We start from the raw sequence: 55,426 nt of genomic DNA on the forward strand, positions 1-55,426 counted from the left end.
AAATTGCGGCGCTGAAGGCCGCGATCGCGCTGGACGCGCGCGATTTCATTGCCTGGCTGCGCACCGCCCAATTGCGGACACGACGCGGTGAGGAATCGCAAGCCCTCTCCGCGTGGCACGCCGTCATTCAAATGAGTCAGGCGATCGGAGAACTGCCGCCCCTGCTCGCAGAGGAAGTGGCGCAAGGCCAGCGGGTGATCGCCGGCATTCAGGCGACGCTGACACAGGGCATGGAAACCCGCGTCTCCAGCAGGCTGGAAATGCTTCAGGGCCGCGACGCGCGCCGTGCCCGCGCCTTTCTCGACGCAGCGACCGGCAAGCGCCAGATCTTCAACGATCGCTGTTCGGGGCTGCATTACCCATTTCTGCCAGCGGACGAGTTCTTCGATGACGATCTGTTCCCATGGTTCGACCAGCTCGCCGCCCAGGCTGACAAGATTCGCGCAGAAGCGGTTCATGTGCTTGCGAACTGCCGGCATCTCTTCAGGCCGTATGTCCAGATGCCCAAGGGCGGCCATGCTGGCCCATGGGCCGTGCTCGACGGGAAGCTTGACTGGAGCGCCTGCTTCCTCTGGGAATACGGCACCCGCAACGAGGCACTTGCAGAGCATTGCCCTGCCACCTTCGCGGCGCTTGACGCGGTTCCGATGGCCCGCATTCCCAATCGCGCGCCAACCGCGTTCTTCTCCGTCCTGAAACCCGGCAAAGTCATCCCGCCACACACAGGCGTAACCAACACCCGGGCGATCATCCACCTGCCGCTCGTAGTACCCCCAAAATGCGGCTTTCGCGTGGGCGGCGAAGAACGGGAATGGATCGAGGGAAAGCCTTTCGCTTTCTCCGACACGATCGACCACGAAGCATGGAACCACGGAGAAGAGGATAGAATCCTGTTGATCTTCGATGCCTGGAACCCTCACCTTTCGCAGGTTGAACAGGACGCGATCATCGAGTTCTGCGATGTAGCGGACTCACTGGGACTTTCTCCCCAGGAACACGATATCGGCCGCTAAGTCCGCTTGGAACGCCGCGACAGTTCATTTGCGCCGCAACGCTGCTCGCGGTACTTTGCCTTTAGATGAAAATCAGGATCTCCACATGTTCCGAATCGTTCTAGCTACTGCCGCACTTCCCTTGCTCGGCTGCCTCGGTGTCAGCGCGGCTGCGCAGGCCGCCGAACCAGCCGCCGCAACAACAACACCGGTGGCAGCCGCACCGAATGCGCTGACCGACCCCGATGACGTCATCAAGTGCCGCATGATCAAGGTTACCGGCAGCCGCCTCGCCGGAGAACGTGTCTGCAAGCCCGTCGGTGAATGGCGCCGCCTGCGCGAACGCGGCAGCGAAGCGGCAAGGGACATCGTCGATTACAGCCGCAGTCGCCCCGGCGGCCAGTAAGGCCAGCGCTGAAACACCTGCTCTCCCGACCCAGGCAAGCGCATCCGGCCGAGCCGCGCTTGCAAACCGGCGGTCGCCCGCTAGGGTCGGGTGAAGAATTCCGAGGGGACTGTTTCCAGCATGGCACACCGATTTCTGCCCAGCGCGGCCATTGGCGCGGTGGGACTTCTCGCGACTTTCGCCGCATGTCCAGCGCAGGCCAAGGATTCCGACAGAGCGCTTCCTCCGGATGTGGCCAAGCTTGCGGCGTGTCGAGCAATCGCCGATTCCGGCGAACGCCTCGCCTGCTTCGATCGCGAAAGCCGAATATTGCTGGGAGCGATCGAAACCGGCAGTGTGAAGGTCGTGGACAAGGAAGGCATTCGTGAAGTCCGCCGCTCGCTCTTCGGCTTCACCCTTCCTCGCGTCGATCTTTTCGGGGGCGGGGAAAGAAGCGGCGAGGAAGAGGTCAAGCTCATCAAGACCACGCTTTCCTCGGTCCGGGGAGCGGCCAGCGGAAAGCTGCTCTTCACGTTGGCAGACGGAGCACAGTGGCAGACCAACGAAGCACTGGGCACGGTTCGCATGCCCAAGGTGGGCGACGACGTTGAACTGGAAGCCGCCGCTCTCGGGTCCTACTGGGTCCGCTTCAAGGGCGGCCGAGCGCTGAAAGCACATCGGGTCAACTGACCTGCCGCAACGATTGTAAGGAAAAGGGTGCGAGATCAATCTCGCACCCTCTTTTCGTTTTACTCCACGCTGATCGCCAGCGCGCCGTCGCCGTCGTCGATGTGGACGTGCGAACCGTCCGGCACTTCGCCTGCCAGCAGCTTCTCTGCCAGCGGGTCCTGGACGTAGCGCTGGACCGCCCGCTTCAAGGGCCTGGCGCCGTAGACCGGATCGTAGCCCACCCGGCCGAGCCAGCGCTTGGCCGCGTCGGTCAGGTCGAGCACGATCTTGCGGTCCTTGAGCAGCTTCTGGACACGCGCCACCTGGATATCGACGATCGGACCCATGTGCTCCTGGCCGAGGCGGTGGAACAGCACGATCTCGTCGAGACGGTTGAGGAATTCGGGGCGGAAATGCCCGCGCACCACTTCCATCACTTGCGGCTCCACGGTGTCCACGTCCTGCCCTTCGTCAAGCTGGGTCAGGTACTGGCTGCCGAGGTTGCTGGTCAGGATGATCAGGGTGTTGGTGAAATCCACCACCCTGCCCTGCCCATCGGTCAGGCGTCCGTCGTCGAGCACTTGCAGCAGCACGTTGAACACGTCCGGGTGCGCCTTCTCGACCTCGTCGAACAGCACGACCTGATAAGGCCGGCGCCGCACCGCCTCTGTCAGAACGCCGCCCTCGTCGTAGCCGACATAGCCCGGAGGCGCGCCGATCAGGCGGGACACCGCGTGCTTCTCCATGAACTCGCTCATGTCGATGCGGACCATCGCGCTGTCGTCGTCGAACAGGAAGCCCGCGAGCGCCTTGGTCAGCTCGGTCTTGCCGACACCCGTCGGGCCGAGGAACAGGAACGAGCCCAGCGGTCGGTTCGGATCCTGAAGCCCGGCGCGGGCGCGCCGCACCGCCTTGGAAACGGCCGAGACCGCATCCTTCTGGCCGATCACGCGCGCGCCGATCACGTCCTCCATCTTGAGGAGCTTCTCGCGCTCGCCTTCCAGCATCTTGTCCACCGGAACCCCGGTCCAGCGGCTAACAACGCCGGCGATGTCGTCCTCGGTCACCTCTTCACGCAGGAGCGCGTTTCCGGCCTGGGCCTGCGCCTCGGACAGCTTGCGCTCCAGCGAGGGGATCGTGCCATAGGCAAGCTCGCCCGCCTTGGCGAGGTCGCCTGTCCGCTGGGCCTGATCGAGCTCGACGCGCGCGGCATCGAGCTGCTCCTTGATCCTGCCTTCCGCGGCGATCTTGTCGCGCTCGTTCTGCCAGCGCGTGGTCAGTTCGCTCGACTGCTGTTCGAGATTGGCCAGTTCCTCGCGCAGAGAGGCAAGGCGGTCCTTCGATGCCTCGTCGGTCTCCTTGCCGAGGGCCATTTCCTCGATCTTGAGCTGGATGATACGGCGGTCGAGCTTCTCGATCTCCTCGGGCTTGCTCTCCACTTCCATGCGGATGCGGCTGGCGGCCTCGTCCATGAGGTCGATCGCCTTGTCCGGCAGGAAGCGGTTGGTGATGTAGCGGTTGGAGAGCGTCGCCGCCGCCACAATGGCGCCGTCGGTGATCCGCACGCCGTGATGCAGCTCGTACTTCTCCTTGAGCCCGCGCAGGATCGAGATCGTGTCCTCCACCGTCGGCTCGCCCACGAAGACCGGCTGGAACCGGCGCTGCAAGGCCGCGTCCTTCTCGACGTACTTCTGGTATTCATCGAGGGTGGTCGCGCCGATGCAGTGCAGTTCGCCGCGTGCGAGGGCGGGCTTCAGCAGGTTGCCCGCATCCATCGAACCTTCGGAAGCGCCCGCGCCGATCAGCGTGTGCATCTCGTCGATGAACAGGATGATCTGGCCGTCCGCGCCCTTCACTTCGTCGAGCACTGCCTTGAGGCGTTCCTCGAACTCGCCGCGATACTTGGCGCCCGCGATCAGCGAGCCCATGTCGAGCGCCATGAGGCTGCGGTCCTTGAGGCTGTCGGGCACGTCGCCATTGGCGATGCGCAGCGCCAGGCCCTCGGCGATGGCGGTCTTGCCAACGCCGGGGTCGCCGATGAGCACGGGGTTGTTCTTGGTGCGGCGGGCGAGGATCTGGACGGTGCGGCGGATTTCCTCGTCACGGCCGATCACCGGGTCGAGCTTGCCGTCGCGCGCGGCCTGCGTGAGGTCGCGGGCATACTTCTTCATCGCGTCATAGGCGTTTTCGGCCGAAGCGCTGTCGGCATTGCGGCCGCCGCGCAGTTCGGAAATCGCCGCCTCCAGCGCCTGGGGCGTGAGGTTGGCGGCCTTGAGCGCCTGCCCCGCCGAAGTCGTGGTGGCCAGCGCCAGCGCGAGCAGCATGCGCTCCACGGTGACGAAGCTGTCGCCCGACTTGGCGGCGAGTTGCTCGGCCTGGTCGAGCACGCGCACGGCATCGTTGTCCAGCCCCGGAGCGCCCTGGGCACCGCTGCCCGAAACCGTGGGAATCCTGCCGAGCGCCTTGTCGATTTCCTGCACCGCGAAGGCCGGATTGCCGCCCGCGCGCTGGATGAGGCCGGAAGCCATGCCCTCGCTATCCTCAAGAAGGGCCTTGAGGATGTGGTCGGAGCTGATGCGCTGATGATTCATGCGGATCGCAACAGTCTGCGCCGCCTGAAGGAAACCCTTGGCCCGGTCAGTGAACTTTTCGAGATTCATGGTATGAATTGCCTCCTGATCTCGACCATATAGTGTTGCACATTTGCAACACAAGGTGTGCCATGACATTTTTCGCGCGGCACATTCTGATGGCGCGCAGATGGGAAGAAAGCGTTGATTCTCAAGAGCCGGAACCGGCTTGTCACAAGATGGGAAGCGCCGCGCGGAATGCCACCCCCTCGAAAACGTCGCCGTGGCGTTGAACGTGCCTGCCGTTGCGCATTCGCTTGGCGCGAAGGTTGCCCTTGCCTAGCCTCTCCCGACAAGACCCGAAAACCAATGGGAAGAGGCATCAGACGTGGCGAAATTCACTCCCCAGCAGGCAGCGGACGTGCTTGCCATCAAGCAGGTCGTCTATGAATGGGGCGACGAACTGGACATTCACAACGGCCTCGAAATGCGCAGCGCCGACGTTCTGGCCGAGGATGTGGCCTACAACGTCGGCGGCGAATGGCGCGAGGGACTGCCCGCGGTCGAGACCTTCTACAAAGGCCGCGCCGAAGCGCTGCGGGCAGGCGCGGGCCTGATGACCATGCGCCATATCATCACTTCGCTGCGGGTTTCCTTCGACGATGCCGACCATGCGAAAGTCGGCTATCTCCTGGTGTTCTTCGCCGCCGTGGGCGAGGCTCCGTTCGAGAAATACTGCGATCCGCTGGCAGTCGCCGACGTGAAGATGGAATGCCGCCGCGACAGCGACGGGGAGTGGCGCATCACCCGCTTCGATTCCGGCCAGATCTTCAAGCGGGGGTAATCAACGGCGGGGGGAATTGTCCGTCGTCCCGGACCCGATCCGGGACGACCTCTCTCTTCCCGCCGCCCCTCTTGCATCCCATCGCCTTTGTCGCTGGTCCTTGCCGAACAACGTGCTAGACCTTTGGCCATGCGACTTGCTCCCCGTTCCAGCGCCATTGCGCTCGCCGCCGCCCTCGCTCTCTCCGCCTGCGCCAGCGCCCCCACGGCCAGTGTCGCCTCGCCACCGCCGGCACCGTCGGAGAATGCCGCCCCGGCACCGGCCTCCCCGGCCGAACTCGTCGCCAGGGTGGACATCCCTTACGAGAAGTTCGTGCTCGCCAATGGGCTCACCACGATCATCCACACCGATCGCAAGGCCCCTATCGTCGGGGTGACGGCGTACTACAAGGTCGGCTCCAAGAACGAGCCGCGCGGAAAGACCGGCTTCGCGCATCTTTACGAGCACCTGTTCTTCGGCGGATCGGCCAACGTGCCGGACTTCGACGTGCCGCTGGAAGGCGCGGGCTCCACGCCCACCAACGGCTCCACCTGGTACGACCGCACCAATTACGTGGAAACCGTGCCCACGGGCGCGCTGGACCTTGCGCTGTTCATGGAAAGCGACCGCATGGGCCACCTGCTGCCCGCAGTCACCCAGGACAAACTCGACAAGCAACGGGGCGTCGTCCAGAACGAGAAGCGCCAGGGTGACAACCAGCCCTACGGCCTCTTCGAATATGCCCAGGCCGAAGGCCTGCTGCCGGTGGGCCACCCCTACCGCCACTCCACCATCGGCTCGATGGCCGACCTCGACGCCGCCACCCTCACGGACGTTCGCAAGTGGTTTACCGACCACTACGGCCCGAACAACGTCGTGCTCGTGCTCTCGGGCGACATCGACGCCGCCACCGCCCGCCCCAAGGTGGAGAAATGGTTCGGCGACATTCCGCGCGGCCCCGAGATCAAGCCCGTCACTGCCGAACCCGTGACGCTTTCGGCGCCGGTGAAGCGCGAAATCGTAGACCAGGTGCCGGTCCTGCGCCTTACCCGCAACTGGACCGCTCCCGGCCTGAACGATGCCGATACCCCCGCGCTCCAGATCGGCATGCGGGTGCTCGGCGGCCTTGCCAGTTCGCGGCTCGACAATGAACTGGTACGCGGACAGCAGCTTGCGGTGGCCGTGACCGCCTATTCGCAGGTGTTCCAGCAGCTCAGCATGCTCACCATGGCCATGGACGTGAAGCCCGGCGTGAACCGCGCCAAGGCCAACGCCGCCTTCGACAAGGTCCTCGCCGACTGCTTGCGCGACGGGCCGACCGAGGATGAAGTGCGCCGTGCCGTCGTCAGCACCCTTTCCGGCGAGATCGGCGGCCTTGAACGCGTCGGCGGCTTCAGCGGCAAGGGAGCCACCCTGGCCGAGGGTCAGGTCTATTCGGACGATCCCGCCAAGTACAAGCAGGACCTTGCCCGCATGGCCGCGCTCACCCCGGCGGAAGTCAAGGCGGCAATGAACAAATGGCTCTCGCGCCCGGTCTATGCCCTCGACGTCGTTCCCGGCGCCCGCACCGAAAGCGGCGATGCCATGGGCGGCTGGGGCGACGAGGCGAAACAGCCCGCACCCCGCCCGGACCCCAAGGCCAAGGCGCCTGCCCTCGCCGCCGGACCCAAGCGCGAATTCCCGCAACTCGGCCAGATCGGCGCACTGACTTTCCCGGCGATCGAGCGCACGACGCTTTCCAACGGCATCCCGGTGGCGCTTGCGCGCCGTACCGCGGTTCCCAAGCTGGTGCTCTCGCTCGATTTCGACGCCGGCTATGCCGCCGATGCGCTCGATACGCCGGGCACGCAGGGGCTGATGCTGGCCATGCTCGACCAGGGCACCTCGAAGCTCGACGCAACCCGCATCGCCGAAGCGCAGGAACGCCTCGGCGCCAGCATTTCGATCGACGGCTCGCTGGACACCAGCAGCGTGACGCTCTCGGCGCTCTCGGCCAATCTCTCGCCATCGCTGGACCTCATGGCCCAGATCGTGCGCGATCCCGCCTTCAGCCCGTCCGAAGTGGAGCGCGTGAAGTCCCAGTCGGAAGCCGAACTGGCGCAGGCGCTGTCAACGCCGGACGATCTCGCCGCCCGCTCGCTCGGCAGCGAACTCTTCGGGAACCACCCTTACGCCCAGCCCTCGGACGGCCTCGGCAATGCCGCCTCGCTCGCCGCGCTCACCCCTGCCCAGCTCAAGGCCGCGCATGACAAGTGGCTGCGCCCCGATCTCGCCCGGATCACCGTGGTGGGGGATGTGACGATGGCCGAACTGAAGCCGATGTTGGAACGCGCCTTCGGCCAGTGGCAGGCCCCGGCCGTGCCAAAACCCGTAAAGCCGCTCGACACCGCCGTGCCCGCCGCCACCGGCAGCCGGATCGTCCTGATCGACCGGCCGAATTCGCCGCAATCCGTGATCGTGGCGGGCCGCGTCCTGCCGATGACCGGGAAGACCCCGGACGCGGAACCCCTGCAACTGGCTAACGACGTGCTCGGCGGCGGCTTCCTCTCGCGCCTCAACAAGGACCTGCGCGAGGACAAGGGCTGGAGCTACGGCGTCCATAGCGGCGTGGCTCAGCCCGTCGGCCCACGCTCGGTCCAGGTCGCGGCCCCGGTCCAGTCCGACAAGACCGGCGAGGCGATCAAGGCCATCATCGCCGACATGGGCGCGCTTCCGGCAGGCAGGCCGGTAACCGCGGAGGAACTCCAGCGCGTTACCGAAGGCGCGATCCGGCAGCTTCCCAACCTGTTCGAAACCGACGCCGCCGTGCAGGCAGCAATCCGCAAGAACGACCGTCTCGGCCGCCCGGAAGATTATTACGTCGGCCTTGCCGCCAGGTATCGCACGATAGACGCCAAGGCGATCGGCGCTGCCGCCACGCAATATCTCCAGCCCAACGGCCTGACGTTCGTGATCGTGGGCGATCGCAAGGTGGTTGAACCGCAACTCAAGGGCCTCGGCCTGCCCGTCGAAGTGCGCGCGGCACCGGCAGCGCCCGAAGGCCAAGAATAAGGAGACCAGGAATGTCGCTGCTCGGCGGAACTTACGAATGTTCGACCAAGACCCCGATGGGGCATCAGAAGGGCACGCTTACCATCATTCCGGCAGGTGACACCTTCACCGGCCAGATCACCGGCGACCTCGGCACGATGGAATTGCGGGACGGCAAGATCAGCGGCAACACGCTGAGCTGGAAGATGAAGATGACCTCACCGATGCCGATCGATCTCGACTGCAAGGCCACGGTCGACGGCACCGACCTCACCGGCACGATCAAAGCCGGCTTTTTCGGTACGATGAAGCTGGAAGGCAACAAAATCGCCTGAACCGGCGAACCCGCAGACAAGAAAAAGGGCGGCCAGCGATGGCTGCCCTTTTTTCATGGCCGCTGCCATTCCCACATGATCGCCCCGCGCGGCAGAGCTGAATTCTATTCTTTAACATCAAGTCTCTTGCCAGTTTGCACCAGGCCCAATATTGGCTGATCGCGCAGGAAAGACCGACGTTGGGGAACATCGGCCGCTACCTTGCCGGGGGTTTAAACTTGATGAGTTCCACTATTCGGCACGCGATTTTCGCGGCCGCCTGTTGCGTGCAGCCTTTCGTGGCGACGGCGAGCGCGCAGGCCCAGATACCTGAAACGCTGGCCGCGCCTGCTGCCGCTTCTGCTGCTTGCGAACTGCATGTCTGGCCGGGCCACGATTTCCATTCGGTCTATTACGGCTGGGCACACGGCGGCACCGTGGACGGAGCAGCCAAGGGACGCGACGGATACGAGAATGTACCGCATGAACCGCTTTCGGCGGGCGAACAGGTCAAGATACTCGGCTTGGCAGATCTTGCCGCCACGCTCAGCCTCGCCGGATATCGCACGGTCATCCACGAAACGCCGCTGTCCAGCCGCGAAATCCGCACCGGCCTTGCCCGCCACGCACTGGATACGCCGCGCTGCTACGCCGAATTGATGATCGACGACCTCGTCCTGCAGAAGAATTTCACCGGCACGCAAGCGCTCAACATCCTTTACCGCTTCCGCCAATTCGATGGTGACGTGTCCGGCCGCAGCTTCGGCACCTATATCCAGGTGCCGGTTCGCATTGCCGACAAGGCTATCGACAGGTCATCCGATGCGATCGTGTCCGAACTGGCGTCCGCCTATTCCATCAGCATCCACGATTTCGGCAAGGCGCTGGCGGCGCCGCCGAAAAAGAAACGCTGACCCATTCAACTACGGAGTGCGACTGTAATGAAAATGATCTCGCGTGCATGTCTGCTCGCGGCACTGGTCTTTGCGCCTGCCGCTCACGCGCAGGACGCAGCAGCCCCTGCGGCAGCAACAGCCCCTGTACCCGGACTGCAGCCTGCGGCAGCTGCGGACGGTTGCGAACTGCATCTATGGCCGGCCGAACGCATGCGGTCCCAGACCACAGGCCTGCTTGGCGGCGGCCTGCTCGATGCAGCGCTGCATGCCGACCGGGATTCGAGCAATCAGTCGCTGATGGCAAGCGCACTCGACAGTCCCTCGCAGCTCGACGCACTCGTGGCGATGGATCTGCGCACCCTGTTGCCGCTGACGCCGGGCACCACCATCATTCGTCACGAGCAGCCGCTCGAACGCAAGACGATGAACAAGATCAAGACACGCCGCTCGGATTCGGCCGCCGCATGCTACTCCGAACTCATCGTCGCCGATGTGTTCTACATGAAGGCGGCAATCTATGGCCGCTCGCTGCGCACGCTGTTCATGTATCGCCGGTTCGATGCCGCCCAGAAGATCACCTGGGAATACAAGGCATGGGGCGGTAATGGCCTGTCGCTGTTCCCGCCGAAAGAAGGCGAGGACGCCGTTGCGGCACTTGGCGAGCTGGGTACCGTCTACCAGAAGAACTTCGTCGAATATGCACACAACGCCATTACCGCCGCTCCCAAGAAGGTAGCCGCGAAGTAAGCCGCTTCAAACGAAGAAGGGCCGGAAAGCACAGCGCTTTCCGGCCCTTCTTTATGTCTATGATACCCTGCGTCAGCCGAGCTTGGCCTTCAGGATCTCGTTCACCACCTGCGGGTTGCCCTTGCCGGCCATTGCCTTCATCGTCTGGCCGACGAAGAAGCCGAACAGCGCAACCTTGCCTTCGCGGTACTGGGCGACCTTGTCGGCATTGGCGGCGAGAATCTCGTCCACCTTGGCCTCGATGGCGCCGGTGTCCGATTCCTGCTTCAGGCCTTCGCGCTCGACGATGACGCCGGCATTGTCGCCAGTCTCGAACATCGTTTCGAGAACCTGCTTGGCGATCGAGCCCGAGATCGTGCCCTTGCCCACCAGCGCCAGAAGCTCCGCCGCCTGTTCGTGACTGATCGGCGATTCTTCCAGCGACTTGCCCTGCTTGTTGAGCGCGCCGAAGAATTCGGAAATCAGCCAGTTGGCAGCCTGCTTGGCAACGTCAGCGGGAGCCTTGCCCTGTGCCGAAGCCGTCTCCGCCAGCAGCGCCTCGAACCATGCGAAAGTATCGACATCGGCGGTCAGCACGGCAGCGTTGTAGGCCGAAAGGCCCAGTTCGCCTTCGTAGCGGGCGCGCTTGGCGTCCGGCAGTTCGGGCAGGCTCGCGCGGCAGGCCTCAAGGAAGGCATCGTCAAGTTCGAGCGGCAGCAGGTCCGGATCGGGGAAGTAGCGATAATCGTGCGCATCTTCCTTCGAACGCATCGAACGCGTCGAGCCGGTGGTGGGATCGAACAGGCGCGTTTCCTGCACGATCTTGCCGCCGCCTTCCAGCACGTCCACCTGACGGTTTGCCTCGTGCTCGATCGCCTGCATGACGAAGCGCACGGAGTTGACGTTCTTGGTCTCGGTACGGGTGCCGAGTTCGTCACCGGGCTTGCGCACCGAGACGTTGACGTCCGCGCGCATCGAGCCCTGGTCCATGTTACCGTCGCACGAGCCGACATAGCGCAGGATCGTCCGCAGCTTCGACAGGTAAGCCCCTGCTTCCGCAGGCGAAGCCATGTCCGGGCGGCTGACGATTTCCATCAGCGCCACGCCGGAGCGGTTAAGGTCGACATAGGACATCGTCGGATGCTGGTCGTGCATCAGCTTGCCCGCGTCCTGCTCGACGTGGATGCGCTCGATGCCGATCACCTTGTCGGCCGGGATGCCCGCCTTCTCGTCCGCCTCGATGGTCAGCGAGCCTTCGCCCACGATCGGGTGGTAGAGCTGGCTGATCTGGTAGCCCTGCGGAAGATCGGCGTAGAAGTAGTTCTTGCGGTCGAAGCGGGACCACTTGTTGATCTGCGCGTCGATCGCCATGCCGGTACGCACGGCCTGACGGATGCATTCGCGGTTCGGAACCGGCAGCATGCCCGGCATCGCCGCGTCGATCAGCGAGACCTGGCTGTTAGGCTCTGCGCCGAATGCCGTCGCCGATCCGGAGAACAACTTGGAGTTCGAGGTGACCTGCGCGTGGACTTCGAGGCCGATCACGACCTCCCAGTCACCGGTGGCGCCCTGGATGCGATAAGTGCTCATATTACCACCACTTTTCCGGCTTGGCGGCAAACTGTGCGCGGGCCTCGATGGCGAGACCGGCGTTCAGCACGCCCTGTTCGTCGAAAGCCTTGCCGATGACCTGAAGACCCAGCGGCAGACCTTGGCGGTTGAGGCCGGCCGGGACCGACATCGCCGGAAGACCCGCGAGCGAGGCGGGCACCGCGAAGACGTCGTTCAGGTACATCTTCAGCGGATCGTCGACGTTCTCGCCAAGGCCGAAGGCGGCCGAAGGCGCGGTCGGCGCAAGGATCACGTCGCACTCTTCGAAGGCCTTGGCGAAGTCCTGCGCGATCAGCGCGCGGACCTTCTGGGCCTGCGTGTAGTAGGCGTCGTAGAAACCGGCCGAGAGCACGTAAGTGCCGATCAGGATGCGGCGCTTCACCTCGGGGCCGAAACCGGCGGCGCGGGTCGCGGCGTACATGTCCTGAAGGTTGGCACCGTCCGGCAGATCGCGCAGGCCGTACCGCACGCCGTCATAGCGGGCGAGGTTCGACGAGGCTTCGGCAGGCGCGATGATGTAGTAAGTCGGCAGCGCGTACTTGGTGTGCGGCAGCGAGATCTCGACGATCTGAGCGCCCGCATCCTTCAGCCAGGCAATGCCGTCGTCCCACGACTTGGCGACATCGTCGTCCAGACCATCGACGCGGTATTCCTTCGGAATGCCGACCTTCTTGCCTTTCATGTCGCCCGAGAGCGCGGCTTCCCAGTTCGGCACCGGCATGTCGAGGCTGGTCGAATCCTTGGCGTCGAAACCGGCCATGGCTTCGAGCATGATCGCGCAGTCCTGCACCGAGCGGGCCATCGGGCCCGCCTGGTCGAGCGAGCTGGCGAAAGCAACCACGCCCCAGCGCGAGCAGCGGCCGTAAGTCGGCTTGATGCCGGTGGTGCCGGTGAATGCGGCGGGCTGGCGGATCGAGCCGCCGGTGTCGGTGCCGGTCGCCGCCGGGCAGAGGCGCGCGGCGAGAGCCGACGACGAACCGCCCGAGGAACCGCCCGGCGCCAACGCGGCGTTGCCGCCATCGTTGCGCTTCCACGGCGAGATCACATTGCCGAAATAGCTGGTCTCGTTCGACGAGCCCATGGCGAACTGGTCGAGGTTCAGCTTGCCCAGCATGCCTGCGCCGGCATCCCACAGCTTCTGCGAGACGGTCGATTCGTACTGCGGCTTGAAGCCTTCCAGCATGTGGCTGGCGGCCGTCGTCTGCACGTCGAAGGTGGCGAACAGGTCCTTCATGCCGATCGGCACGCCGCCCATCTTGCCGAGAGCCTCGCCGCGCGCACGCTTGGCGTCGGTGGCAGCTGCCGCTTCGATGGCCTTTTCAGGCGTGGCGATGATGAAGGCGTTCAGCGCTTCCTGCGCGGCGGCGACATTGGCGTTGAAAGCTTCCGCCACTTCGACGGCGGAGAAATCGCCGCCGGCCACACCGTCGCGGATCTGCGCAACGCCGAGTTCCGTAAGATCAGTCATTATTCGATCACCTTGGGCACGCCGAAGAAGCCGTGTTCGGCGGCGGGAGCATTGGCCAGAACGGCATCGCGCTTGTCGCCGCCGGTCAGCGGATCGGCGTCGATCACGTCGTCGCGCAGGCGCAGCGTGTTGGGGATGACGGCGGTCATCGGCTCGACGTTCGAAGTATCGACTTCGCCGAGTTGCTCGACCCAGGCGAGAATGCCGTTGAGTTCGGGGACCATCGCCTCGATTTCGGCCTCGCTCACCTTGATGCGGGCGAGGCTGGCGATCTTCGCAACGGTTGCGGTATCGACCGACATGGCGTTCCTTCAGTTTGACCGGCGCGGCTCTGCACGCGCCGGGAGATCAGGATCGGGCAGCTAGCACCCGTCCGAAATTGCTTCAAGCATGGACGCCTCCGGGAGTGCGTCCGGCCCGGCTCATTGCGAGCCGGGTTGGGCCGGTTGCGCCTGCCCTTGCTGCGCGGCGATCATCGCGTCGAGTTCCGCGCGGGTCTTGAAGTCGAGCAGGGTCACTTCGAAGACGAGGTCGGAATTGGGCGGGATCGGCCCGCCGCCTTCCGCGCCGTAAGCCAGTTCCGCCGGGATCAGGATGCGGTAGCTGCCGCCGCGCTGCATCTGCACGAGCCCGTCGGCAAAGCCGGGAACGACTTCGCCCACGGCCATCGGCATCTGTTCGTTCTGGTCGAACACGGTGCCGTCCTTGAGCATGCCCTTGTAGTTCACCAGCACATAGTCTTCGCGGGTAGGCTTGGCGCCCTGCCCCGCGGTCAGCGTGGTGACCACGACCTGGCGTGCGGGCGCAGGAGCCGGAGAAGGTGCAGTCTGGCCCGGTGCCGCGGCCGAAGCCGCAACAGGCAGGACGACGGCCAGCGCCAGGAGCGCCGGACGGAACGTGCGGATCATGGCGGCGATCAGTGTGCCGGACCTTCGGCGCCCGGAACGGCACCGTCGGGAATCGCGCCACCCGGAATCGCACCGCCGGGAATGGCACCGCCCGGTGCGCCGCCCTGCATCTGCTGGAGCTGCTGCATCAGGCGCTGCTGCTGCTCGATCTCGGCGCGGCTCTTGAAGTCGAGCAGCTCGATTTCGAAGTTCAGGTCGGTATTGGCCGGAATCTTGCCGACCGCCTTGTCGCCGTAAGCCAGCTTGGCCGGGATCTCGACCTCGTACTTGCCGCCGCGCTGCATCTTGACGAGCGCCTTGGTGAAGCCGGGGATCACCTCATTGAGGGCCATCGGAACCTGCTGCGCCTGATCGAAGACGTTTCCGTCCGGCAGCGTGCCCTTGTAGTTGATGAGCACGACGTCAGCGATCGTCGGCGATTCGCCCGAACCGGCGGTCAGCGTCTTGACGTGGACCTGCGGCGGCAGGGCAGCATAGGCGACGCCGCCGGCGGCCAGCGCGACTGCGGCAACGCCGAGCCAGATCTTGGTCAGCGAGCCCTTGGCAATCGGCTGCAGCGGAACGCGGGTGATCTCAGTCATGGTCTAGGGCCTCGTTCGGGTTCGCCCGGCGGGTACAGCTGCGCGGTAACTGCACGGCAGATGCACAAAGGGCGCGGATGGTATTTCCGCGCCCTCATGGCTCAAGCCGGAGCGGGGTTCAAGCCGCAAGCCGAGCAATTTAAGATGTGCCAATCACAATCGTAATCATACGATCCTGACTGTAGCGCGGCATTTCCCCGCTCCTCGCTCGGAAACGAGAAAACGGATGCCGCAAACCCCGCCCGGAGACGGGGCCGACATCAATCTTACTTGACGCCGTCACGCTCCATGCGCTTGCGCTCCAGCTTACGGGCGCGGCGCACAGCAGCGGCCTTTTCGCGAGCGCGCTTTTCCGAGGGCTTCTCGAAGTGACGACGCAGCTTCATCTCGCGGTAGACGCCTTCACGCTGCAGCTTCTTCTTGAGAGCCCGAAGAGCCTGATCGACGTTATTGTCGCGGACGAGAATCTGCATAAACCGACACACCTCACAAATCGAAGGCACGAATTCCGCATTCCGACGCGGAAGGCACCTTGAAAGAAAAAACGTAATTGCACCGAATCCCTGTCGGGGTCGGCTCGAAGTTGGGGGCCGCTAGCATCGCCGAGGCCGGAAGGCAAGCAATCTTGGCGAAAGATCGGCCAAAATGCGCCCTCCACCGAGGGTGGGACTCCCCGATGGAGGGTACTCATACACCAATCCCGCGCGTCAGGCCAGTTGATCGACGATCAGACCTGCTGCCGAAACGGTGGCGGAAGTCGCCGCGGAAGCCGTGTAGGTCGCGCCTTCGGCCTGCTGGGCCTTCAGGTTCTCGATGAAGGCCTGGACCGCGGCCAGCGTGGCATCGGCCTCATCGGCTTCTTCCGTGTCATCGGTGGAATCGGTGTCGTCCGTCTCATCGGTGTCGTCCGTTTCCTCGGTCTCTTCCGTCTCGTCGGTTTCCTCGACGGACGAACCGCCGGGCGGCGGACCGCCGGCACCGCGAGGACCGCCGGGACCACCCGCGCCGCCGGGTCCACCGGGGCCGCCGGCTCCGCCGGCCTCACCGCCATCCTGCGACGCGCCCTGCGCGAACAGGGATTGCAGGGTGGAGGCCTGATCTTCGGTCAGGGTGCCGTTTTCCACCTGGTCGGAAATCAGCGAATCGATCCGATCCTTCATCTGGGAAGGGTCGAGTTTGCTGCCCGAAGACGCCGTGCCGAGCGCGTCGTCGATCGAATCGAGCGCCGATTCGAGCGCCGCGGCATCGCTGTCGCTGACCGAACCGTTGCTCACGGCGGAGGCCAGCTTGTCCTCCATGTCCTGACTCGGATTGAACAGCGTGCTCAGCGCGCTTGTGGAAGATGATATCTGCATCATTATGTCTCCTTGCGGAGTGGGGTCGCACCCAATGACACTTATAGAAGGGCCGCGTGCCGTCCGGTCGGATGGAACGATTGGAAATCCGCGCATTCACGGCTAAGGCGGCCCAATGTCCCAACCTTCCTTTCTAGCCTCCTCGCTCTTTGTGGCGCTGGGCGGCGGCGTCGGCTCATGGCTGCGCTTTCTCACCGGCCTCGGCTGGACCGCCGTGATCGGCCCGGCAAGAGCCGGTGCGTTTCCCTATGGCACCCTTACCGTCAATGTCCTTGGCAGCCTTGCCATGGGCCTGCTGGCAGGCTGGCTCCTGCGCCACACCGCAGAGGGCGAGACTGCCCGCCTGCTCATCGGTGTCGGCGTGCTGGGCGGCTTCACCACCTTTTCCTCGTTCAGCCTCGACACCATTGCCCTTGCCATGCGCGGGCAGCTCGGTCTTGCGGCTTTCTATGTCGCGATCTCGCTGATCGCGGGCTTCGCCGCGCTGTTTGCCGGCTTTTCCATCACGAAGGGAGTCGCCGCATGAGCCGCGACAATTCAGATTCCGTCCGCCAGTTCACCGTCGGCCGCGACGACGAAGACATCCGTCTCGACCGCTGGTTCAAGCGCCACCTGCCCGAAGTCGGCTTCGCGATGGTGTCGCGCTGGGCGCGCACCGGACAGATCCGTGTCGACGGCAAGCGCGCCGATGTCGACACCCGGCTCGTCGCGGGCCAGGTCCTGCGCGTGCCGCCGGGCGGCGAGGCCAAGCCCGGCCTCGGTGGCTCGCGCCCGCGCCGCGAACTGACGGAAGCAGAGATCGAACTCGCCGATTCGATGGTCCTCACGCAGGACCGCTCGGCGATCGTGCTCAACAAGCCGCCGGGCCTCGCCACGCAGGGCGGATCGGGCATGAAGGAGCACGTGGACGGCCTGCTTGACGCCTATGCGGAGAAGGGCCCGCGCCCCCGCCTCGTCCACCGGCTGGACAAGGACACTTCCGGCGTCCTGCTGATCGCCCGCACGCCCGGAAGCGCGGCGTTCTTCTCCAAGCGCTTTTCCGGGCGCACCGCCAAGAAGATCTACTGGGCGCTGGTGGTCGGCGTGCCGAGCATCAACGACGGCATGATCGAACTGCCGCTCGCCAAGCAGCCGGGCACCGGCGGCGAGAAGATGCATGTGGATGAGGAAGGCGGCCAGTCCGCCCGCACCCGTTACCGCGTGCTGGACCGTGCCGGCAACCGCGCCGCCTGGGTCGAACTGCACCCGCTGACGGGCCGTACGCACCAGTTGCGCGTCCATATGGCGGCAATCGGCCACCCGATCGTAGGTGACGGCAAGTATGGCGGGCAGGAAGCGTTTCTTTCGGGCACGATCAGCCGCAAGATGCACCTCCACGCCCGCCGGCTCATCATCGAGCACCCGGACGGCACCCCGCTGGACGTGACCGCCCCCCTGCCCGAGCATTTCGCCAATTCGCTGGCCTCGCTCGGTTTCGACGAGGCGGACGGCGCGGAACTGCCCGAATCCGCGCCGGAGTTCACCAAGGACGACGAGAAGCGCGCCGCCAAGGCTCACGCCAAGCAGTATCGCAAGGAACGCCGGGGTGAGCGCCGCTCGCGCCGCGATACCCCTTCCGACCGTCCCTCACGCGGCAAGCCCTCGGGCAAGACCGCATCGCGCCCGGGCGCAAAGTCCGCAGGCAAGCCCGGCGGAAAACCCGGCAAGACCGGTCCCGGCAGCAAGACTGGCCCCGGCGCAGCCCGATCGGCGCCTGCCCGCCCCGCCTCGCGTAAACCCGGCGGCTCGGCACCTTCCGGCGGACGGCCTTCCGGTCCGCGAGGAAAGCGGTGACCGCGGCGGTAAAGTTCGCCGTCTTCGACTGCGACGGTACCCTGGTCGACGGGCAGGCACCGATCTGCGAGGCGATGGAAGCGAGTTTCGCCCGCTTCAGCCTGCCCGCTCCCTCGCGCGGCCTGATCCGCCGCGCGGTGGGCCTCTCGTTGCCGCAGGCGATCCGGCAGCTCCTGCCCGATAGCGGCGAAGAGCAGCAAAATGCGATGGCGGAAGCCTACAAGGTCGCATTCCGACAGGCACGAGAGGAAGGGCGCGTCTCGCAACCGCTGTTTCCCGGCATCGAGGACTGCCTGCGCACTCTTCACGCGCGCGGATGGACGCTTGGCGTGGCCACCGGCATGTCGGACCGGGGCCTGGGCCACTGCCTTGCGGCCAACGGCATTTCCGACCTCTTCGTCACCCTCCAGACGGCGGATCGCCACCCCTCCAAGCCGCATCCCGCGATGCTGGAGGAAGCACTGTTCGATGCGGGCGCCCTGCCCGGCGAAACGGTGATGATCGGTGACACCGCCTATGACATGAAGATGGCGAAAGCCGCCGGAACCCGCGCCGTCGGCGTGGACTGGGGCTATCACCACCCGCGCGAACTGACCGAGGCCGGCGCCGAGAAGGTCGTCGCAGCGCCGGGCGAACTTGCGGAGTACCTCCTGGCATGACCGAACAAGATCCGGCGAGGGCCCGCTTCGCCACCATCCAGCTCGTGCGTATCTTCGGCGTCGCCTGCGTGATCGCGGGCATGGCGATCGGCGCCGAAAAGCTCGCCGCGCCGCTCTGGCTTGGATACCTCCTGATCGCCAATGGACTGATCGACGTGTTCGTCATCCCCAAGGTGCTGGCGCGCAAGTGGCGGAGCCCGAAATGAAGCGCTTCTACAAGGAGGCCTCGATCGGTGAGACCGTAGGCGGGCAGGCGTGGCGCGTGCTGCTGGACGGCCGACCGATCAAGACCGCCGGTGGCCGCCCCCAGGTCGTGCCGACAAGGGCGCTCGCGGAAGCGCTTGCCGCCGAGTGGGCGGCGCAAGGCGAACAGATCGACGCGCGGAGCTTCTATTTGCGCGATCTGGCCGACTTTGCCGTGGATGCGGTTTCGGACGACCGCGAGCAGACGATCCGCGATCTCCTGCCTTATGCCGAGACGGACACGCTCTGCTACCGCGCCGAGCCGGGCGAGGCATTTCACGAGCGCCAGCTGGCCGTGTGGGAGCCCCTGCTTGTCGAAGCGGAAACCCGCTACGACGTGCACTTCACGCGGATCTCCGGGATCATTCCCAAGCCGCAGCCAGCCGAGACGCTGGCCCGCATCGAACTCGCCCTTGCCGCCGAGAGCGACTTCTCGCTGGCCGCGCTCAAGATGCTCTCCAGCCTCGCCGCCTCGCTGGTGATCGCCATGGCTGCGATCCGGCCGGGCGCCGATGCGGAAGCGCTGTGGAAAGCCGCCAACCTGGAAGAAGACTGGCAAGTCGAGCTCTGGGGCGAAGACTGGGAAGCCGCCGAGCACCGCGCCGCGCGCTTCGAGGCGTTCAAGCTGGCCATGCGACTGGCAGAACTTTTGAGGTAGGCACAAGACGCCGGGGCCTGCCCCGGGCTTCATGGCGCCCCCTTCGCTGCTATTCCAAAGAAAAGACCCGCCCCGGACTAACCGGAGCGGGTCTTCCGAACGGTGCACGGCGTTGCCTCCGCGCGGTCCCGTTCTTCTTGAGATCAGAACTTCACGCCGAGACCGGCGAGGCCGTAATGACGGCTGAAGCCCTGTTCGTAGTTCGAATAGTTGTACTCGACCTTGCCGAACAGGTTGCCGCCGAAGTTGTGCTCGAAGCCGGCACCGAGACGGAAACCGTCAAGGTTCGTGCCGTCGCTGTCCTTGTTGGTGCCATCTGTATAGGTCACGCGCAGGCGGGCATTGGTGTAGCCGCCGAGGACGTAGAGCTTGCTGGTTTCGCCAACGTTGGTGCCGATGCGGGCAACAGCGGCAAGGTCGCGCCCGGCGCGGACGCAGAGCTTGTCACCCAGAGCGATGACGTCGCGTGCGCATTCCTTGGTCGTGCTGTCCGATACGCTCGCCTGGATACCGAAGAACAGCGCTTCACGAACCGGGAAGTCGTAACCGGCAGCAACGCCGTAAGTGAGGCCTTCCGACGAACCGCCGTCGATCGAAACGCTGTCGAGGCCGGTCTGTGCCTGAACGTAGGCCTGCGCATTGGCGGCGGCCGGAACGGCGAAAAGGGCGGCGGCAGCGCCGAGAAGGGCGATCTTGTTCATGCGTATGCTCCTGCATTCTGTTTGCCCCGCGGCATTCGTGGCGGCGGGATCGGGGGGCCGAATACAGGGCCGGGAAACCGGTTCAATACAGATGCTTGCACAGCATCGTCATAAAACTGTCATTGTGGCATGACAGCCACAACCAGAAACTCGAAAAACAAGGTAAAGTAGCGGAAATCCGCCTTTCGCAGGCGCTATTGTAAAGGCGGAAACCGCGACAGAAAATTAAATCTTCAATAGCCCTTTAAAACGCGCACGGACGATCCCAAGATGCACAATACCTTACAGATATTGTCACTTTCGGAAAGATTCCGCACAGAGTCCCGCGTTTTCAGGACGAACTCTTCCTGCGCAATCCTTGAAACCGGCACCTTCAGGCGCCGGATTTCACCCATGCAGCAACGTCCTTCGCCACGACGTTGGCAGCCTGATTGATAGCCGGCCCGATGAGGGCGGCTTCCGGCTTGATGCCCGGCACCACCGATTCGAACCGCTTGGTCACGATCGGCCCGTTGCGTTCGGTACGGATTGCATCGAAGCGCACGACGACCGAGGAAGTGGCGACGTCGTAGCCCATGTCGAGCAGGCGCCCGCCGATCAGGGTCTTGCCGGTGACTTCGAAATCGCCGCCTTCGACCACGAGCTGCCCGGTATCGGCACGCAGCGTTTCAGCCAGCAGCGAGCGGAACTGGCGGCTCGGCTTCTCGATCCACCAGGCATCCTTGAGATAGGACATGCTCGACGCATCTATCCTTACGGGAACCCGCAGCACATCGAGGCTGCGATCCGCCTCAGGGTCCAGCACGACGATGGCATCGGTAATCCGCCCCGTGGCCTGCGACCCTGCGGGAGCCTTGTCCTGCGGAGTGAGACGGAACAGCAGCTCGGGCGGCTTGGGCGCGAGGCTGATGCAACCGGAAAGCGCCAGTGCCGCCACGGCCGCTAGCGCGCCGCCGAAAATCGGGGTCTTGTGCCGGAGCTTCATCGCGGTTCCCATCGTCTTTCCCGTTGTCTTCTTCCCGGCCGAAGCACGCCCGTTCACGACTGGCGCCCTCATGGCTTGTAGGTGGGCAGCTTCTGCCCCTTAATGAGGGCGCCGGCGCCCTGCTCGTCGATCTTCTCGGTCACACTGCGCAGGGCCTTGCTGGTGGCGCGCAGATCGCGGATCGCGGCTTCGGCGGCAGGAAGCGTCTGCTGCGATACCTGGTCGAAGGCAGGCTGCGCATGCTGGAGCGTCTGGTCGAGGGTCTCCATCGACTTCTGCGCAGCACCCAGCGTCTCGCGAAGCTGGGCCGCCAGCGAATTACCCTGATCGCCCAGCAGGCTGTCCGCCTTGCCCGCCACGCCCTCGAACGCGACCAGCGTTCTGGTGGCCTGGTTCAGCGTTCCCTGAAGTTCCGCCAGCGTCTGCTTCATCTGCGGCGTCGCGGCCGAGAGATCCTTCGTCATCTTGTCGGTATTCTTGAGAATGCCGGTGATGGAACGGCGGTTCTCTTCGGACATCAGAAGGTTGAGGTTTTCTGTCAGCGTCGCCAGCCGTTCGAGCAGCAGCGGCGCGTTGGAGAGGATTTCACCCAGGCCGCCGCGCTTGGTCGGGATCACAGGCACGCCTTCCGGGCCGGGCTCGGTCAGCAGCGGCGCGCCCTTCACGGCGCCTTCGAGCTGGATGTCGGCCACGCCGGTGAAGCTGCCCTGGATCGTTGCAGTGGTGCCGACGGTGACGGGCACCTTCTTGTCCACCTTCACGCGCACGCGAATGAAGCTGGGGTCCTGCGGCCAGAGTTCGATCTCCTTGATCTGCCCGACCGGCACGCCCGCGTAATCGACGCCGGAACCCTTGGCGAGCCCGTCGACCGACTGCTTGAAGAAGATGTCATACTCGTTTCGCGCGGTGTCGTTGATCCGCGCGATCCAGATGATGAACGCCGCCAGCGTCGCCAGCAGCACCAGCGTGACGGCTCCGACCCATATGTGATTGGCCCGTGTTTCCATGCTGTGTGCCCTATGCCCCGCTTTCGTTGGTAGTATTCAGGGTCGGCGCCTCGGGGGCGGGACCGTCCTGCGCGACCGGCGCGTCATGCTGCATCGAAATCTCGTCCTTCGCGCCGAGCGCGGCACGGCCGCGCGGGCCGTTGAAGTATTCCTGTATCCACGGGTGATCGAGCGCGAGAAGTTCGGGGATCGTACCCACGGCGATCACCTGCTTGTCCGCCAGCACCGCCACGCGGTCGCAGATGGCGTGAAGCGTGTCGAGATCGTGCGTGATGAGGAACACCGTCAGGCCCAGCGTATCGGCCAGTTCGCGCGTCAGACCGTCGAAAGCGGCCGCACCGATCGGATCCAGGCCCGCGGTCGGCTCGTCGAGGAACAGCAGTTCAGGGTCGAGCGCCAGCGCCCGCGCGAGGCCGGCGCGCTTCTTCATGCCGCCCGAAAGCTCGTTCGGATACTTGAAGGCCGATTCCTCGGCCAACCCGGCGAGGCGCACCTTGAAGCGGGCGATCTCGCTGCGCAGGGTATCGTCGATCTCGGGATAGAACTGCTTGAGCGGCACTTCCACGTTCTCGCCCACGGTCAGGGTCGAAAACAGGGCCCCTCCCTGGAACAGCACGCCCCAGCGCGAGCGCAAGTCGATCCCTTCCTCGTCGGTGGAATCGCCCATGCGGTGGCCGAGCACGGTGATCTCGCCCTCGGCAGGCTGCTGCAGGCCGATGATCGAGCGCATCAGCACCGATTTGCCGGTGCCCGAACCACCGACGACGCCGAGAATTTCGCCCCTGCGGACCTTGAGCGAGAGATCGTCGTGAATGACATGCTCGCCAAAGACGTTGCGCAGCCCCTCGACGACGATGGGAAATTCGTCGGCGGGATTGTCGCCCGGCATGGGCCGTTCGGCCTCGAGGCTTGCGGTTTCGCTCATTGCCAGCCGATCTTGGTGAAGAAGATGGCGAAGAAGGCGTCGAGCACGATCACCGTGAAGATCGCCGTGACCACCGCCTGGGTAGTGCGCGCGCCGACTTCCTCTGCGTTGGAGGTCACCTGCATGCCCTGGTAGCAACCGGCGAGCGCGACGATCAGCGCGAAGACCGGCGCCTTGATCAGCCCGACCCACACATCGGTGATCGGCACCACTTCCTGGGTGCGCTGAAGGAAGGTCCAGAACGGAATGTCGAGCGCGAAATTGGCGATGAAGGCGCCGCCGATGATCGCCAGAACGGTGGAATAGAACCCCAGCAGCGGCATCATCAGCATCGCCGCCAGCACCCGCGGAACGACCAGCGCCTGCATCGGCGAAACGCCGATGGTGCGCATGGCGTCCACTTCCTCGGTCAGCTTCATCGTGCCGATCTGCGCGGCGAAGGCCGACCCGGATCGCCCCGCGACCATGATTGCGGTCATCAGAATGCCCAGTTCGCGCATCGCAAGGCGGCCGGTAAGGTTGATGGTGTAGATTTCCGCACCGAACTGCGCGAGCTGCACCGCGCCCTGCTGGGCGATGACGATGCCGATCAGGAAGCTCATCAACCCGATGATCCACAGCGAGTTGATGCCCACATGCTGCATGTGATGCACCAGCGCCGTGCCGCGCAGCCGCGAGGGATGGCGGATGGCGGTGCCCAGCGCCGAGATCAGTTCGCCGAGGAAACCCACCGAGCGGATCAGCCCGTGCCCCCAGCCGACCACGAGATCGCCGAGTTCGCCCACCGTGCGCAGCAGCAGCGGCTGCTCCGGTTCGATGTCCGCCTCTTCCTCCGGCACCTTGCCGATGGCGGCGAACAGGCGTTTCGCCTGCTCGCTCTGGCCGATCACTTCGAGGTCATGCTCGCTGGCATAGCGGCAGACGAGCCAGGCGCCCGTCGTGTCGATATCGGTTACGCCGGACATGTCCACCCGGGCGAACGGCCCGTGCAGCGCGGCCAGCTTGGCCCCGAGGTTACCCAGCGAATGAACGCGCAAGGGCCCCTTCAGCGCCACGGTCTGGACGCCATCCTGGTCGCTTTCCGACAGAGTGAATTCAGCCCATTCCCGCATGTGCGCTCGTATTGGGGGAAAATGCCTGTACCGGCAAGGGGTTCCCCCGGTGCGGCAGATTGTTCATTTCGCAATTGCAACCGTAGTGGAGCAATCTGCCTCGCGCGCGCATCTGCGCGGGTGAACTTACGGAGACTTGCGCGCGAAGCGCCGCACTGGCAAAGCGCCGCGCCATGACCGACACTCCAGAAACCGCACCCGAAGGCACCCTCGAAGCTGGGCCCGAATCTGGGCTGGCCAAGACCTTCGACCCCGCCCAGATCGAGGCGAAGTGGTACCAGCATTGGGAAAGCGAAGGGCTGTTCCGCCCCGAGCGCGCCGACGCGCAGCCGTTCACCATCGTGAACCCGCCGCCGAACGTTACCGGCTCGCTCCACATCGGCCACGCGCTGGACAATACGCTGCAGGACATCGTGATCCGTCATGAGCGCCTGAAGGGCAAGGACGCTCTCTGGGTGGTCGGCACCGACCATGCCGGCATCGCCACCCAGATGGTGGTCGAGCGCCAGATGGAGGCGAAACAGGACAAGCGCGCGAATTACACGCGTGAACAGTTCATCGAGAAGGTCTGGGAGTGGAAGGCCGAATCCGGCGGCACCATCACCGGTCAGCTGCGCCGCCTCGGCTGCTCGATGGACTGGAGCCGCGAGCAGTTCACGATGGATCCGCACTTCACCAAGGCCGTGGTCAAGGTCTTCGTGGACCTGCACAAGCAGGGCCTGATCTATCGCGACAAGCGCCTGGTGAACTGGGACCCGAAGTTCCGCACCGCCATTTCCGACCTTGAGGTCGAAACGCGCGAGACCAACGGCCACTTCTGGCACATCAAGTATCCGCTTTCGGACGGTTCGGGCCATATCCACGTCGCCACCACCCGCCCGGAAACGATGCTGGCCGACATGGCCGTGGCGGTTAATCCCGAGGACGAGCGCTACAAGGAACTGCTGGCGCGCGGCGCCACCGTCACCCTGCCGCTCACCGGCCGCGAGATTCCCATCGTCGCGGACGAGCACGCCGATCCCGAACTGGGCTCGGGCGCGGTGAAGATCACCCCGGGTCATGACTTCAACGACTTCGAGGTGGGCAAGCGCGCGGGCTTTAAGGCCGGTGACATGCTCAACATGCTCGATGCCGATGCCAAGGTCTGCCAGACGCAGGACGGCCTCGTGCCTTCGCAGTTCATCGGCATGGACCGCTTCGAGGCGCGCAAGGCGATCGTCCAGTTCCTCGAAGACGACGGCCTGCTCGAAAAGGTCGAGGACCGCGTGATCCAGACCCCGTTCGGCGACCGCAGCGGCGTGGTGATCGAACCCTGGCTGACCGATCAGTGGTACGTCGATGCGCAGACGCTGGCCGGCCCGCCGCTGGAAGCCGTGCGTTCAGGCGCCATCGAGATCGTCCCGAAGAGCTGGGAAAAGACCTTCTTCAACTGGATGGAAAACATCCAGCCCTGGTGCGTCTCGCGTCAGCTCTGGTGGGGCCACCGCATTCCGGCGTGGTTCAGCGAGGACGGCGAGATCTTCGTCGCCGAAACCGAAGAAGAAGCACAGGCACAGGCCGGCAACAAGAAGCTGACCCGCGACGAGGACGTGCTGGACACCTGGTTCTCCTCCGCGCTCTGGCCTTTCGCCACGCTCGGCTGGCCCGATGAAGACGCGCCGCTGCTGAAGAAGCATTACCCGAACGACCTGCTGGTTTCCGGCTTCGACATCCTGTTCTTCTGGGATGCGCGCATGGCGATGCAGGGCATTCACTTCATGAAGGAAGTGCCGTGGAAGCGGCTCTACCTCCATGGTCTGGTGCGTGCTGCCGACGGCCAGAAGATGTCGAAGTCCAAGGGCAACGTGGTCGATCCGCTGGGCCTGATCGACAAGTACGGCGCCGACGCGCTGCGCTTCTTCATGGCTGCCATGGAAAGCCAGGGCCGCGACGTGAAGATGGATGAAAAGCGCGTCGAAGGTTACCGCAACTTCGCCACGAAGCTGTGGAACGCCGCGCGTTTCTGCCAGTCCAACGGCATCGTCGCCAGCACCTCGATCAAGGCGCCTGAAGCCACTTCCGCCGTCAACAAGTGGATCATCGGCGAAGTCGTCGAAACCGTTGCCGCGCTGGACAAGGCCATGGCCGACCTGCGCTTCGACGCGGCTGCCAATGCGATCTACCACTTCGTGTGGAACCAGTTCTGCGACTGGTACATCGAACTGATCAAGGGCAACTTCGACGCGGAAACCAAGGCCGTCGCCGGCTGGGTGCTCGACCAGATCCTCGTCATGCTCCACCCTTTCATGCCCTTCGTCACCGAAGAGCTGTGGAGCAAGATGGGCGCGCGCGAACAGGACCTGATCGTTGCCGCATGGCCCGCGCCGGAAGCCTCGGTGGACGCCGAGGCCAAGGCCGAAGTCGAATGGCTGATCGCGCTGATCGGCAACTTGCGCGGCGCCAAGTCCGAACTCGGCATCGCGCCGGGCGCGCGCCTTACCGCCTATGTCGCCAATCCCTCGGACGCGACCCGCGCGGTGATCGGGCGTAACGGCACCGTTATCGACCGTCTGGCGCGTCTGGATGCAATCGTGTTCGAAGCGGCTCCAGCCGGTGCCGCCATGCAGGTGGGCGCGGGCGATGCGACGCTGGCGATCCCGCTGGAAGGCGTGATCGACATCGCCGCGGAGAAGGCCCGTCTGGAAAAAGCCATGGCCGCTTCGGTCAAGGAACGGGACTCGCTCGACAAGCGCCTGGGCAACCCGGCCTTCGTAGAGAAGGCCAAGCCGGAGGCCATCGATAAGGCCCGTGCCGACCATGCCCATCACTCCGCAGAGGCCGAGCGTCTGGCCGCGGCGCTGGTGCGACTGGGTTGAAGAAGTAAGGGTTAAGGCAGGGGGTCTAGACCCCCTGCCCCCCCCCAATACCGTCCAGGGCACGCGCGCAGCCTCATTGTGTGCCCTTTGCTGCCGCAGGCTATTTTGTCTCCCGGCTCTCAATGAGCGCGCAACGGCGAGGCCGGTCACGACGCAGACATTCCGGCAGACATTCCGAGGGCCTGGGGGATCATCCCCCAGGACTTCTCTCTTTTTCGTTTTCCTACACCTCACGCATCTGACACTTTCGCGCGCGTGAACGCCCTACCCTTTCTCCACGAAACCAGCCACAAGGTGACACCCTCGACGCAAGGTGACACTTTTCCCTCTGGACCGTGTAAACTGTGTCAACCTCGCCCCTCAAAATCGTAATCTTACACCGAGACGATCCGTGACCCTTGCCCTTGCCACCACCACTCCCGGCAAACCCGAAGTGTTCGCTTCGCTTCAGGGCGAAGGCGTCAGCATGGGGCGGCCGAGCACGTTCGTCCGGCTGTCGCGCTGCAATCTCGCCTGCCAGTGGTGCGACACCGCGTACACATGGCGCTTCACGGGCGACAATCGCTTCCACCGCGACGATCTGGCTTTCGAACGCAAGGCCAATCAGGTCATGGCCGAAGAGGCCGACGTGGCGCGCATGGTGGCCGACCTGCCGCCAGATCGCCTTGTCGTGACCGGGGGCGAGCCGCTGCTTCAGGGCCCGCAACTGGCGCGGATGCTGGTCGCGCTGGACGAAGCGCGGCCGGGGATGCATGTCGAAATCGAAACCAACGGATCTGTGGCCCCGCATGCGGCGCTCGATGCGCGGGTGCAGCAGTACAACGTCAGCCCGAAACTTTCGCACAGCGGCAATCCGGCCGAGCTCGCGCTGGTGCCGGAACGACTGGCGGCCTGGGCGGCCGAACCGCGTGCATGGTTCAAGTTCGTGGTGGCCGAACCTGCCGACGTGGACGAGGTCCGCGCGCTCCAGCAGCGCTACGCCATTCCCGCAGAGCGGATATTCCTGATGCCCGAGGGTCGCTCCAGCGATGTTATCCGGCAGCGGTCAGGCTGGCTCTCGGATATCTGCACGCAGGAAGGCTATCGCTTCACCGACCGCCTGCACATTCATATCTGGGGCGATACGCGGGGAACTTGAGGGGCAAATGAACGAGGCATCGCCGATCCCGACCGGGGAAACAGAACCCGAGGAAGCACCTACCCCGGCGCAAATGGCGCGGATGAAAGGCGACCTCACGCAAGGGCCGATCCTGAAGACGCTGATGCTCTTCTCGATCCCCATGCTGATTTCCAACGTTCTCCAGACCCTGAACGGATCGGTCAACGCGATCTGGGTGGGTCGGCTGCTGGGCGAAGCGGCGCTGGCGGCAACGGCCAATGCCAATGTCATCATGTTCCTGCTGTTCGCACTGGTCTTCGGCTTCGGCATGGCCACGACGGTACGCGTGGGCCAGCACTTCGGCGCGCGCGATATCGACGCGGCGCGCAAGACTTTCGGATCGGGCCTGGGCTTCTGCTTCCTGCTGTCGGGGCTCTGCGGCCTCGGCGGCTGGCTTGGCGCGGACGCCCTGCTCCATTCGCTGGGCACGCCGGACGCCAGCCGGATCGAGGCGCTCGCGTACCTGCGCGTTATCTTCGTGACCATCCCGCTCGGCTCGATGTCGATGATGGTCTCGATGGGCATGCGCGGCGCGGGCGATTCCAAGACCCCGCTCTACGCGATGATCCTGACAGTTGCGCTCGATATCGTGCTGAATCCGCTGCTCATCATCGGGCCCGGCCCGATCCCCGCGCTCGGCATCGCCGGCTCCGCCATGGCGACGGCTTTCGCGAACTTTGCCGGGCTCATCTACCAGCTCTGGCGCATTTACCGGCAGGACCTGCCGATGCGCCTGCGCGGCCCGGAACTGGGCTACCTTGCCCCGCGCGGCGCCGAACTGGCCTATGTCATCCTCAAAGGCCTGCCGATGGGCGCGCAGATGCTGCTGGTCTCTTCCGCCGGCCTCATCATGGTCAGCCTCGTCAATCGCGAAGGCCTGGATGCGGCGGCCGCCTACGGCGCCTCGCTGCAATTGTGGAACTACCTCCAGATGCCCGCCTTCGCTATCGGCTCAGCGGTCAGCGCCATGGTGGCACAGTCATTGGGTGCGGGCGACCACAAGCGCGTGGGCAAGGTGACAGAGGTGGGCCTCGTCGCGAATCTCGCCTTCTCCACGCTGGTGGCGGCACTGATCGTGGCGTTCGACCGGCCCCTGCTCGCCCTGTTCCTCGGCGGCGACAGCCCGGCCATGCCCATTGCCGAGCACATCCAGCTCGTCTGCACGGCCAGCTTCGTGATCGTCTCGATCACGATGATCCTGACCGGGACCATGCGCGCCTATGGCGCGGTGGTGGCCCCGCTCGTCATCATGTTCCTGGGCCTCTATCCCGGCCGCCTCGGCTTCTACTACCTTGCCCGCCCGTTCATCGGCAGCGAGGCGGTGTGGTGGGCCTATCCGGTCGGTTCGGTGCTGACGGTGGCCTTCACCGTCGGCTATTACCGCTGGGGCAAGTGGCGCGCCGACTTCACGGTGTAGCCGTCACCGCCCCTGCGCGCGCCACCGCTGTACCGTGCGCAGGACCATCTCCTCCTCCCCGCCCGAACTGCTCCACAGCTCGGTGAAGGAGGGATCGGCCGAGGCCGGGCGCTTGAATTCCTCGAGTTCATCGAACGAGGCGCGGATCGGGATCGTCACGCCCTCGCCGCAGATAATGCATTCGCGGTTGCGCAGTGCCGGAATCGAATCGAGGAACCCGCGCGCGCCTTCCGGCATGGCCGCCCGGACGAAGGCCTGGTCACGCTCGTTGTTGAGACGCATCGAGATGATCGTCCCGCACTGCGAGAGCACGCCCTCGGCAAGGTCGGACGGACGCTGGGTGATCAGGCCCAGCGAGATGCCGTACTTGCGGCCTTCCTTGGCAATGCGGGAGAGAATGCGCCCGACAGAGGAACCGTCGGCGTTCTTTTCGCTGGGAACGTAGCGATGCGCTTCCTCGCAAACGAGCAGGATCGGCCTCGTCTTCTCCTCCCGCGCCCAGACGGCGAAGTCGAACACCAGGCGACTTATCACGGCGACCACGGTGCTGGTGATGTCCGAAGGCACGCCGGAAACGTCGATGATCGAGATCGGCCGGCCGCGCGAAGGCAGGCGGAACAGTTTGGAGACGAACTCCGTCATCGTATCGCCCACCAGCATGCCCGAGAACATGAACTGGTAGCGCGGATCGCCCTTCAGCTCGTCGAGCTTGTTCTTGAGCCGCAAGTAAGGGGCACTGGAATGTCCCTTGTCGAGCTTGCCCATGTGATTGCCGAGAATGACCGACAGGTCGGAAAGCAGATAGGGGATCGGCGAATCCACGGTGATCTTGCCCACTTGCTCGGCGAGCCGGTTTCGCAAACGCGCTTCCATCAGGCAGCGGCCGAGAATTTCGCAATCGAGCTGCCGGTCATCGCCATGCGAGGTGACGAATATCTCGCAGTGCTCCTCGAAGTTCATCAACCAGTAGGGCATCTGCAGGTTCGAAACGTCGAGGATCACACCCGTATTGCGGAAGGCCGCGGCATATTCGCCATGCGGGTCGATCATGATGACATGGCCTTCCGGCGCCTGCTCGCAGATACGGTGCAGAATCAGCGACGCGCCAGTGGACTTGCCGGTACCGGTCGATCCCAACAGCGCGAAGTGCTTGCCCAGCAGAGCGTCGACATAGAGCCCGGCACGAATGTCGTTGGTCGGATAGACATTGCCGATCTGGATCGCTTTGCGCCCGTCACTGGCGTAGATCTGCCGCAAATCGTCAGTGCTCGCGGGATAGACCAATGCTCCCGGAGTGGGATAGCGGGTGACACCGCGCCTGAAACCATGGATCCGCCCGGTCAGACGCTCTTCCAGGCCCTCGCCCAGAAAGTCCGCCTCGGCGACGATGCCTCCGGGAATGGCGTTGTCGCTTTTCTGGTTCCGCACGCTGGCAAGCAACCAGCCGCGACCGACGCGGATCTTGATCTGGTTCCCCACCTGCCCCGAAGTCGCAACGCAGGGATCGTTATCCTGCGCCGTTTCGGCCAGGCGGTTGAGGTCGAAGGCGATGCGGGTTCCGGCGCCGGAAATCTCGAGCACCACACCGATCGGCTCCCGACCGGTATCGCTTCGCGCCGCATTCGGCGCAAGCTGCTCTCCCTGCGACGTCCGCGCGGGATCGAAGCCTTCCACTCGCATCTGATTCATCAAGCCCCCGAACAGAAAATTCGTCGGGCATGGCTAGTCCGGCACAGTTAATTTCCGGCTAAGCCCTTGCTTCGCTCAAACTCAACGCAAGGCGAACAGGCGTCCGGCAAGCCAACCCATGCCCACGGACACCAGGACCGCCAGCAAGCCATAGGCAAAGCCGTAATTTTCGGAGAAGTCGGCGATGGCCAGTTCGAAACCCTGCTTGCGGACCTGCACCTGGCTGCTGGCCGAAGCAACGACACGCCCCTTTGAAATCGCGAAAGTCTCGGCCGTATAAGTCCCGGTCGGCACTCGCGAGGGTAGGCCGATGCGGGCCTGATAGAGCACCTGCTCACTCACCTTCACCCCGCCCTCCTCTTCGCGATACAGGCCATTGCGGCGATTGAGATCGACGAGCCCATCGGAAAAGCGGGTCTGCTCAGCGGGATCGATGGCGCCGATCGGCGAAAGTTGCAGCCACTTCAGGCCGAGTTCGTAAATCGCCGCCGTCTTGTCGTCGACGATATCTTTGATCGGCCGGGTAGAAGCGAACGCATAATAGGAAGGTGCCGAGCGAAGCTCCGTACTGTCGGCATTGATCCAGATGCCCGCGACCTTCTGCTTCTCACGCAGGACGATCGACTGCGTCGGCCCCTTCAGCACGATGACGATGTCGTAGTCCTGCGCCGCGCGCGACCCTTCCGGCGTCAGGATAGCACCGAACAGCAGCAGTTCGGTTCCGGTGAACCCCTGTTGCAGGTCTACTTCGTGCTGCGATATTTCAGGTACGAGGATGGGGTCCCGGGCACCTCCCAGCATGACCAATGCGGCCAGTGCGAAACCTGCCGAAACAAGCCGGTCCTTCACAGGGGGGCAACCGTGTAGATCTCATCCGGACGGTAACCCAGCCCGATGGCCATCCGTCCGGCAACCAGCAGCACGATGATGGCAAGCACCAGGCGCAGCTTCACCGGACTGGCTTTCTGGGCGAACTGCGCGCCAAGTTGCGCGCCCGTCACCGAGCCCAGCAGCAACAGGGAGGCCAGCACGATGTCCACCGCATGTGTGGTCATGGAATGCATCATCGTGGTGGCCATAGTGACGAACAGGATCTGGAACAGCGAAGTGCCCACGACGACGTTGGCACTCATGCCCAGGATATAGAGCATCGCCGGCACGAGAATGAAGCCGCCGCCGACCCCCATCAGCATTGTCAGGATGCCTGTGCCGATTCCCAGCAGGAGCGGTGCCAAAGGCGAGATGTAGAGACCCGAGCGATAGAACCGCCACCGCATCGGCAAGCTTGCAACCATCGGATGGTGCCGCCGCTTTCTTGCCGCGATGGGAATGCCGGAACGCTCGGCCCGGATGGTCTGGATGCTCTCCTTGGCCATCAGACCGCCAATGGAGCCGAGCATCAGTACGTAGAGGATATTGATGACCGTATCGATCTGGCCGAGCCGCTGCAGCAGGCTGAACAGCAGGGCGCCGATACCGGTGCCAATGATGCCCCCGGCAACCATGACCGTGCCCATGTGATAATCCACGCCGCCGCGCCGGGTATGGGCGAAAACGCCCGAAACGCTTGCCCCCGTCACCTGACTGGCCGCCGAGGCGGCCGCCACCGTGGGCGGGATGCCGTAGAAGATCATCAGCGGCGTGGTGAGAAACCCGCCGCCCACGCCGAACATGCCCGAAAGCAGGCCAGTGATCGCTCCTAGTCCAACGATGATGATCCCGTTGACCGAGAGATTGGCTATGGGGAGATAGACATCCATTCCACCCCTCTCGCTACCGCAGCATCAAGTCCGAGGAAAGCCGGGAATCAGAAACCTGCGGATAGAGTCAGCGCAGGCCCCGAACCCGGCTGCGCATCTCCGATGACACGAAACCGCCAATCGACGGCTAGGCGGCCGAAAGTCCCTCTGCCAAGCGGGAATGCAACCGCTGCCGATGGCCCTGCATCAAGCCGCCCGGCCCCTCTCTGCGCGCCGCCCCACAGACCGGCACCGACTCTCGTCTCAACCGGTCCGAGCTGCAGCAGACGGCGATCCACACGGACTTGCCCGTCAGCAAAGGGCGTGGCGAACTTCCCCGCGACATAGCCTGCCTGCAGGTAGGCCTCTCCGCGAAAATCGGCAGGCATCCTGAAAGTCGGAAATTCGGTTACCGCCATTACCACGGGCTGAAGTCGCCGCCGCCCGGCCTGCTCCGTCAGCCTTCCCTCGACTGCGCCGATCACAGGAATTGACGGAAAAGGCCGCGCGGAAAATCCGACTGCGGCAGCGGTTTCCCGCATCTGCTGTCCCAGGGTTGACGTCGTTCGCATATAGATGACCGGATTGTAGCGTGCGCGCATGGCGAGTCTGTAGCGCAGCACGGCGCCCGCCTGACTTGCCCCGTAAGTCGCGGGCATGGCGCCGATCACCAGCGGCCCCGAGCCCCCTTTGCGCATGAGCGCCCAACTGTCGGCCGACCAGCGCCGGGGCTTGAGCTGGCTTGCGATCGGCCCTGTCGCAACCGAACCGGACGGATAGGGCTGGGCGGCGAAGCTCGAAAGCGAGGAAAATCCGGCAGGAAGTCCTTCTCGCCGATCGAACGTCAGTCCGCCCTCGCCATGATCCGCTGGGAACTGCTGCCCTGTCGGGTAACGATCGGTCAGGCGGTCAATGCCATACCAACCGCCGGGTTCGGCCGAGTTCCCGTTAGGACCGTACCATGCACCGCGAGGGTCGATTGCTGACGATCTCGGTCGGCGGCGCGAAGCCGGCCATAATGCCTGAAAGTACCCGTTACTCGGCTGAACCATGCCCGCAGGCATATAGCCGAACGCGTCCGGCCCGTATCCATTGCCCGAATAGTAGTCCTGATCACTCAGTGGCGGGCTCTGCGGTCCGGCTTTCTGGTCGAGGAAGAAGCCCCCTTCCGTCTGCGGCCCTGGTACGGCAGCCTCTGCCTGCTGGGCCGCAGGCGATGCAAGCTGCAAGGGCGATTCCCATGTCGAGATCCGGCCTCCGGCCCACCCTGCAAGAACCGCGAGCAGAGCCACCAGCGGCTGCCCGCGAACGCGCGTCGAGGCACTCACAGGACCGGCCCTCCGGCTACCGACATCGCGGCCGGGTGCGCATCGTGGCGGGTCTTGTCCCAGACGATCATTCCGCCGTTCAGCGTGCGTATGTAGGATGCCAGGGCCCTTTGCCCGGCGAAGATGGCGATCAGGTTCGCCACGGGAATGCGCAGTATCGCGCAGACACCTTCCCACGCACCATACTCGCGCGCGGTAAAGCCTGCACGCACGCCGCAACGCCAGACGAAACTGGCCAGGCAGATGGTCAGTACCGGGTTCAGCGACTTCGGGACGGGTATCTCATCCGCCAATCCCGCCACCCGCACGATCCCGAGCAGCAGTTCGACAATGAGCAGCGCATAGCTGCTGGCGAGCACGATTGCCGTCAGCGGGCCGCGGCGATCGCGCATCGCCATCCAGGCATCGGCAAGCTTGCCCACGCGCCCCGGACGGCGCCATGCGAGACGGCTCCAGCCAAGGCGATCCCACCCCTGAAAGGCAATTCCGTGGACCCAGCGCGTCTTCTGCCGGATCGAATCCTCGAAAGTCGCGGGGAAATAAGCCCTCGTGGCGACGAGTTGCCCCTTCTCATCCCGGACACGCAGGAACCGGGCACGGCCGCCTTCCCGCCAGACGAGAACACCCAGTTCATAATCCTCGGTCAGGCACTCGGCAGCGAAAGGTCCGGCGCTGCCTTCAGCCCGGCGCCGACGCGTGATCCGCTCCAGGATATCCCGAGCAAAGCCGCAGCCGACGCCGGCTGCCGGCACCGCCGCGCCCAGCACATCCCGGACCACCAGTGATTTCGCATGAGCCTCGGTGAATTCGTCCAGATAATGGCCACCGACCCATCGCGACCTGACCTGCGGCTCGGGCCGGACCGGCAATTGAATGAAATCAGCCTTGGCGAGCGCCCCGTCGACAACGGCCAACTCCGCGGGATGCACCATGTCCTCGGAATCGTGGAGCAGCACGCTGCGGTAGCGGCATCCGCGACGTCGCTCATCCTCGCACAGCGCATGATAGAGCCGGTTCAGGCAATCCGCCTTGGTAGTCGGGCCTTCGCGGTCATGAATGATGACCCTGACGCGGTTGTCACCCCCCGCCCCCGACATCGCGGCCGCGACTGTCGCGGAATCGTTGCCATAACAACCGATGTAGAGCGTGAAACCGGTTTGCCGCCACGCGGAAAGGGCATGGCGGATAGTATGGGCGATGACCTGTTCTTCCTGCCAGCAAGCGATAAGAACCGCAGCATGTCCCTTCAACGGCGCCCGGCTGACCTCGAGGGAAATCCGGCCCGTACTCGCCCGGCCGGACAGTCTGAACCAGGCCCAGCAGCAATCCACGGCCATTTCATCGACCGTACCGACCAGAACCCAGAAGGCAGCGAACAACAAAAGCTCCTGCTCAACCAGATGCAGGCAATAAATTCCTTGCTGAAACATGCCCGCCGGTTCCACGGTGCCCCTCCTTGGAATCAGAATTACCGGACCTCTTCTCAGGCAGGTCCATGCCTCCCGGCGATGCCTGGAACTCACTCACGACATGGTTTATGAGAATGGATAGACATTACGCCAATGAATTGGCGCGCCGTTTCATAAAGTTAATGGGCGGTGAAGCAGGTTCAGGCATCCTACTGATCATCATGGCCGTACTGGCGATGTCCGCCGCGAACTCACCTCTGAGTGATGGCTATCACGCCCTTTTCCATCATGAGCTTCCCTGGACTCCAATCTCCAGGCTCACTTCTGTTCATGCATGGATCAACGACGCACTGATGGCCTTGTTCTTCTTTGTGGTCGGATTGGAAATAAAGCGCGAGGTTCTCGGCGGTGAACTGTCGAGCCCCGAAAAGCGCCGCCTGCCGGTACTCGCCGCGGCGGCAGGCATGGCGATGCCCGCGCTGATCTACCTCATTACCGCCGGAACCCAACAACCCGAACAGAGGGGCTGGGCCATCCCTGCCGCCACGGACATCGCCTTTGCCGTAGGAGTGCTAGGACTGCTTGGCCGGCGGGTACCATCCTCGCTGAGGCTGTTCCTGCTGACGGTCGCGATCGTCGACGATCTGGGCGCTGTCATTATCATTGCGCTGTTCTATACCGCGCAGATCGAACTGGGTTGGGCGCTGGCCGCGATCGGCCTGTTCGCAGCGCTTCTCGCAGTCAATCGCGCACGCATCCAGTTCATCAGCCTCTATCTGGCGCTCGGCCTGGGCCTGTGGTTCTGCGTGCTCAACTCCGGCATTCACGCGACGATCGCCGGGGTTCTCTTCGCCTTCACGATCCCGCTGCGAACACAGCACGGAGACAGCATGCTGCTGCGCCTCGAACACGCGCTGGCGCCATGGATCGGCTATCTCGTGGTGCCTGTGTTCGGTTTTGCCAATGCCGGCGTGGCACTGGCCGGAATCGGCATGGCAGGACTGTTCGCCCCGGTGCCCCTGGGCATTGGCCTGGGCCTTTTCATCGGCAAGCAAGCGGGCGTATTCGCGGCGATCTATCTGGCGCACCGCCTGGGCATCGCCCCGCGCCCCGCCGGTGCAAGCTGGCTGCAACTCTGGGGGACGGCAGTATTGTGCGGCATCGGGTTCACCATGAGCCTGTTCATCGGCGCCCTCGCCTTCCCGACTACGCCTCTGCTCGTGGATGAAGCCAAGCTGGGTGTGCTGGCAGGATCGCTGGCCTCTTCCCTTCTGGGCTTCGTGATCCTGCGATTCGCGAAAGCGCCCTCGGCCTGATCCCTGCCCGCCCACCTGACGGGCAGGGATCAGGCCCAATTACCAGACGCCGACGTTCGGCATCGACGCCCATGGCTCGGCGGGATCCAGCCGGCCATCCTGCAACAGTTCGACGGAAATGCCGTCCGGCGTGCGCACGAACGCCATGTGACCGTCGCGAGGCGGACGATTGATGACCACGCCTGCGTCGGCCAAGGTCTGGCAGGTGGCGTAGATATCGTCGACCTGGAACGCGAGATGCCCGAAGTTGCGCCCGCCCGAATACTCCTCGGCGGAACCATCCTCGGCCGGCCAGTTATACGTCAGCTCGACCTCGGATTCCTCGCCCGGAACTGCAAGATAGATCAGCGTGAAGCGCCCCTGCTCGCTTGAAAAACGCCGGGTTTCCTGAAGGCCGATCAGTTCGAAGAAGCGGATCGTGGCTTCCGGATCGCTTACGCGGATCATGGTGTGGAGATATTTGGTCACGGGCATTCCTTCAATTCATCGCATGTAGAGAACGGTTCATGGACGATACAGCCGTCTGACGGCATGTTCCGAGGGACTTCAGGGAGAAGCTGCGATGACCGACGATAGCCCAGAGAGCCCTCATCACTCTACCACCTTCTTGGCCGAATCCGCTACCAGACGATGGCTTCTCGCCTCGACCATCCTGGCCATCGGCGTTGTCGCTGGCGGCTATCTGCTGGGAGACGGCCTGAAGCGCGCGCACCGGGCAGACCGCTCCGTTACCGTGCGGGGCCTGGCGGAGCGGGACGTCACCGCCGACCTCGCCACCTGGACGATCGCCTACTCGGCCACCGCCAACGACCTTGCCGGAGCGCAGGCGAGCGTCGAGAATGATACGGCGCAGATTCGCACCTTCTTCAAGGAACTCGGCTTTCCCGCAGATGCCATCCAGCCGACGGGCGCCAATGTCTCGCAGTCCAAGGACAACAACGGCATCGCGAGCTTCACCGTCCGTCAGCGGATGACCTTGCGCAGTCAGGACATCAAGCGTGCGCAGGACGCGGTAAGACGTCAGTTCGAACTCGTTCGGCGCGGCGTCATTCTCGAAGAAGGTTCGGGGATGGCCTATAGATTCACCAAGCTCAACGACATCAAGCCGCCCATGGTCGCTGCTGCCACCAAGGACGCACGGTCCGCCGCGGAGCAGTTTGCCAATGACAGCGGGGCGGAAGTCGGCTCCATCAAGGGCGCCACTCAGGGATACTTCACCGTAGAGGCGCGGGATGGCGATTCCGGCGGCGGCTGGGGTGTTTCGGACACGCCCTACAAGAAAGTCCGCGTTGTCACGACGGTGGATTTCTATCTCCGCTGACCGCCTTCTCACAGAGGCACGAAAAACCCGCCCGGAAAGCTCCGGGCGGGTCCTCCTGCAAAACGCGTTAACCTATGCGATGGTTCAGAAGGACGCGGTCAGCGTCGCGACGACAGTGTCGTCCGTGTAGCTGTCAATCGCCGCGCCGCTCACGCCGACGTAGCTGAGGCTGGCGGAAAGCGGGCCGAACAGCGTCATCGAGGCGCCGATCGAATAATCGATGCCGGTCTTGTCGTTGAACGTGCCCGTGCCGGTGCAGTAGTAGCAGGGCGACAGCACGCCGTCAGTGTAGCCGATATGGCCCGAAACGGTCACCGGGGTGTTGGGAATGGCCACGTCGACGTTACCGTAAACGTAGAAGTTGTCCGACTTGTCGCCATTGTTGTCGAGCAGGCCCTTCTGCTTCCAGTCATAGGCCACGCCCACCTTGAGCTTCGCCGGGCCGGCCTGGCCGCTCACCGAGACGTAGGGCTCCCAGTAGTTGGCATCGCCGATCTTGCCGCTCGGATAGACGTAGTAAAGGAGGCCGGCATCGAGCGTGAGGCCCGAGGTCACTTCGCCAGTCCAGCCTGCCATGAGGTCGAGTTCCTGGTCTCCGTAGACCGAACCGTCGCCGATGCCGTCACCGTTGACGTCCACTTCGCTGCTGTGAAGCGACGACGACCAGATACCGGCATAGAAGCCGCTCTGATGCGAAACCGTAATGCCGCCCTGGACCGCAAGATCGCCCCCCGAGAGCGAAACGCCGCGGAATCGATAGTCGCTGGTCAGCGCGACGTTGCCGGTAACGGTGATTTCCGAGGGGGCGTCCGCCTCGTCTGCGAAAGCCGGAGTTGCTGCGAGTGCAGTACCCGCAAGAAGAGAGGCGGCGATAGCGCCACGGACGGACATAAGCATGGTCATTCCCTCACTAAATTCTTCTTTGGTGTCTCGTCCCAGCCTGCTCCGCCGCCTCGATCCTCTTCCCGGGCCCGATTGCGGCAGCACAATATTGCTGCACCGCACCAACCAACGGCACAAGAAAAATTTCAGATGGGCAACATTCGGGCAATGTTGTGTGGACTTTTTGCCACTGCCCGCTTGGCGGTCATGATTGCGACCGCATCAGGCACGGTCCGGCCCATGCGGAATCCTCCCTGCCGCCTGTTCCTTGTTTGTTAATGTTCGTCTTCGTAATAGAGCGGGTATCTAATGCTTGCGAAAATCAGAAATCTCCTGAGCCGGCCCGCCGAAGTGCGGCTTCCTCACATCCCTCCGGGACAACGTGCTTATGCCGTGGGCGATATCCACGGCCGACTCGACCTGTTCGAGCAGTTGATCGACGCGATCGAGCGCGACAACGCCGGCCGCGACAGTTCACAAAGCATCGTGGTTCTGCTGGGCGACCTGATCGACCGTGGCCCGGCGAGCGCCGGCGTCATTGCGCGCGCCCGGCAATGGGCCAGCAAGCGCCGCGTCGAATTCATCCAGGGCAATCACGAGGAAATGCTTCTGGTGGCGGCGCGCAAGCTCGATGCCTTCCGCAGTTTCCTGAAGTTCGGCGGCCGCGAGACGATCCTTTCCTACGGCCTCGATCCGGCCTTCGTCATGGAAGCCGAACTGGAAGATCTTCAACGCGCCATGATCGAGGTCATCCCGCAGGACGATTTCGACTTCATCGACAGCTTCCAGAAGATGGTGCGGCTTGGCGACTATCTGTTCGTCCATGCCGGGATTCGCCCGGATACTCCGCTGGAGCACCAACTGGGTCACGACTGCCGCTGGATTCGCGAGCCCTTCCTCAGCCACAATGGCGAGTTCGGGGCCTTCATCGTCCACGGCCACACCATCACCGAGGAACCGGAAATGCGGGCCAATCGCGTGGGCATCGACACGGGCGCCTATGTGCATGGGCGGCTCACGGCTATCGGACTTCAGGGCAGCGAGCGCTGGTTCATCCAGGCGTGCGAAAACGAGAGCGGAATCTCCGTCCAAGTCGCGGCCTGACCCGCCCCGCAAGGGGAGAAACGCACCGGGGAGCCTGTAAGCCGGGTTCTGTTCCTGGCGTGGTCTCCCCAAGGAGGGACCTTACGCCGCGGCGGCAGCCATTCCTCTAGGCGACGCATTGCTGCGCCGCTCAAGCGACCAACCCGGGCTGCCTGGGTCCGAAACAGACCCGCCGCCGCTCTACTTTCGTAGCGTGGACAGCGCGCAGCCCCTATTCGGTCTTGCTCCGAGTGGGGTTTGCCATGCCGCTTTCCGTTACCGGAAGCGCGGTGCGCTCTTACCGCACCCTTTCACCCTTACCTGCCATTCAGGGGCGAACCCTGCGAGGCGAGGCGGTCTGCTCTCTGTGGCACTTTCCCTAAGCTTCGCCGGGCCTGAAAACCCGACTCGCCCGGCGGGCATTACCCGCCACCCTTGTTTCGTGGAGCCCGGACTTTCCTCGCGCGTCAAGAAGACGCCCGCGGCTGCCCGGCTCCCCGGTGCGAGCGGTCACCTAGCACGGCCGGTGTCACGCTCCAACAGGAGTTCCAACAGAATTGCGCCGATTTCTCCATCGATCTCGCCATCGATCAATTCCGGACGCCAACGCCGCTGAAACGCCGTAACCGCGGCGCGGCCATCGGTGATGTCATAACCGAAGCGTTCGAGGGCGAGATAGAAAGCGCCAGGGTTGTCGTAGAAGAGGTTCATCTTCGCCGCCGGGATCTCCAGCGCGAGCCCGAGTTCGCCCAGCCTCGCCCAGTCGAAGTACTCGCCGGGGTCCTGCTTGCGGGCAGGCGCGATATCGGAGTGGCCGACCACATTGGCGCGAGGAACGTCGTGACGGTCCATGATGTCCGCCAGAAGCGGCAGGAGAGCGTCCATCTGCGGCTCGGGAAATGGGCGATATCCCCATTCATGCCCCGGATTCACCAGTTCGATGCCGATCGAAGCGGAATTCACGTCGGTCACGCCGCGCCAGTATGATCGCCCGGCATGCCATGCCCGGCGATCCTCCGGGACGAGGGAAGTGACCGTGCCCTCCTCGTCGATCATGTAATGCGCGGAGACTTCGGCCTCGGGATCGCACATCCGCTCGAGCGCTTCTTCGGCCGACTTCATGCCGGTATAGTGCAGCACGACCATCGAGATCGGCAGCTTGCGCTCGTTGCAGTTCGGCGACCTGACGATGCGATTGACCAACCATCGGTTCATCGTCCTGCCTCCTTCCGATCAGGCCCCCGGCAACACGGCGCCAAGCACGAGAGCATCTTCCGCCAGGGCATATTGCAGGCGGCCACCCTGACTGTGCGCCAGTTGCTGGATCATCGCGGCAGGCGCCGTCCGGCTCGAAAGATCGCCCTCGGGCAGCGCCCCTTCAAGGGCGCGGCCGATATCGCGGTCGAAGGCGATGCGCGGCCCGACGGCGCGCACCACGATCTCGCTGACGCCGTCGCGAAATTCGGCGGCCAGTTCCAGCGTACCGCCGCGCGGCAGCGCCTCGATGCCGATCAGGCCGAAATTCAGCAGCGTCTTGACCGCAGGCTTGGGCAGCATTTCGCTTGCGAGCGCCCAATTCAGCACGATGCGGGCATTGTTGGCAACGAGCGCATCGATCAGCGCGCGGGCCTCACTGACGGGAACCATGTCGCCAAAGCCACCTGCAGCGCCAAAGGCGAGGCGGAAAAACTTCAGCTTGTCCGCCGAAATCCGAGCGCTCTGGTCGAGCAGTTCGAAGCAGCGCTGGCGCATCTCCGGGTCCTTCTCATCCGCCAGCAGCTCCAACCCGTTGGTCAGCGCGCCCACCGGACTGAGCATGTCATGGCACAGTCGCGAACACAGCAGGCTGGCAAGTTCGAGCGAGCTCGTCGTCATGGATCGAGGACTTCCCTTTGCAGTAATCATTCAAGTTCAGGCCGTTGCCGAACGTTCATCCGACAATACGGCATGGTATCGGCGCAAATCCATTCCCGGTATCGCGCCAGAAAGCAACCTGCCCGCCCGCGATGATCGCCCAAACGCGCGAATCCCCGGTGGAATGTTCGCAATCAGTGGCCGATGGCACGGGATGGCCGACGGGATGGGAATGATAATAGCCCAGCACCTGCGGACCGCCCTGCCTTGCTCCGCGATGGGCGGCGAGCAGAACCGAGGGATCGATCTCGAAATGACGGTTGGGTTCAGCGGCGACATTCGCCGCCGGAATCGCCCGATCGACCCGCATACCCTCGCCCAGGAGCAGGCCGCAGCACTCCTCCGGATGGGCACGTAACGATTCTTCACGCAGTCTTGCGATCACGTCACTTGTCACTTCGACATTCATCCCCAAATCCTACAGGCAATGGGGGCTTACGAAAACATCATCCAGGGTTCGATCGGCAACGATGGCGGCCGGCTGGACAAGGCGCTGGCCGAGGCGAGCGGACTTTCACGCGAGCGCATCAAGGCGCTTATGGCCGAAGGCCGGGTCTCGCTTGCCGGTAAACCGGTTTCGCAGGGCTCGCTCAAGGTGGCCGGAGGCACAGCCTTCGCCATCGATGTGCCGGAAGCCGCCGCCGCCGAGGCGGTGGCGCAGGACATTCCGCTGAGCGTCGTGTTCGAGGACGAGTACCTTATCGTGGTAGACAAGCCGGCGGGGCTGGTCGTGCATCCTGCCGCAGGCAATCTCGACGGCACGCTGGTGAATGCGCTGCTGCATCACTGCCGGGGCCAGCTTTCCGGGATCGGCGGCGTGGCCCGTCCGGGAATCGTCCATAGGATCGACAAGGACACGTCCGGCCTGCTCGTCGTCGCCAAGACCGACAAGGCGCATGAGGGGCTGGCCGCGCAATTCGCCGATCATTCGATCGCACGTGTCTATCGGGCCGTCGTGTCCGGCAGGCCGATTCCGCTGGCGGGCACGGTAACGGGCGCAATCGGCCGGTCCAGTTCCAACCGCAAGAAGATGGCGCTGGTCGAGGATGGTCGCGGCAAGCATGCGGTCACGCATTACAGAACCATAGAATCGCTGAAGACCGCGAGTTTGGTGGAATGCCGCCTGGAGACGGGACGCACGCATCAGGTCCGCGTTCACATGTCGTCAATCGGACATTCGCTAGTGGGGGACCCTGTATATGGTCGTACACCTCCAGCGATTCGTCCGATTCTCCAGCGACTCGGTTTCTCCCGTCAGGCACTTCATGCCGCGGAACTTGGCTTCGTCCATCCCGTTACTGGAGAGAACGTTCATCTCGTCAGCCCGCTTCCCGACGACATGCGGACACTGATCGATGAACTGCGACACTGAAATCGGATAAATGTGCTATCTTGAAAAGGTGGCCCCAAGCTAAGACGCCTCGCAAGGGTCTTCGACCGCGGGCCGACCGGAAAGGACGGATATTGTGAGCAAGGAACGAAATCTCCCGGCGGTGCCGGCACTGGGCGGTGAGCAGAGCCTCAACCGTTACCTGTCCGAGATCCGCAAGTTCCCGCTTCTCGCGCCCGAGCAGGAATACATGCTCGCCAAGCGCTACAAGGAGCATGAGGACCCCGCCGCAGCGGGCCAGCTCGTGACCAGCCATCTTCGCCTCGTCGCGAAGATCGCGATGGGTTACCGCGGCTATGGCCTGCCGGTTTCGGAACTCATTTCCGAAGGCAACATCGGCCTGATGCAGGGCGTGAAGAAGTTCGAACCTGATCGGGGCTTCCGTCTCGCCACTTATGCGATGTGGTGGATCAAGGCTTCGATTCAAGAGTACATCCTGCGTTCGTGGTCTCTCGTGAAGATGGGCACCACCGCCGCGCAGAAGAAGCTGTTCTTCAACTTGCGCCGGATGAAGAAGAATCTCGACGCCTACGAGGATTCCGACCTTCACCCTGACGACGTCGCCAAGATCGCAACCACGCTCGGCGTCTCCGAGCAGGAAGTGGTCAACATGAACCGGCGCATGATGATGGGCGGCGATGCTTCGCTGAACGTCTCCCTGCGCGAGGAAGGCGAAGGCCAATGGCAGGATATCCTTGCGGACGATCGCCCGTTGCAGGACGAAACCGTTGCCGACGCCGAGGAAGCGACCGTTCGCCACGCCATGCTGGTCGAGGCGATGGACGGCCTCAATGAGCGTGAGCGTGACATTCTGATGGAACGCCGCCTGACCGAGGACCCGAAGACGCTCGAAGAGCTGAGCCAGGTCTATCATGTCAGCCGCGAGCGCGTCCGCCAGATCGAGGTGCGCGCTTTCGAAAAGCTGCAAAAGGCGATGAACCGGATCGCCAGCGATCGTAAGCTGCTGCCCGCGGGCTGATCGCCATTTGACGGAAATGCATGACCGGGTCGTCCGCAGGACGGCCCGGTTTTGCTTGTGCCGGCGCCGCTCGATCCCGGATGCAAGGTCAGGTCAGACCGAAACCGAAACGCCCCGCCAGATCGACCGTGCTCTGCTTGCCGAGATGCTTGATCGACGTCTCGCACCAGCGTTTGGCCGCCGCTTCCCCCGCATCGCGCAGCTTGAGCAGAAGATGCCGCACCGGCAGCAGTTTGGTCTGCGCCGGCATCGCCGCCAGTGTCGGCTCGTCATGAATTTCATGTAGGCGCAACCGCTCCACTTGCGCGATGAGTCCCTCGCCAGCCCGGTAATGCCCGATCGACGACTTGAGCAGGAACAGCCCCTGCAACTCCTTGCGCATCGACTGGTTGAAGCCGATCTCGGTTATGCGGTCCACGATCGCGGCGGCATTGCGCGGAGTGTGGTCGCGAAGCTGGGGATTGACGGTAATCAGCAGGAGGTCGTCGTTCGGGCTTTCCCGCACGAGCGGGACGAGCGGCGGGTTGGCGCTGTAGCCACCGTCCCAGTAATCCTTGCCCTCGATCGTCACCGGCGGAAAATACAGCGGCAGACATGCGGAAGCGAGCAAGGCGTCCGCCGTCAGCTCCTCGTTGCGGAAGATCCGCACCGCGCCGCTCTCGGCATGGGTTGCCGAAACGAAGATCCGCGGAGCCTCTTCCTTCGATATCGCAGTGAAATCGACATGATCCTCGATGACCTTGCGGAGGATCTCCTGCATTTCACGGCCCAGTTCCGGCGAGGCATGCGCCATGCCGAGATCACCGAAAACCGTACTCCACCATGAAGACATCGCGCGTGAAGTCTGCGGAAAGGCCTCGATCATGGGGATCAGCGGCCCTGCCTCGCGGCCTGTCCGGTTCAGGTCTTTCCAGAAAGAACGCAGCCGTTCGCGTGCTCCTTCCGGCCCGCCGGAAACGAGACCCGAAACGAGCACTGCCGCATTCATGGCACCGGCACTGGCACCGCTGACCGCACCGAACTGAAGACGTTCATCCTGGAGCAGTGCGTCCAGGACGCCCCAGGTAAAGGCACCGTGGGCGCCGCCTCCTTGCAGCGCAAGGTCGAGAGAGTGAACCGCCATTAGATGTTCTCACCCATGCTGCATCGCAACATGGCCATTCATAGCATCGGTCCGGGTTACTGGCCAGCAAAGGAGCGCCGCCCGGATGGAGTCGGGCGGCGGGGCCATGATTACGCCGGCGACGAATTGAGCGCGGCGAACGTATCGGCATAGCGCCCTTCCGCTTCGGCGTTTCGCAAGAACGCGAGACGCTCGACACCGATCAACTCCGGCGTTGGCACTTTTGCGAAAAGGCCCATCACTTCATCAATGAATGCACCCAGCGGCATGTAACCCTCACGGTCTGACTGCCCCGGCGTCAGTTCCGTCTGCACGGCAGGCGGGGCAAGTTCGATCACCTCGACCTTCCCGGACAGCGCAAAGCGAAGCGAATCGGTCCATGAATGGATGGCCGCCTTGGTCGCAGAGTAAACTGCAGCGCTAGCCAGTGGAACGAAGGCCAGACCCGAACTCACATTGACGATCGCCGCATCCGCCTGTTCGCGAAGATGGCCGATGAAGGCGTCGGTCATGCGGATCGGGCCCAGCAGATTGGTCACGACACAGGCTTCGGCGCGCGAAAGATCACGGGGGACCGAGGTATCCTCCAGCGGCATGACGCCCGCATTGTTGACGAGCACGTTGAGCGCCGGGAATTTCGCCAGCAAGCCTGCCGCAAACGACCTGATCGCTTCCGGATCGGCGACATCCAGCACCACCGGATGGATATTCTCCCGCCCCTTTGCCGTTTCCTCAAGGCTGGCCAGCGTGCGTCCGGTCACGATCACGACATTGCCCGCGTCATGCCAGCGCTGGGCCAGTTCACGACCAATGCCGGTACCGCCGCCGCTGAGAAGAATGGTGTTGCCGCTGATCTTCATGGGAAAGCTCCTGTGACGAGAGATTGCGAAAAGCGATGTAGTCCAATACTCTCTTTTGGAAAGTAGGCACCGGAATGTGCCGTACTCACCTGAAAGTAAGAAATGGAAAATCCGCCTGTCACAAGCTATTCCTCGACACCCGGCGTCGATGCACTCGTAAACGAATTGATCGGGCGCGTCGCCGACAAGTGGACCCTGCTGGTTCTTGAAGCGCTTGAGGAACAAGGCGAATCGCGCTTTACCGCCCTCGCCCGCATCGTGCCGGGCATCAGTCAGAAGATGCTCACGCAAACGCTTCGCCAGATGGAGCGCGACGGCTTCGTCCACCGCACGGTTCACCCCGTCATTCCGCCCCGCGTCGATTATCGCCTCACGCCTTTGGGGCACAGTCTGGGCGAGGCGTTCTGCGGTGTCTGGCTCTGGGCGGAGGCCAACCTCGAAACGGTCTCTTCCGCGCGCGCCGCATTCGACGCGAGGGATTGAACGCGCAGGCATCTTTCCCGCACCGCGCAACCTCGCTAGTCAGGGCCCGGACGGCGGCACTCCCGCGCGCCGGACAATCGGAACGTGGGGCTTCCTTCCTTTGCTGCGCATTCTTGCCAAGACCGTCTTCTGGTTCGTCGCGATCAGCGTGGGGCTGACCGTACTCTATCGCTTCGTGCCCCCTCCGGTGACGGTGACGATGCTGGTCGATGGCAATGGCATCACCAAGGACTGGCAGCCGCTCAGCCGGATAGACCGCAACATGGTCGCCGCCGCGATCGCTGCCGAGGACGGCAAGTTCTGCACGCACAACGGGTTCGACACCGCCGCGATCGAGAAGGCTTTCGAGCGCAACGCCACCGGCGGGCGCCTGCGCGGCGGCTCGACCATCAGCCAGCAGACCGCCAAGAACGTGTTCCTCTGGCAGGGTGACGGCTGGACGCGCTACTTGCGCAAGGGCCTGGAGGTCTGGTTCACCTTCCTGATCGAGAACCTCTGGGACAAACGGCGGATCATGGAGGTCTATCTTAACGTCGCGGAGACCGGAATCGGCACTTACGGCGTAGAGGCCGGCGCCCAGCGGTATTGGGGCAAGTCCGCCTCCAACCTGACGACGACCGAGGCCGGCCGCATGGCCGCCGCCCTGCCCAGCCCCAAGACCCGCAGCGTGAAAAGCCCCTCGGGCTTCACCCGCCGCTACGGCAACACCATCGCCGCACGGATCGGTACCGTGAAGCGCGAAGGCTTCGATTCCTGCGTCTACGAGTAAGCCCTTGGCCAGGGCGCAGGTTGACACGGTTGACACAGTCCTGGGATAAAAAACTCTCCTGCCGCCGTGAGGCAGCCTGACGACCCGTGCCTGCCGGATTCAGGCGCCATTCCCGCGCGCTGATACGACCCAAGGCACCAGCCTCTCCCAGCCACCATCATCGAAAGTTGAGCAAGTGGGCGCTTTGTCATCCGCTCAGGCATAGCGCCCCTGAAGGGATGTAGGAAAGCGTACGCGCACCGCGCCGATCACCGGCGCTTTTCAGGACCATGCTGCCCGGCAACCGCACAAACGAAAGGGGAGGAAGCTTGCGCTTCCTCCCCCGTCGTTTTCAAACCCGGTGGTTTCGATCAGAACTGGAAGTTGATCGAGGCCGAGAAGGTGCGCGGCGCACCGAGGTATGCGAAGGTCGTGTTGGTTGCGACGACGCCAGCATCGTCGAACGAACCGATGTAGTACTTGTCGAACAGGTTCGTCACGTTCGCCTGGAGATAGGTGTCCTTGCCCATGCCCAGGAAGCCGAGGTCCAGACGCGCATCGAGGTTCACAATGGTGTAACCGGGGATCTTTGCAGTCCAGATCTGGTCGCCGGCGCTGTTCACGACGGCGGTGTTCAGGCTGTTGTAGTAGCGCGAACCGGTACGCTTCAGCTCGGTACCGACCGAAAGCGGACCATAGTTGCCTTCGAGACGGCCACCGAAGCTGTAGGACGGCACGCCGCCTTCCATCTTGCCGCCGGTCTCGGCGACCGAGGTTGCACCGGTCGCCACGTCGTCGCGAATGTTCGACCAGAGGTACGAACCGAAGACATAGGCCTTGAAGTGGGTGCTCGGAGCGACGGCGAAGGTGCCGTCGATGCCGTAGCGGTCCACGGTGCCCAGGTTGGTGTAGGTCGTGCGGTCAACCGACGGATCATAAGCCGACGACAGGCGGTTCGAGAACTTCGTGTACCAGCCGCCGAGCGAGGCCTGGATCATGCCGCTGCGATAACGCACGCCGCCGTCGAAGTTGTCCGAGGTTTCGGGCTTCGGCTTAACAACGCCTTCGTCGAAGAAGAAGGAGTTATAGAGGTTGTCCGTACCCGGGACCTGAAGGCCCTTCGAGTAGTTGAAGTACAGGCTTGCGTTCGGCGCGACGTCGAAGGTGAAGCCTGCCTGCGGCAGCACGCGGTTGTAGTTGAACACGCGGTTGTCCGGGCCAGCAAAGCTGGTGTTTGCGTCCAGATTCGCCTGCTGGTCGGTCGTGTTGGTGGTGAAGCAGTTCACGTTGCCGCTCACGCTGGTGGTGAGGCAGTTCTGCGTCAGGTTACGACGGAAGAACGGAACGCGCACGCCAACGGCGACATGCAGACGGTTGTCCACGTAGTCACCCGAGTATTCGCCCGAAACCTGATGCAGGATCGCATAGGAAAGGCGGTCACGCTTCTGAAGGATGTTGCCGTCCACGTCGGTCAGGCCACCCTTCGAGTTGAAGTAGTGCACGGCCTCGCCGTTGGCCTTCAGGAAGCCGACTTCGCCGGTCTGCTGATGGCGGCCACGGTCGTAGGTGTAGGCTACGCGAACGCGGTTGTTGTCGTCGATGTCGTAGCGCAGCGAGGCGACGGCACCGATACGGTTGGTTTCGGTCTGGCTCGGAGCGGAAAGACGCACTGCGTCGCCACGCACGTCGTCACCGCCACCGATGTCGCCGTCGCCGTTGAGGTCAACGCCGCCGAAGTAGGGCGAACCGCCGATGTAGCCCGAAAGGCCAGCAGTGGTGGTGCCTTCATAGCCGATCACGGTGCCGCCACCGTTGGCCGAGGTGTACTGGTAGGAACCGTCGACGCTCAGCGTCAGCTTGTCGCTCAACGTGAAGCGCGAGTTCAGGCGAACGTTCGCGGTCTTCGAGGGGTTGTAACGGTATTCCCAGGCCGAACCGCAGCTGGAGGCCGTATCGGTAACGCCGGCCACGCCTGCAGGAATGGTGCAACGCGCGACTTCATAGGCATCGCGCTGCTTCTTGTTCAGCGGAATGCCGCCGGCCGAGAAGGGGGTTGCCGTGGTCATGGTCCAGTCGGACGTCATGTTGTTGCGGTTGTAGTTGTAGTGGCCGGCCAGCGAGATGAAATCGCCGTTGCTGCCGAGCGGCTGGTAGATCTTCGCGTTGAACTGCGTCTTGTCGATCTTGCCGAAGTTACCATAGAGCGCGTCGTAGGTGTCCTTCGAAGCCGAGAACCAGGCGCGCGTACCCGAAGAGTTCAGGTTGCCGGTGTTGATCAGGCCGAACACGCGCATCTTGTTCTGGTCGCCCACGGTGCCGACCATGCGGGCGCCGAAGTCTTCCGAAGGGTTGATCGAGCGGTAGTTCACCGTCGAACCCGAAGCGGCTGCGGTCGGCGAGTCGACGTCGGTGGTGCCGAGGTTGACGTTGACCTGCTCGATCAGTTCGGGGTCAAGCTGCTGGTTCGAATAGAGCGCGTAGCCGCCCGTATCGTTCAGCGGCAGGCCGTCGAAGGTCTGCGAGATGCGCGTGTCGTCGAAACCGCGGATCATCAGGTTACCGCCCGAAGAGCCGAAACCGTCATAGTTCTGGAAGTTGACGCCGGGGATCAGGTTGATCGTTTCGTTGATCGTCTGCCCGGGGGTGCCACGCGAGATCAGTTCCTGTGTCAGGACCTGCTTCGCCTTCGGAGAATCGGGGATCTCGATACCGGCGACGCCACGGTCGGTGCTGCCGGAAACGACGATCTCGTTATCGAAGTCCTGCGAACCGGTCGACTGGGCGAAGGCGGGAGCCGCCAGGAATGCGACGCCAACGGCAAGCGTGCTGGTCGCGGTGGAGAGAATCGATTGGAACTTCATTTTAGCCCCCTGAGCTTTTCAGAATGGGTTTGCGCGAAAATGCGGAGAGGTTGCCCCGCCGCAGGATTGCTGCGGCTGCTAAGAGCAGGGCAATATGACAATCTTCTGACGCACGGGATTCATTTCTGATCCGCAACGCGCAATTTTCTGACGTGATGAGAGTTAATTTGTCACAGACAGCATTTTATCACATATATTCAATATCTTAAACGCCAATATGACGATTTGCGGTGCGGCATAAATGTCACGTCACAGCAGATCCCGGTCCGTGCTGCGAAAGCGGGACGAGTCGAGCGATCCGTGTAATGATACGTCATAGCTTGCTGATAAGGCCCTGAGCATGCGAAGCCATCGCCATGGGAACCGCGCATAATCACCACGCTCACGACGATCATGACCATGGCCACGGACATGGCCATGCGCATGGTCACGGCCATTCGCATGGACATCACCACCATGCCCCCCCGGCCCCAGGGGATGCCGGGAAGGCCTTCGCAATTGCGGTAGCGTTGAACGTCGGCTTCGTGATCGCCGAAGGTGCGGCCGGGCTCATCAGCGGCTCGATGGCACTGCTTGCAGACGCCGGGCACAACCTGTCCGACGTCCTCTCACTCCTGCTCGCCTGGGCGGCCAGTGTGCTGGCGGCCCGTCCGCCATCGGAACGGTTCACTTACGGCCTCAAGAGTTCATCCATACTGGCGGCAATTGCCAACGCCGCGCTGCTGTGGGTCGCGATCGGTGCGATCCTGGTCGAAACGGTGCGGCGCTTCGCGGAACCGGCTCCTGTCGGCGGCACGACGATGATCGTGGTTGCCGCGATCGGCATCGCGGTAAATGCGCTGTCGGCGCTCCTCTTCGCCAAGGGCAGCAAGTCCGACCTCAACTTGCGCGCGGCATTCGTCCACCTGATGGCCGATGCCGCCGTATCGGCTGGCGTGGTCATCGCCGGCATCGTCATCATGTTCACCGGCTGGCAACTCGTCGACCCGCTGGCCTCGCTCATCATCACCGCCGTCATCGCCTGGTCGAGCTGGGGCCTCCTGCGCGAATCGCTGCGAATGGGAATGATGGGCGTGCCCGAAAGCATCGACATCGCCGCCGTCCGCACGTTCCTGGAAAGCCAGCCCGGCGTGACGCGCGTCCACGATCTTCACGTCTGGCCGATGAGCACAACCGAAACCGCACTCACCGCGCATCTCGTCATGCCGGGGGCCGAGCGAGGCGACGGCTTCCTCCATGCCCTCAGCCATGATCTTGAGCACCGCTTCGGCATCGGCCACCCGACCGTCCAGATCGAAACCGACCTCGATTCCCCGTGCGCACTGGCGAGCGAGACGGTCGTCTAGCTCACGAATTCATGCCGCGCACCGAGGAAATCGTCTGGGTCGATCGCGAAGCCGGATGAAACGCAGCCGGAATGCGTCAGGCGCAGCTTGAGTTTTTCGGAGAAATGCGACCGGGCCCGCGTTTCATCGGCGATCTTCCAGACCAGCGCGTAGATGCCGTTCTGCTCCTTCGCCAGAAACGCGCCTAGCGGCCCTGCCTCCGCATCGTCCGGTGCGATGAACGCGACCCGCGTGTCACCGACGCGCAGCAGCACGCGCCGCGCCGGCTGCGGCATCGTGGTCCGCGTGTCTTCCAGAACTTCGCCGTCGACGATTTCGGTGAAGAAATGCAGGGCCGAGGCCATGTCTCTCGTTACGCAAGCGATGTGGTCCAGCCCCGTCACGGTGCAGTGGTGCCCTGCCCCGACGCGCGGGTCCCAGTTGCCGCGATCCCACGGATCGTTCGGCATCGGCAGTTCGCAGACTTCCAGAAGCACGCCGCCGGTCGATTCGGGACGGACGAAGAAGAACACGCCATAGTCGCTGGCGACAGTGCACCCGGCCTCGCGGAAGGCCGTGCTGGCTGCCTTGCCGTCCGCCACCTTGATCTCGAACGAATGGAACGCCTGCCCGATCCGCGCGGCCTGCCGGGCATAGGGCTTGGTCAGGTCTTCCGGATGGCGCGGCGCCATCGGCTCCACCATGTGATCCGTCACGTAAAGCAGCACCGCATCGCGGTCTTCGGCAGGGAAGTAGTTTTCCGCGAAGACCAGCCCGCCCAGTGCATCCTGGTAGAGCAATCGGCATGTATAGATGTCGGTGGTCGCATGGATCGTGTGAATGATCCGCGAAACGGCGATACGCCCGGTCAATGGCCCCTCCTCTTCGTTTTGCGGCAGGGTGCGCGGGTGCGCCGCCCATGCCAAGCCGGGCCGCGACAATCGGGTACAATATCGTGATTGCGGCAACGCGGCCGGCGATTAGGAGTTGTCCCTCCAGACGATAGACCTCCGCGACATGGGACACGATCAGGATGACCCGACTTTCCAATTCCCGAATTCTGCTGGCCGCCGCGCTGGGCTGTGCGCTCGTGCCGGGCATCGCCCTGGCGGATACCAAAGGCGACATCGAGGCGCGCTATGAGCAACTTCGCGTCGCCATGGATTCCCGGGAGCCTGCGCAGATCAAGCCATTGCTCGCCGCCGACTTCGTACGCACCGATCTTGGCGGCAACAAGATGTCTGCCGAACAGATGATCGAAGGGCTGACGATGGTTCCGGTGGACCCGGACCGCAAATCAGCCACTACCGTGCAGTCGGTCACGCTCAAGGGCGATGTTGCCGAGGTCGATCAGCAGCAGGTCGCCAGCGACACCCGTGAAGGGCGCGACGGGCAAACGCATACGTTCGGGATGACTTCGATCTCCCACGATACCTGGGTGAAGAGCGAAAAGGGTTGGCTGCTCCGGACGACGGAGACCCAATCGATGACGATTTCCCGTGACGGTACCGTCATGCGCACGATCAACAAGGGCGAGGCGATGGCCCAGGGCCGCCGCGGCAGCATGGGCCCACCGGCCCCAGCCCCGGGAAGCCGCTGATCTGCAGCCCCGCTGCCCCTCCGAAAGGACGGCAGCGGTTCATTTCCAATGAAAAGGCCCGCCCGGAACAACCGGACGGGCCTTTTTCATGAGGGCTGAACTTGAAGAGTTCAAGCCATCGCGACTGCCTCAGGCAGCCGCTTCGGTCTTGTCGCCCTTGAGCACACGAACGGGTTCCTTGCGGCCTTCGACCACGTCCTTGTCCACAACGACTTCGGCGATGTCGCCTTCGGTCGGCAGGTCGAACATGGTGTCGAGCAGCAGCCCTTCCACGATCGAGCGCAGGCCGCGTGCGCCGGTCTTGCGATCGATGGCCTTCTGGGCAATCGCTTCAAGCGCTTCGTCCGTGAAGGTCAGTTCGACTTCTTCGAGGTCGAACAGTTTCGCGTACTGCTTGATGAGAGCGTTGCGCGGTTCCTTCAGGATCTTGACCAGCGCCTCGATGTCGAGGTCGTTGAGGGTCGCGATGACCGGGAGACGGCCGACGAACTCGGGAATCAGGCCGAACTTGAGCAGATCTTCCGGCTCCGCCTTCTGGAGCAGTTCGCCCACGCGGCGCTTGTCCGGATCGGCGACATGCGCGCCGAAACCGATCGAACGCTTCTGGAGGCGGTCGGCGATGATCTTTTCAAGACCCGCAAAGGCGCCGCCGCAGATGAACAGGATGTTGGTCGTGTCCACCTGCAGGAATTCCTGCTGCGGGTGCTTGCGGCCGCCCTGCGGCGGAACCGAAGCGGTGGTGCCTTCCATCAGCTTGAGCAGCGCCTGCTGCACGCCTTCGCCCGAAACGTCGCGCGTGATCGACGGATTCTCGGCCTTGCGGCTGATCTTGTCGATTTCGTCGATGTAGACGATGCCGTGCTGCGCCTTCTCGACGTTGTAGTCGGAAGCCTGGAGCAGCTTGAGGATGATGTTCTCCACGTCCTCGCCCACGTAACCGGCTTCGGTCAGCGTGGTGGCGTCGGCCATGGTGAAGGGCACGTCGAACGTCTTGGCGAGCGTCTGCGCGAGCAGCGTCTTGCCCGAACCGGTCGGCCCGACGAGCAGGATGTTCGACTTGGAAAGTTCCACGTCGCCCTGCTTGCCGCTGTGCTTCAGCCGCTTGTAGTGGTTGTGCACCGCTACCGACAGAACGCGCTTGGCACGTTCCTGCCCGATCACGTAGTCGTTCAGCGTCTCGCAGATTTCGCGGGGAGACGGCACGCCGCCGTCCTTCTTGCCCGCGATCCCGGCCTTGGTCTCTTCGCGAATGATGTCGTTGCAAAGCTCGACGCATTCGTCGCAGATGAAGACCGTGGGTCCCGCGATCAGCTTGCGCACTTCGTGCTGCGACTTGCCGCAGAAGCTGCAGTAGAGGGTGCTTTTCGCGTCAGATCCGCTCAATTTCGTCATTTTCCGTCTTTAGGCCCGTTCGAGGCGACTCGTCCAGTCTACCCTGCTCCGGACCGGTTTTGCAATCCTAGGCCGATTCCCTTGCCCCCGTAATCCTTCAAG

The 55,426-nt window shown here is 63.7% G+C and carries 53 protein-coding genes and 1 other RNA gene (1 of these 54 cut by a window edge); 25 read left to right on the forward strand and 29 right to left on the reverse strand.

The window, feature by feature from the left end; translation table 11 throughout:
- The 3 genes from ACLIMP_RS13670 to ACLIMP_RS13680 form a co-directional block, all read left to right on the forward strand.
- Window positions 1-1,013, forward strand: the 3' portion of a protein-coding gene (locus ACLIMP_RS13670; RefSeq protein WP_324696140.1) for an aspartyl/asparaginyl beta-hydroxylase domain-containing protein. The gene continues 187 nt to the left of window position 1, outside the view; the window shows 1,013 of its 1,200 coding nt (coding positions 188-1,200); its start codon lies off the left edge, out of view; the stop codon is at window positions 1,011-1,013.
- Between the two features lie 85 nt (window positions 1,014-1,098).
- Entirely contained in the window at window positions 1,099-1,398 is a 300-nt protein-coding gene (locus ACLIMP_RS13675) for a hypothetical protein (RefSeq protein WP_324696141.1), read from the forward strand.
- A 120-nt stretch (window positions 1,399-1,518) separates the two neighbouring features.
- A complete protein-coding gene (locus ACLIMP_RS13680; protein WP_324696143.1) occupies window positions 1,519-2,067 on the forward strand; it encodes a hypothetical protein in 549 nt (182 codons plus the stop codon).
- A gap of 59 nt (window positions 2,068-2,126) precedes the next feature.
- On the opposite strand, the gene clpB is transcribed toward ACLIMP_RS13680, so the two are convergent.
- A complete protein-coding gene (gene clpB, locus ACLIMP_RS13685) occupies window positions 2,127-4,706 on the reverse strand; it encodes an ATP-dependent chaperone ClpB (RefSeq protein WP_054440566.1) in 2,580 nt (859 codons plus the stop codon).
- 298 nt (window positions 4,707-5,004) lie between these two features.
- Between clpB and ACLIMP_RS13690 the strand changes: the two genes are divergently transcribed.
- From ACLIMP_RS13690 to ACLIMP_RS13710, 5 genes are all read left to right on the forward strand, one after another.
- Complete coding sequence (locus tag ACLIMP_RS13690) at window positions 5,005-5,460, forward strand: nuclear transport factor 2 family protein (RefSeq protein WP_324696145.1); 456 nt, start codon at window positions 5,005-5,007, stop codon at window positions 5,458-5,460.
- Between the two features lie 129 nt (window positions 5,461-5,589).
- The gene (locus tag ACLIMP_RS13695) at window positions 5,590-8,490 is read left to right on the forward strand and encodes a M16 family metallopeptidase (protein ID WP_443477908.1); all 2,901 of its coding nucleotides are present in this window, start codon (window positions 5,590-5,592) and stop codon (window positions 8,488-8,490) included.
- Between the two features lie 11 nt (window positions 8,491-8,501).
- Window positions 8,502-8,804 (forward strand): hypothetical protein, encoded by a 303-nt coding sequence (locus ACLIMP_RS13700; protein WP_324696149.1) that lies wholly within the window; start codon window positions 8,502-8,504, stop codon window positions 8,802-8,804.
- A 221-nt stretch (window positions 8,805-9,025) separates the two neighbouring features.
- The gene (locus ACLIMP_RS13705) at window positions 9,026-9,697 is read left to right on the forward strand and encodes a hypothetical protein (protein ID WP_324696151.1); all 672 of its coding nucleotides are present in this window, start codon (window positions 9,026-9,028) and stop codon (window positions 9,695-9,697) included.
- A 27-nt stretch (window positions 9,698-9,724) separates the two neighbouring features.
- Complete coding sequence (locus tag ACLIMP_RS13710; RefSeq protein WP_132469326.1) at window positions 9,725-10,426, forward strand: hypothetical protein; 702 nt, start codon at window positions 9,725-9,727, stop codon at window positions 10,424-10,426.
- Between the two features lie 72 nt (window positions 10,427-10,498).
- On the opposite strand, the gene gatB is transcribed toward ACLIMP_RS13710, so the two are convergent.
- The 7 genes from gatB to ACLIMP_RS13745 form a co-directional block, all read right to left on the reverse strand.
- Window positions 10,499-11,995 (reverse strand): Asp-tRNA(Asn)/Glu-tRNA(Gln) amidotransferase subunit GatB, encoded by a 1,497-nt coding sequence (gatB, locus tag ACLIMP_RS13715; RefSeq protein WP_324696154.1) that lies wholly within the window; start codon window positions 11,993-11,995, stop codon window positions 10,499-10,501.
- A 1-nt stretch (window position 11,996) separates the two neighbouring features.
- Window positions 11,997-13,484, reverse strand: coding sequence for an Asp-tRNA(Asn)/Glu-tRNA(Gln) amidotransferase subunit GatA (gene gatA, locus ACLIMP_RS13720; RefSeq protein ID WP_443477909.1), 1,488 nt, complete (start codon window positions 13,482-13,484; stop codon window positions 11,997-11,999).
- The gene (gatC, locus tag ACLIMP_RS13725) at window positions 13,484-13,786 is read right to left on the reverse strand and encodes an Asp-tRNA(Asn)/Glu-tRNA(Gln) amidotransferase subunit GatC (RefSeq protein ID WP_054440581.1); all 303 of its coding nucleotides are present in this window, start codon (window positions 13,784-13,786) and stop codon (window positions 13,484-13,486) included. Before gatC ends, gatA begins: the two co-directional genes overlap by 1 nt.
- Before the next feature lie 120 nt (window positions 13,787-13,906).
- Complete coding sequence (locus tag ACLIMP_RS13730) at window positions 13,907-14,392, reverse strand: FKBP-type peptidyl-prolyl cis-trans isomerase (RefSeq protein WP_324696157.1); 486 nt, start codon at window positions 14,390-14,392, stop codon at window positions 13,907-13,909.
- A gap of 8 nt (window positions 14,393-14,400) precedes the next feature.
- A complete protein-coding gene (locus ACLIMP_RS13735) occupies window positions 14,401-14,973 on the reverse strand; it encodes an FKBP-type peptidyl-prolyl cis-trans isomerase (RefSeq protein ID WP_185996976.1) in 573 nt (190 codons plus the stop codon).
- Between the two features lie 266 nt (window positions 14,974-15,239).
- Window positions 15,240-15,446, reverse strand: coding sequence for a 30S ribosomal protein S21 (rpsU, locus tag ACLIMP_RS13740; RefSeq protein ID WP_054440590.1), 207 nt, complete (start codon window positions 15,444-15,446; stop codon window positions 15,240-15,242).
- A gap of 234 nt (window positions 15,447-15,680) precedes the next feature.
- On the reverse strand, window positions 15,681-16,331 hold the full coding sequence (locus ACLIMP_RS13745) for a hypothetical protein (protein ID WP_324696161.1): 651 nt from the start codon (window positions 16,329-16,331) through the stop codon (window positions 15,681-15,683).
- A 112-nt stretch (window positions 16,332-16,443) separates the two neighbouring features.
- On the opposite strand from ACLIMP_RS13745, the gene crcB reads away from it, so the two are divergent.
- From crcB to ACLIMP_RS13770, 5 genes are read left to right on the forward strand one after another with little or no spacing between them, the layout of a single operon-like run.
- Complete coding sequence (gene crcB, locus ACLIMP_RS13750) at window positions 16,444-16,854, forward strand: fluoride efflux transporter CrcB (protein WP_185996975.1); 411 nt, start codon at window positions 16,444-16,446, stop codon at window positions 16,852-16,854.
- Window positions 16,851-18,161: an RluA family pseudouridine synthase gene (locus tag ACLIMP_RS13755; RefSeq protein ID WP_054440599.1), complete on the forward strand. Its 1,311-nt coding sequence runs from the start codon at window positions 16,851-16,853 to the stop codon at window positions 18,159-18,161. Before crcB ends, ACLIMP_RS13755 begins: the two co-directional genes overlap by 4 nt.
- Window positions 18,158-18,820, forward strand: coding sequence for an HAD-IA family hydrolase (locus tag ACLIMP_RS13760; RefSeq protein ID WP_185996973.1), 663 nt, complete (start codon window positions 18,158-18,160; stop codon window positions 18,818-18,820). The genes ACLIMP_RS13755 and ACLIMP_RS13760 overlap by 4 nt, the downstream gene beginning before the upstream one ends.
- Window positions 18,817-19,026 (forward strand): hypothetical protein, encoded by a 210-nt coding sequence (locus tag ACLIMP_RS13765; RefSeq protein ID WP_054440606.1) that lies wholly within the window; start codon window positions 18,817-18,819, stop codon window positions 19,024-19,026. Before ACLIMP_RS13760 ends, ACLIMP_RS13765 begins: the two co-directional genes overlap by 4 nt.
- A complete protein-coding gene (locus ACLIMP_RS13770) occupies window positions 19,023-19,721 on the forward strand; it encodes an ATP12 family chaperone protein (RefSeq protein ID WP_324696167.1) in 699 nt (232 codons plus the stop codon). The genes ACLIMP_RS13765 and ACLIMP_RS13770 overlap by 4 nt, the downstream gene beginning before the upstream one ends.
- 143 nt (window positions 19,722-19,864) lie before the next feature.
- Here the strand turns inward: ACLIMP_RS13770 and ACLIMP_RS13775 are convergent, their stop codons facing one another.
- The 5 genes from ACLIMP_RS13775 to ACLIMP_RS13795 form a co-directional block, all read right to left on the reverse strand.
- A complete protein-coding gene (locus ACLIMP_RS13775; protein WP_185996971.1) occupies window positions 19,865-20,422 on the reverse strand; it encodes an outer membrane protein in 558 nt (185 codons plus the stop codon).
- Window positions 20,423-20,795: 373 nt separating this feature from the next.
- Entirely contained in the window at window positions 20,796-21,419 is a 624-nt protein-coding gene (locus ACLIMP_RS13780; RefSeq protein WP_054440694.1) for an ABC-type transport auxiliary lipoprotein family protein, read from the reverse strand.
- Window positions 21,420-21,475: 56 nt separating this feature from the next.
- Window positions 21,476-22,414 (reverse strand): MlaD family protein, encoded by a 939-nt coding sequence (locus ACLIMP_RS13785; protein WP_054440612.1) that lies wholly within the window; start codon window positions 22,412-22,414, stop codon window positions 21,476-21,478.
- A 10-nt stretch (window positions 22,415-22,424) separates the two neighbouring features.
- Entirely contained in the window at window positions 22,425-23,339 is a 915-nt protein-coding gene (locus ACLIMP_RS13790; RefSeq protein WP_082370508.1) for an ABC transporter ATP-binding protein, read from the reverse strand.
- Window positions 23,336-24,451 (reverse strand): ABC transporter permease, encoded by a 1,116-nt coding sequence (locus ACLIMP_RS13795; RefSeq protein WP_132469327.1) that lies wholly within the window; start codon window positions 24,449-24,451, stop codon window positions 23,336-23,338. The genes ACLIMP_RS13790 and ACLIMP_RS13795 overlap by 4 nt, the downstream gene beginning before the upstream one ends.
- 173 nt (window positions 24,452-24,624) lie before the next feature.
- Here ACLIMP_RS13795 and ACLIMP_RS13800 point away from each other — a divergent pair, with 173 nt between their 5' ends.
- The 3 genes from ACLIMP_RS13800 to ACLIMP_RS13810 all read left to right on the forward strand — a co-directional run bounded on the left by ACLIMP_RS13800 (window position 24,625) and on the right by ACLIMP_RS13810 (window position 29,882).
- Complete coding sequence (locus tag ACLIMP_RS13800) at window positions 24,625-27,306, forward strand: valine--tRNA ligase (protein WP_324696173.1); 2,682 nt, start codon at window positions 24,625-24,627, stop codon at window positions 27,304-27,306.
- Between the two features lie 391 nt (window positions 27,307-27,697).
- Window positions 27,698-28,444: a 7-carboxy-7-deazaguanine synthase QueE gene (locus tag ACLIMP_RS13805; RefSeq protein WP_324696175.1), complete on the forward strand. Its 747-nt coding sequence runs from the start codon at window positions 27,698-27,700 to the stop codon at window positions 28,442-28,444.
- Window positions 28,445-28,451: 7 nt separating this feature from the next.
- Window positions 28,452-29,882, forward strand: a complete 1,431-nt coding sequence (locus tag ACLIMP_RS13810) for an MATE family efflux transporter (RefSeq protein WP_082370509.1) — start codon at window positions 28,452-28,454, stop codon at window positions 29,880-29,882.
- Between the two features lie 3 nt (window positions 29,883-29,885).
- Here the strand turns inward: ACLIMP_RS13810 and ACLIMP_RS13815 are convergent, their stop codons facing one another.
- The 5 genes from ACLIMP_RS13815 to ACLIMP_RS13835 form a co-directional block, all read right to left on the reverse strand.
- Window positions 29,886-31,562, reverse strand: a complete 1,677-nt coding sequence (locus ACLIMP_RS13815) for an ATP-binding protein (protein WP_420719884.1) — start codon at window positions 31,560-31,562, stop codon at window positions 29,886-29,888.
- A 90-nt stretch (window positions 31,563-31,652) separates the two neighbouring features.
- Window positions 31,653-32,372 carry a TIGR02186 family protein gene (locus ACLIMP_RS13820; protein ID WP_132469351.1) on the reverse strand — a complete coding sequence of 240 codons (720 nt, stop codon included), beginning with the start codon at window positions 32,370-32,372 and terminating at the stop codon, window positions 31,653-31,655.
- A gap of 44 nt (window positions 32,373-32,416) precedes the next feature.
- Complete coding sequence (locus ACLIMP_RS13825; RefSeq protein WP_054440619.1) at window positions 32,417-33,331, reverse strand: sulfite exporter TauE/SafE family protein; 915 nt, start codon at window positions 33,329-33,331, stop codon at window positions 32,417-32,419.
- A 47-nt stretch (window positions 33,332-33,378) separates the two neighbouring features.
- Entirely contained in the window at window positions 33,379-34,638 is a 1,260-nt protein-coding gene (locus ACLIMP_RS13830; RefSeq protein ID WP_324696180.1) for a hypothetical protein, read from the reverse strand.
- On the reverse strand, window positions 34,635-36,068 hold the full coding sequence (locus ACLIMP_RS13835) for a glycosyl transferase family protein (RefSeq protein WP_443477910.1): 1,434 nt from the start codon (window positions 36,066-36,068) through the stop codon (window positions 34,635-34,637). Before ACLIMP_RS13835 ends, ACLIMP_RS13830 begins: the two co-directional genes overlap by 4 nt.
- 107 nt (window positions 36,069-36,175) lie before the next feature.
- Here ACLIMP_RS13835 and nhaA point away from each other — a divergent pair, with 107 nt between their 5' ends.
- A complete protein-coding gene (gene nhaA / locus ACLIMP_RS13840; protein ID WP_420719885.1) occupies window positions 36,176-37,363 on the forward strand; it encodes a Na+/H+ antiporter NhaA in 1,188 nt (395 codons plus the stop codon).
- A gap of 39 nt (window positions 37,364-37,402) precedes the next feature.
- On the opposite strand, the gene ACLIMP_RS13845 is transcribed toward nhaA, so the two are convergent.
- Window positions 37,403-37,831, reverse strand: coding sequence for a VOC family protein (locus tag ACLIMP_RS13845; RefSeq protein WP_054440621.1), 429 nt, complete (start codon window positions 37,829-37,831; stop codon window positions 37,403-37,405).
- A gap of 94 nt (window positions 37,832-37,925) precedes the next feature.
- Between ACLIMP_RS13845 and ACLIMP_RS13850 the strand changes: the two genes are divergently transcribed.
- Entirely contained in the window at window positions 37,926-38,684 is a 759-nt protein-coding gene (locus tag ACLIMP_RS13850; protein WP_443477911.1) for an SIMPL domain-containing protein, read from the forward strand.
- Between the two features lie 84 nt (window positions 38,685-38,768).
- Here the strand turns inward: ACLIMP_RS13850 and ACLIMP_RS13855 are convergent, their stop codons facing one another.
- Window positions 38,769-39,581: a TorF family putative porin gene (locus ACLIMP_RS13855; protein ID WP_054440702.1), complete on the reverse strand. Its 813-nt coding sequence runs from the start codon at window positions 39,579-39,581 to the stop codon at window positions 38,769-38,771.
- A 294-nt stretch (window positions 39,582-39,875) separates the two neighbouring features.
- Here ACLIMP_RS13855 and ACLIMP_RS13860 point away from each other — a divergent pair, with 294 nt between their 5' ends.
- Window positions 39,876-40,670: a metallophosphoesterase gene (locus ACLIMP_RS13860; RefSeq protein WP_185996962.1), complete on the forward strand. Its 795-nt coding sequence runs from the start codon at window positions 39,876-39,878 to the stop codon at window positions 40,668-40,670.
- A 21-nt stretch (window positions 40,671-40,691) separates the two neighbouring features.
- On the opposite strand, the gene rnpB is transcribed toward ACLIMP_RS13860, so the two are convergent.
- The 4 genes from rnpB to ACLIMP_RS13880 form a co-directional block, all read right to left on the reverse strand.
- Window positions 40,692-41,150, reverse strand: an RNA gene (gene rnpB, locus ACLIMP_RS13865) — RNase P RNA component class A.
- A 9-nt stretch (window positions 41,151-41,159) separates the two neighbouring features.
- Window positions 41,160-41,864: an N-acetylmuramoyl-L-alanine amidase gene (locus ACLIMP_RS13870; protein WP_054440627.1), complete on the reverse strand. Its 705-nt coding sequence runs from the start codon at window positions 41,862-41,864 to the stop codon at window positions 41,160-41,162.
- Window positions 41,865-41,882: 18 nt separating this feature from the next.
- Window positions 41,883-42,524 carry a histidine phosphotransferase family protein gene (locus ACLIMP_RS13875; RefSeq protein WP_054440630.1) on the reverse strand — a complete coding sequence of 214 codons (642 nt, stop codon included), beginning with the start codon at window positions 42,522-42,524 and terminating at the stop codon, window positions 41,883-41,885.
- Between the two features lie 55 nt (window positions 42,525-42,579).
- Window positions 42,580-42,972 carry a M67 family metallopeptidase gene (locus ACLIMP_RS13880; RefSeq protein ID WP_324696192.1) on the reverse strand — a complete coding sequence of 131 codons (393 nt, stop codon included), beginning with the start codon at window positions 42,970-42,972 and terminating at the stop codon, window positions 42,580-42,582.
- A gap of 18 nt (window positions 42,973-42,990) precedes the next feature.
- Here ACLIMP_RS13880 and ACLIMP_RS13885 point away from each other — a divergent pair, with 18 nt between their 5' ends.
- Both ACLIMP_RS13885 and rpoH read left to right on the forward strand, forming a co-directional pair.
- Window positions 42,991-43,935, forward strand: coding sequence for an RluA family pseudouridine synthase (locus ACLIMP_RS13885; RefSeq protein WP_443477912.1), 945 nt, complete (start codon window positions 42,991-42,993; stop codon window positions 43,933-43,935).
- Between the two features lie 94 nt (window positions 43,936-44,029).
- Window positions 44,030-44,932 (forward strand): RNA polymerase sigma factor RpoH, encoded by a 903-nt coding sequence (gene rpoH / locus ACLIMP_RS13890; protein ID WP_132469330.1) that lies wholly within the window; start codon window positions 44,030-44,032, stop codon window positions 44,930-44,932.
- An 88-nt stretch (window positions 44,933-45,020) separates the two neighbouring features.
- Here the strand turns inward: rpoH and ACLIMP_RS13895 are convergent, their stop codons facing one another.
- Both ACLIMP_RS13895 and ACLIMP_RS13900 read right to left on the reverse strand, forming a co-directional pair.
- Window positions 45,021-46,055, reverse strand: coding sequence for a patatin-like phospholipase family protein (locus tag ACLIMP_RS13895; protein WP_324696195.1), 1,035 nt, complete (start codon window positions 46,053-46,055; stop codon window positions 45,021-45,023).
- A 110-nt stretch (window positions 46,056-46,165) separates the two neighbouring features.
- Window positions 46,166-46,915 (reverse strand): SDR family oxidoreductase, encoded by a 750-nt coding sequence (locus ACLIMP_RS13900; RefSeq protein ID WP_054440640.1) that lies wholly within the window; start codon window positions 46,913-46,915, stop codon window positions 46,166-46,168.
- Window positions 46,916-47,017: 102 nt separating this feature from the next.
- Here ACLIMP_RS13900 and ACLIMP_RS13905 point away from each other — a divergent pair, with 102 nt between their 5' ends.
- Together ACLIMP_RS13905 and mtgA are read left to right on the forward strand one after the other, a co-directional pair.
- Window positions 47,018-47,398 carry a winged helix-turn-helix transcriptional regulator gene (locus ACLIMP_RS13905; protein WP_054440643.1) on the forward strand — a complete coding sequence of 127 codons (381 nt, stop codon included), beginning with the start codon at window positions 47,018-47,020 and terminating at the stop codon, window positions 47,396-47,398.
- 103 nt (window positions 47,399-47,501) lie between these two features.
- A complete protein-coding gene (gene mtgA / locus ACLIMP_RS13910; RefSeq protein ID WP_054440704.1) occupies window positions 47,502-48,167 on the forward strand; it encodes a monofunctional biosynthetic peptidoglycan transglycosylase in 666 nt (221 codons plus the stop codon).
- 350 nt (window positions 48,168-48,517) lie between these two features.
- Here the strand turns inward: mtgA and ACLIMP_RS13915 are convergent, their stop codons facing one another.
- Entirely contained in the window at window positions 48,518-51,007 is a 2,490-nt protein-coding gene (locus tag ACLIMP_RS13915; protein ID WP_324696198.1) for a TonB-dependent receptor, read from the reverse strand.
- A gap of 356 nt (window positions 51,008-51,363) precedes the next feature.
- Here ACLIMP_RS13915 and ACLIMP_RS13920 point away from each other — a divergent pair, with 356 nt between their 5' ends.
- Window positions 51,364-52,353: a cation diffusion facilitator family transporter gene (locus ACLIMP_RS13920; protein ID WP_324696199.1), complete on the forward strand. Its 990-nt coding sequence runs from the start codon at window positions 51,364-51,366 to the stop codon at window positions 52,351-52,353.
- Here ACLIMP_RS13920 and ACLIMP_RS13925 read toward each other — a convergent pair.
- Window positions 52,350-53,204: a VOC family protein gene (locus tag ACLIMP_RS13925; protein WP_324696200.1), complete on the reverse strand. Its 855-nt coding sequence runs from the start codon at window positions 53,202-53,204 to the stop codon at window positions 52,350-52,352. The genes ACLIMP_RS13920 and ACLIMP_RS13925 overlap by 4 nt on opposite strands.
- A gap of 161 nt (window positions 53,205-53,365) precedes the next feature.
- Here ACLIMP_RS13925 and ACLIMP_RS13930 point away from each other — a divergent pair, with 161 nt between their 5' ends.
- On the forward strand, window positions 53,366-53,932 hold the full coding sequence (locus tag ACLIMP_RS13930) for a nuclear transport factor 2 family protein (RefSeq protein ID WP_324696202.1): 567 nt from the start codon (window positions 53,366-53,368) through the stop codon (window positions 53,930-53,932).
- Between the two features lie 129 nt (window positions 53,933-54,061).
- Here ACLIMP_RS13930 and clpX read toward each other — a convergent pair whose 3' ends face one another.
- On the reverse strand, window positions 54,062-55,324 hold the full coding sequence (gene clpX / locus ACLIMP_RS13935; protein ID WP_054440653.1) for an ATP-dependent Clp protease ATP-binding subunit ClpX: 1,263 nt from the start codon (window positions 55,322-55,324) through the stop codon (window positions 54,062-54,064).
- Window positions 55,325-55,426 lie beyond the last annotated feature (102 nt).

It is taken from the genome of Novosphingobium aeonii, from assembly GCF_052279045.1.
In the GTDB taxonomy this organism is placed as follows: domain Bacteria; phylum Pseudomonadota; class Alphaproteobacteria; order Sphingomonadales; family Sphingomonadaceae; genus Novosphingobium.

Excerpts from the sequence above, each read along its gene's own strand:
- ACLIMP_RS13710 (WP_132469326.1), top strand. The coding sequence starts at position 9,725 with ATGAAAATGATCTCGCGTGCATGTCTGCTCGCGGCACTGGTCTTTGCG.
- ACLIMP_RS13915 (WP_324696198.1), bottom strand. The coding sequence starts at position 51,007 with ATGAAGTTCCAATCGATTCTCTCCACCGCGACCAGCACGCTTGCCGTT.
- ACLIMP_RS13675 (WP_324696141.1), top strand. The coding sequence starts at position 1,099 with ATGTTCCGAATCGTTCTAGCTACTGCCGCACTTCCCTTGCTCGGCTGC.
- ACLIMP_RS13900 (WP_054440640.1), bottom strand. The coding sequence starts at position 46,915 with ATGAAGATCAGCGGCAACACCATTCTTCTCAGCGGCGGCGGTACCGGC.
- ACLIMP_RS13850 (WP_443477911.1), top strand. The coding sequence starts at position 37,926 with ATGACCGACGATAGCCCAGAGAGCCCTCATCACTCTACCACCTTCTTG.
- ACLIMP_RS13855 (WP_054440702.1), bottom strand. The coding sequence starts at position 39,581 with ATGCTTATGTCCGTCCGTGGCGCTATCGCCGCCTCTCTTCTTGCGGGT.
- ACLIMP_RS13815 (WP_420719884.1), bottom strand. The coding sequence starts at position 31,562 with ATGCGAGTGGAAGGCTTCGATCCCGCGCGGACGTCGCAGGGAGAGCAG.
- ACLIMP_RS13895 (WP_324696195.1), bottom strand. The coding sequence starts at position 46,055 with ATGGCGGTTCACTCTCTCGACCTTGCGCTGCAAGGAGGCGGCGCCCAC.
- clpB (WP_054440566.1), bottom strand. The coding sequence starts at position 4,706 with ATGAATCTCGAAAAGTTCACTGACCGGGCCAAGGGTTTCCTTCAGGCG.
- ACLIMP_RS13705 (WP_324696151.1), top strand. The coding sequence starts at position 9,026 with ATGAGTTCCACTATTCGGCACGCGATTTTCGCGGCCGCCTGTTGCGTG.
- nhaA (WP_420719885.1), top strand. The coding sequence starts at position 36,176 with ATGAGAATGGATAGACATTACGCCAATGAATTGGCGCGCCGTTTCATA.
- ACLIMP_RS13860 (WP_185996962.1), top strand. The coding sequence starts at position 39,876 with ATGCTTGCGAAAATCAGAAATCTCCTGAGCCGGCCCGCCGAAGTGCGG.
- ACLIMP_RS13790 (WP_082370508.1), bottom strand. The coding sequence starts at position 23,339 with ATGAGCGAAACCGCAAGCCTCGAGGCCGAACGGCCCATGCCGGGCGAC.
- ACLIMP_RS13870 (WP_054440627.1), bottom strand. The coding sequence starts at position 41,864 with ATGAACCGATGGTTGGTCAATCGCATCGTCAGGTCGCCGAACTGCAAC.
- gatB (WP_324696154.1), bottom strand. The coding sequence starts at position 11,995 with ATGAGCACTTATCGCATCCAGGGCGCCACCGGTGACTGGGAGGTCGTG.
- ACLIMP_RS13775 (WP_185996971.1), bottom strand. The coding sequence starts at position 20,422 with ATGAACAAGATCGCCCTTCTCGGCGCTGCCGCCGCCCTTTTCGCCGTT.
- gatC (WP_054440581.1), bottom strand. The coding sequence starts at position 13,786 with ATGTCGGTCGATACCGCAACCGTTGCGAAGATCGCCAGCCTCGCCCGC.
- clpX (WP_054440653.1), bottom strand. The coding sequence starts at position 55,324 with ATGACGAAATTGAGCGGATCTGACGCGAAAAGCACCCTCTACTGCAGC.
- crcB (WP_185996975.1), top strand. The coding sequence starts at position 16,444 with ATGTCCCAACCTTCCTTTCTAGCCTCCTCGCTCTTTGTGGCGCTGGGC.
- ACLIMP_RS13700 (WP_324696149.1), top strand. The coding sequence starts at position 8,502 with ATGTCGCTGCTCGGCGGAACTTACGAATGTTCGACCAAGACCCCGATG.
- ACLIMP_RS13735 (WP_185996976.1), bottom strand. The coding sequence starts at position 14,973 with ATGACTGAGATCACCCGCGTTCCGCTGCAGCCGATTGCCAAGGGCTCG.
- ACLIMP_RS13800 (WP_324696173.1), top strand. The coding sequence starts at position 24,625 with ATGACCGACACTCCAGAAACCGCACCCGAAGGCACCCTCGAAGCTGGG.
- gatA (WP_443477909.1), bottom strand. The coding sequence starts at position 13,484 with ATGACTGATCTTACGGAACTCGGCGTTGCGCAGATCCGCGACGGTGTG.
- ACLIMP_RS13765 (WP_054440606.1), top strand. The coding sequence starts at position 18,817 with ATGACCGAACAAGATCCGGCGAGGGCCCGCTTCGCCACCATCCAGCTC.
- ACLIMP_RS13810 (WP_082370509.1), top strand. The coding sequence starts at position 28,452 with ATGAACGAGGCATCGCCGATCCCGACCGGGGAAACAGAACCCGAGGAA.
- ACLIMP_RS13820 (WP_132469351.1), bottom strand. The coding sequence starts at position 32,372 with ATGCTGGGAGGTGCCCGGGACCCCATCCTCGTACCTGAAATATCGCAG.
- ACLIMP_RS13920 (WP_324696199.1), top strand. The coding sequence starts at position 51,364 with ATGGGAACCGCGCATAATCACCACGCTCACGACGATCATGACCATGGC.
- ACLIMP_RS13680 (WP_324696143.1), top strand. The coding sequence starts at position 1,519 with ATGGCACACCGATTTCTGCCCAGCGCGGCCATTGGCGCGGTGGGACTT.
- rpsU (WP_054440590.1), bottom strand. The coding sequence starts at position 15,446 with ATGCAGATTCTCGTCCGCGACAATAACGTCGATCAGGCTCTTCGGGCT.
- ACLIMP_RS13785 (WP_054440612.1), bottom strand. The coding sequence starts at position 22,414 with ATGGAAACACGGGCCAATCACATATGGGTCGGAGCCGTCACGCTGGTG.
- ACLIMP_RS13695 (WP_443477908.1), top strand. The coding sequence starts at position 5,590 with ATGCGACTTGCTCCCCGTTCCAGCGCCATTGCGCTCGCCGCCGCCCTC.
- ACLIMP_RS13730 (WP_324696157.1), bottom strand. The coding sequence starts at position 14,392 with ATGATCCGCACGTTCCGTCCGGCGCTCCTGGCGCTGGCCGTCGTCCTG.
- ACLIMP_RS13825 (WP_054440619.1), bottom strand. The coding sequence starts at position 33,331 with ATGGATGTCTATCTCCCCATAGCCAATCTCTCGGTCAACGGGATCATC.
- ACLIMP_RS13885 (WP_443477912.1), top strand. The coding sequence starts at position 42,991 with ATGGGGGCTTACGAAAACATCATCCAGGGTTCGATCGGCAACGATGGC.
- ACLIMP_RS13880 (WP_324696192.1), bottom strand. The coding sequence starts at position 42,972 with ATGAATGTCGAAGTGACAAGTGACGTGATCGCAAGACTGCGTGAAGAA.
- ACLIMP_RS13875 (WP_054440630.1), bottom strand. The coding sequence starts at position 42,524 with ATGACGACGAGCTCGCTCGAACTTGCCAGCCTGCTGTGTTCGCGACTG.
- ACLIMP_RS13930 (WP_324696202.1), top strand. The coding sequence starts at position 53,366 with ATGACCCGACTTTCCAATTCCCGAATTCTGCTGGCCGCCGCGCTGGGC.
- ACLIMP_RS13780 (WP_054440694.1), bottom strand. The coding sequence starts at position 21,419 with ATGGGAACCGCGATGAAGCTCCGGCACAAGACCCCGATTTTCGGCGGC.
- ACLIMP_RS13835 (WP_443477910.1), bottom strand. The coding sequence starts at position 36,068 with ATGTTTCAGCAAGGAATTTATTGCCTGCATCTGGTTGAGCAGGAGCTT.
- ACLIMP_RS13745 (WP_324696161.1), bottom strand. The coding sequence starts at position 16,331 with ATGATGCAGATATCATCTTCCACAAGCGCGCTGAGCACGCTGTTCAAT.
- ACLIMP_RS13770 (WP_324696167.1), top strand. The coding sequence starts at position 19,023 with ATGAAGCGCTTCTACAAGGAGGCCTCGATCGGTGAGACCGTAGGCGGG.
- ACLIMP_RS13755 (WP_054440599.1), top strand. The coding sequence starts at position 16,851 with ATGAGCCGCGACAATTCAGATTCCGTCCGCCAGTTCACCGTCGGCCGC.
- ACLIMP_RS13795 (WP_132469327.1), bottom strand. The coding sequence starts at position 24,451 with ATGCGGGAATGGGCTGAATTCACTCTGTCGGAAAGCGACCAGGATGGC.
- ACLIMP_RS13905 (WP_054440643.1), top strand. The coding sequence starts at position 47,018 with ATGGAAAATCCGCCTGTCACAAGCTATTCCTCGACACCCGGCGTCGAT.